Source organism: Tardiphaga sp. GW822-FHT04G09 (genome assembly GCF_058800725.1).
In genome coordinates this window covers 56,457-112,907 of record NZ_JBXAMO010000002.1, presented here as the reverse complement: position 1 = coordinate 112,907, position 56,451 = coordinate 56,457, and the positions used below count along the sequence as shown (strand labels likewise).

52 protein-coding genes (2 of these 52 running past the window's edge) are annotated in these 56,451 nt (G+C 61.8%); 28 read left to right on the top strand and 24 right to left on the bottom strand.

Annotated elements, in window-relative coordinates; genetic code table 11:
- The 4 genes from AC1RLZ_RS04275 to AC1RLZ_RS04260 form a co-directional block, all read left to right on the top strand.
- A protein-coding gene (locus AC1RLZ_RS04275; RefSeq protein ID WP_493187989.1) for a stimulus-sensing domain-containing protein crosses the window boundary here: on the top strand, positions 1-258 show its 3' end. 1,548 nt of this gene lie to the left of the window's left edge; 258 of the gene's 1,806 nt are visible here — the last part of the coding sequence; its start codon lies off the left edge, out of view; the stop codon is at positions 256-258.
- A gap of 38 nt (positions 259-296) precedes the next feature.
- Positions 297-779 carry an HPr kinase/phosphorylase gene (locus AC1RLZ_RS04270; protein ID WP_493187988.1) on the top strand — a complete coding sequence of 161 codons (483 nt, stop codon included), beginning with the start codon at positions 297-299 and terminating at the stop codon, positions 777-779.
- A 131-nt stretch (positions 780-910) separates the two neighbouring features.
- A complete protein-coding gene (locus AC1RLZ_RS04265; protein ID WP_068733893.1) occupies positions 911-1,312 on the top strand; it encodes a PTS sugar transporter subunit IIA in 402 nt (133 codons plus the stop codon).
- Entirely contained in the window at positions 1,309-1,611 is a 303-nt protein-coding gene (locus AC1RLZ_RS04260; protein ID WP_493187613.1) for an HPr family phosphocarrier protein, read from the top strand. Before AC1RLZ_RS04265 ends, AC1RLZ_RS04260 begins: the two co-directional genes overlap by 4 nt.
- Positions 1,612-1,643: 32 nt before the next feature.
- Here AC1RLZ_RS04260 and AC1RLZ_RS04255 read toward each other — a convergent pair whose 3' ends face one another.
- On the bottom strand, positions 1,644-3,275 hold the full coding sequence (locus tag AC1RLZ_RS04255; protein ID WP_493187612.1) for a glycosyltransferase family 39 protein: 1,632 nt from the start codon (positions 3,273-3,275) through the stop codon (positions 1,644-1,646).
- A gap of 126 nt (positions 3,276-3,401) precedes the next feature.
- Between AC1RLZ_RS04255 and lepA the strand changes: the two genes are divergently transcribed.
- Positions 3,402-5,207 carry a translation elongation factor 4 gene (gene lepA, locus AC1RLZ_RS04250; protein WP_493187611.1) on the top strand — a complete coding sequence of 602 codons (1,806 nt, stop codon included), beginning with the start codon at positions 3,402-3,404 and terminating at the stop codon, positions 5,205-5,207.
- A gap of 24 nt (positions 5,208-5,231) precedes the next feature.
- Here the strand turns inward: lepA and AC1RLZ_RS04245 are convergent, their stop codons facing one another.
- A complete protein-coding gene (locus tag AC1RLZ_RS04245; RefSeq protein ID WP_493187610.1) occupies positions 5,232-6,140 on the bottom strand; it encodes a lipase family protein in 909 nt (302 codons plus the stop codon).
- Between the two features lie 214 nt (positions 6,141-6,354).
- Here AC1RLZ_RS04245 and AC1RLZ_RS04240 point away from each other — a divergent pair, with 214 nt between their 5' ends.
- Positions 6,355-7,575, top strand: coding sequence for an ABC transporter substrate-binding protein (locus AC1RLZ_RS04240; protein ID WP_493187609.1), 1,221 nt, complete (start codon positions 6,355-6,357; stop codon positions 7,573-7,575).
- A 136-nt stretch (positions 7,576-7,711) separates the two neighbouring features.
- Here AC1RLZ_RS04240 and AC1RLZ_RS04235 read toward each other — a convergent pair whose 3' ends face one another.
- A complete protein-coding gene (locus AC1RLZ_RS04235; RefSeq protein WP_493187608.1) occupies positions 7,712-8,602 on the bottom strand; it encodes a LysR substrate-binding domain-containing protein in 891 nt (296 codons plus the stop codon).
- A gap of 176 nt (positions 8,603-8,778) precedes the next feature.
- Between AC1RLZ_RS04235 and AC1RLZ_RS04230 the strand changes: the two genes are divergently transcribed.
- Complete coding sequence (locus tag AC1RLZ_RS04230; RefSeq protein ID WP_493187607.1) at positions 8,779-10,002, top strand: FAD-dependent oxidoreductase; 1,224 nt, start codon at positions 8,779-8,781, stop codon at positions 10,000-10,002.
- Between the two features lie 154 nt (positions 10,003-10,156).
- Positions 10,157-11,134 (top strand): Bug family tripartite tricarboxylate transporter substrate binding protein, encoded by a 978-nt coding sequence (locus tag AC1RLZ_RS04225; RefSeq protein WP_493187606.1) that lies wholly within the window; start codon positions 10,157-10,159, stop codon positions 11,132-11,134.
- 108 nt (positions 11,135-11,242) lie between these two features.
- Here AC1RLZ_RS04225 and AC1RLZ_RS04220 read toward each other — a convergent pair whose 3' ends face one another.
- The 4 genes from AC1RLZ_RS04220 to AC1RLZ_RS04205 are packed head-to-tail and all read right to left on the bottom strand — an operon-like array spanning position 11,243 to position 14,326.
- Positions 11,243-12,463, bottom strand: coding sequence for an MFS transporter (locus AC1RLZ_RS04220; RefSeq protein ID WP_493187605.1), 1,221 nt, complete (start codon positions 12,461-12,463; stop codon positions 11,243-11,245).
- Position 12,464: 1 nt separating this feature from the next.
- Entirely contained in the window at positions 12,465-13,496 is a 1,032-nt protein-coding gene (arsB, locus tag AC1RLZ_RS04215; RefSeq protein WP_493187987.1) for an ACR3 family arsenite efflux transporter, read from the bottom strand.
- Positions 13,497-13,527: 31 nt separating this feature from the next.
- A complete protein-coding gene (arsC, locus tag AC1RLZ_RS04210) occupies positions 13,528-13,980 on the bottom strand; it encodes an arsenate reductase (glutaredoxin) (protein ID WP_371424159.1) in 453 nt (150 codons plus the stop codon).
- Entirely contained in the window at positions 13,973-14,326 is a 354-nt protein-coding gene (locus tag AC1RLZ_RS04205) for an ArsR/SmtB family transcription factor (RefSeq protein ID WP_371424158.1), read from the bottom strand. Before AC1RLZ_RS04205 ends, arsC begins: the two co-directional genes overlap by 8 nt.
- A gap of 42 nt (positions 14,327-14,368) precedes the next feature.
- Here AC1RLZ_RS04205 and AC1RLZ_RS04200 point away from each other — a divergent pair, with 42 nt between their 5' ends.
- Both AC1RLZ_RS04200 and AC1RLZ_RS04195 read left to right on the top strand, forming a co-directional pair.
- A complete protein-coding gene (locus tag AC1RLZ_RS04200) occupies positions 14,369-14,908 on the top strand; it encodes a DUF6428 family protein (protein ID WP_493187604.1) in 540 nt (179 codons plus the stop codon).
- Between the two features lie 515 nt (positions 14,909-15,423).
- The gene (locus AC1RLZ_RS04195; protein ID WP_493187603.1) at positions 15,424-15,606 is read left to right on the top strand and encodes a YegP family protein; all 183 of its coding nucleotides are present in this window, start codon (positions 15,424-15,426) and stop codon (positions 15,604-15,606) included.
- A 158-nt stretch (positions 15,607-15,764) separates the two neighbouring features.
- Here the strand turns inward: AC1RLZ_RS04195 and AC1RLZ_RS04190 are convergent, their stop codons facing one another.
- Entirely contained in the window at positions 15,765-17,999 is a 2,235-nt protein-coding gene (locus AC1RLZ_RS04190) for a putative bifunctional diguanylate cyclase/phosphodiesterase (protein ID WP_371424154.1), read from the bottom strand.
- 378 nt (positions 18,000-18,377) lie between these two features.
- Here AC1RLZ_RS04190 and mepA point away from each other — a divergent pair, with 378 nt between their 5' ends.
- The 6 genes from mepA to modC all read left to right on the top strand — a co-directional run bounded on the left by mepA (position 18,378) and on the right by modC (position 22,509).
- A complete protein-coding gene (gene mepA, locus AC1RLZ_RS04185) occupies positions 18,378-19,313 on the top strand; it encodes a penicillin-insensitive murein endopeptidase (RefSeq protein WP_493187986.1) in 936 nt (311 codons plus the stop codon).
- A 150-nt stretch (positions 19,314-19,463) separates the two neighbouring features.
- Complete coding sequence (locus tag AC1RLZ_RS04180; protein WP_068733852.1) at positions 19,464-19,673, top strand: TOBE domain-containing protein; 210 nt, start codon at positions 19,464-19,466, stop codon at positions 19,671-19,673.
- The gene (locus AC1RLZ_RS04175) at positions 19,673-20,173 is read left to right on the top strand and encodes a hypothetical protein (protein ID WP_493187602.1); all 501 of its coding nucleotides are present in this window, start codon (positions 19,673-19,675) and stop codon (positions 20,171-20,173) included. The genes AC1RLZ_RS04180 and AC1RLZ_RS04175 overlap by 1 nt, the downstream gene beginning before the upstream one ends.
- A 168-nt stretch (positions 20,174-20,341) precedes the next feature.
- On the top strand, positions 20,342-21,127 hold the full coding sequence (modA, locus tag AC1RLZ_RS04170) for a molybdate ABC transporter substrate-binding protein (protein ID WP_493187601.1): 786 nt from the start codon (positions 20,342-20,344) through the stop codon (positions 21,125-21,127).
- A gap of 3 nt (positions 21,128-21,130) precedes the next feature.
- The gene (gene modB, locus AC1RLZ_RS04165; RefSeq protein WP_371424151.1) at positions 21,131-21,826 is read left to right on the top strand and encodes a molybdate ABC transporter permease subunit; all 696 of its coding nucleotides are present in this window, start codon (positions 21,131-21,133) and stop codon (positions 21,824-21,826) included.
- A gap of 2 nt (positions 21,827-21,828) precedes the next feature.
- Positions 21,829-22,509: a molybdenum ABC transporter ATP-binding protein gene (modC, locus tag AC1RLZ_RS04160; protein ID WP_493187600.1), complete on the top strand. Its 681-nt coding sequence runs from the start codon at positions 21,829-21,831 to the stop codon at positions 22,507-22,509.
- Between the two features lie 5 nt (positions 22,510-22,514).
- On the opposite strand, the gene AC1RLZ_RS04155 is transcribed toward modC, so the two are convergent.
- Positions 22,515-24,311, bottom strand: a complete 1,797-nt coding sequence (locus AC1RLZ_RS04155; protein ID WP_493187599.1) for a potassium/proton antiporter — start codon at positions 24,309-24,311, stop codon at positions 22,515-22,517.
- Between the two features lie 238 nt (positions 24,312-24,549).
- On the opposite strand from AC1RLZ_RS04155, the gene AC1RLZ_RS04150 reads away from it, so the two are divergent.
- The 4 genes from AC1RLZ_RS04150 (at position 24,550) to radC (ending at position 28,375) form a co-directional block, all read left to right on the top strand.
- Positions 24,550-25,872, top strand: coding sequence for a mechanosensitive ion channel family protein (locus tag AC1RLZ_RS04150; protein ID WP_493187598.1), 1,323 nt, complete (start codon positions 24,550-24,552; stop codon positions 25,870-25,872).
- 5 nt (positions 25,873-25,877) lie between these two features.
- Positions 25,878-26,591 carry a DNA/RNA nuclease SfsA gene (gene sfsA, locus AC1RLZ_RS04145; RefSeq protein WP_493187597.1) on the top strand — a complete coding sequence of 238 codons (714 nt, stop codon included), beginning with the start codon at positions 25,878-25,880 and terminating at the stop codon, positions 26,589-26,591.
- A 139-nt stretch (positions 26,592-26,730) separates the two neighbouring features.
- Positions 26,731-27,558, top strand: a complete 828-nt coding sequence (gene map, locus AC1RLZ_RS04140; protein ID WP_371424146.1) for a type I methionyl aminopeptidase — start codon at positions 26,731-26,733, stop codon at positions 27,556-27,558.
- 97 nt (positions 27,559-27,655) lie between these two features.
- Positions 27,656-28,375 carry a RadC family protein gene (radC, locus tag AC1RLZ_RS04135; protein WP_493187596.1) on the top strand — a complete coding sequence of 240 codons (720 nt, stop codon included), beginning with the start codon at positions 27,656-27,658 and terminating at the stop codon, positions 28,373-28,375.
- A gap of 256 nt (positions 28,376-28,631) precedes the next feature.
- Here the strand turns inward: radC and AC1RLZ_RS04130 are convergent, their stop codons facing one another.
- The 5 genes from AC1RLZ_RS04130 to AC1RLZ_RS04110 are packed head-to-tail and all read right to left on the bottom strand — an operon-like array spanning position 28,632 to position 32,992.
- Positions 28,632-29,282 (bottom strand): AprI/Inh family metalloprotease inhibitor, encoded by a 651-nt coding sequence (locus tag AC1RLZ_RS04130; protein WP_493187985.1) that lies wholly within the window; start codon positions 29,280-29,282, stop codon positions 28,632-28,634.
- Positions 29,283-29,338: 56 nt separating this feature from the next.
- The gene (locus AC1RLZ_RS04125; protein WP_493187595.1) at positions 29,339-30,322 is read right to left on the bottom strand and encodes a 2-hydroxyacid dehydrogenase; all 984 of its coding nucleotides are present in this window, start codon (positions 30,320-30,322) and stop codon (positions 29,339-29,341) included.
- On the bottom strand, positions 30,322-31,158 hold the full coding sequence (locus AC1RLZ_RS04120; RefSeq protein WP_493187594.1) for an ABC transporter permease: 837 nt from the start codon (positions 31,156-31,158) through the stop codon (positions 30,322-30,324). Before AC1RLZ_RS04120 ends, AC1RLZ_RS04125 begins: the two co-directional genes overlap by 1 nt.
- Positions 31,155-31,961 carry an ABC transporter ATP-binding protein gene (locus tag AC1RLZ_RS04115; protein ID WP_493187593.1) on the bottom strand — a complete coding sequence of 269 codons (807 nt, stop codon included), beginning with the start codon at positions 31,959-31,961 and terminating at the stop codon, positions 31,155-31,157. Before AC1RLZ_RS04115 ends, AC1RLZ_RS04120 begins: the two co-directional genes overlap by 4 nt.
- 8 nt (positions 31,962-31,969) lie before the next feature.
- Positions 31,970-32,992 (bottom strand): ABC transporter substrate-binding protein, encoded by a 1,023-nt coding sequence (locus tag AC1RLZ_RS04110; protein WP_493187592.1) that lies wholly within the window; start codon positions 32,990-32,992, stop codon positions 31,970-31,972.
- An 88-nt stretch (positions 32,993-33,080) separates the two neighbouring features.
- On the opposite strand from AC1RLZ_RS04110, the gene AC1RLZ_RS04105 reads away from it, so the two are divergent.
- The 3 genes from AC1RLZ_RS04105 to AC1RLZ_RS04095 all read left to right on the top strand — a co-directional run bounded on the left by AC1RLZ_RS04105 (position 33,081) and on the right by AC1RLZ_RS04095 (position 36,651).
- Positions 33,081-33,902 carry a creatininase family protein gene (locus AC1RLZ_RS04105; RefSeq protein ID WP_493187591.1) on the top strand — a complete coding sequence of 274 codons (822 nt, stop codon included), beginning with the start codon at positions 33,081-33,083 and terminating at the stop codon, positions 33,900-33,902.
- Positions 33,903-34,095: 193 nt separating this feature from the next.
- Positions 34,096-34,359: a hypothetical protein gene (locus AC1RLZ_RS04100; protein ID WP_092140059.1), complete on the top strand. Its 264-nt coding sequence runs from the start codon at positions 34,096-34,098 to the stop codon at positions 34,357-34,359.
- 381 nt (positions 34,360-34,740) lie between these two features.
- Complete coding sequence (locus AC1RLZ_RS04095) at positions 34,741-36,651, top strand: carbohydrate porin (protein ID WP_493187984.1); 1,911 nt, start codon at positions 34,741-34,743, stop codon at positions 36,649-36,651.
- Positions 36,652-36,709: 58 nt separating this feature from the next.
- Here AC1RLZ_RS04095 and AC1RLZ_RS04090 read toward each other — a convergent pair whose 3' ends face one another.
- Together AC1RLZ_RS04090 and AC1RLZ_RS04085 are read right to left on the bottom strand one after the other, a co-directional pair.
- Positions 36,710-38,350 carry an FMN-binding glutamate synthase family protein gene (locus AC1RLZ_RS04090; protein ID WP_493187590.1) on the bottom strand — a complete coding sequence of 547 codons (1,641 nt, stop codon included), beginning with the start codon at positions 38,348-38,350 and terminating at the stop codon, positions 36,710-36,712.
- 212 nt (positions 38,351-38,562) lie between these two features.
- Positions 38,563-39,336 carry a ferredoxin--NADP reductase gene (locus tag AC1RLZ_RS04085; protein ID WP_493187589.1) on the bottom strand — a complete coding sequence of 258 codons (774 nt, stop codon included), beginning with the start codon at positions 39,334-39,336 and terminating at the stop codon, positions 38,563-38,565.
- Between the two features lie 374 nt (positions 39,337-39,710).
- Between AC1RLZ_RS04085 and AC1RLZ_RS04080 the strand changes: the two genes are divergently transcribed.
- Both AC1RLZ_RS04080 and AC1RLZ_RS04075 read left to right on the top strand, forming a co-directional pair.
- Entirely contained in the window at positions 39,711-40,718 is a 1,008-nt protein-coding gene (locus AC1RLZ_RS04080) for an ATP-grasp domain-containing protein (protein WP_493187588.1), read from the top strand.
- Positions 40,711-42,030 (top strand): bifunctional folylpolyglutamate synthase/dihydrofolate synthase, encoded by a 1,320-nt coding sequence (locus tag AC1RLZ_RS04075; RefSeq protein ID WP_493187587.1) that lies wholly within the window; start codon positions 40,711-40,713, stop codon positions 42,028-42,030. Before AC1RLZ_RS04080 ends, AC1RLZ_RS04075 begins: the two co-directional genes overlap by 8 nt.
- Before the next feature lie 22 nt (positions 42,031-42,052).
- Here the strand turns inward: AC1RLZ_RS04075 and AC1RLZ_RS04070 are convergent, their stop codons facing one another.
- Both AC1RLZ_RS04070 and AC1RLZ_RS04065 read right to left on the bottom strand, forming a co-directional pair.
- A complete protein-coding gene (locus AC1RLZ_RS04070) occupies positions 42,053-42,973 on the bottom strand; it encodes an amino acid ABC transporter substrate-binding protein (RefSeq protein ID WP_493187586.1) in 921 nt (306 codons plus the stop codon).
- Between the two features lie 8 nt (positions 42,974-42,981).
- A complete protein-coding gene (locus AC1RLZ_RS04065; RefSeq protein ID WP_493187585.1) occupies positions 42,982-44,265 on the bottom strand; it encodes a dicarboxylate/amino acid:cation symporter in 1,284 nt (427 codons plus the stop codon).
- Between the two features lie 238 nt (positions 44,266-44,503).
- Here AC1RLZ_RS04065 and AC1RLZ_RS04060 point away from each other — a divergent pair, with 238 nt between their 5' ends.
- The 3 genes from AC1RLZ_RS04060 (at position 44,504) to AC1RLZ_RS04050 (ending at position 47,615) form a co-directional block, all read left to right on the top strand.
- The gene (locus AC1RLZ_RS04060; RefSeq protein WP_493187584.1) at positions 44,504-45,517 is read left to right on the top strand and encodes an NADP-dependent oxidoreductase; all 1,014 of its coding nucleotides are present in this window, start codon (positions 44,504-44,506) and stop codon (positions 45,515-45,517) included.
- 1,013 nt (positions 45,518-46,530) lie between these two features.
- Positions 46,531-46,989: a PaaI family thioesterase gene (locus AC1RLZ_RS04055; RefSeq protein WP_493187583.1), complete on the top strand. Its 459-nt coding sequence runs from the start codon at positions 46,531-46,533 to the stop codon at positions 46,987-46,989.
- Between the two features lie 218 nt (positions 46,990-47,207).
- On the top strand, positions 47,208-47,615 hold the full coding sequence (locus tag AC1RLZ_RS04050) for a response regulator (protein WP_493187582.1): 408 nt from the start codon (positions 47,208-47,210) through the stop codon (positions 47,613-47,615).
- A 61-nt stretch (positions 47,616-47,676) separates the two neighbouring features.
- On the opposite strand, the gene AC1RLZ_RS04045 is transcribed toward AC1RLZ_RS04050, so the two are convergent.
- From AC1RLZ_RS04045 to hutC, 6 genes are all read right to left on the bottom strand, one after another.
- Complete coding sequence (locus tag AC1RLZ_RS04045; RefSeq protein ID WP_493187581.1) at positions 47,677-50,316, bottom strand: EAL domain-containing protein; 2,640 nt, start codon at positions 50,314-50,316, stop codon at positions 47,677-47,679.
- Positions 50,317-50,504: 188 nt separating this feature from the next.
- The gene (locus AC1RLZ_RS04040; RefSeq protein WP_493187580.1) at positions 50,505-53,138 is read right to left on the bottom strand and encodes an EAL domain-containing protein; all 2,634 of its coding nucleotides are present in this window, start codon (positions 53,136-53,138) and stop codon (positions 50,505-50,507) included.
- A gap of 268 nt (positions 53,139-53,406) precedes the next feature.
- Positions 53,407-54,192, bottom strand: coding sequence for an ABC transporter ATP-binding protein (locus AC1RLZ_RS04035; protein ID WP_493187579.1), 786 nt, complete (start codon positions 54,190-54,192; stop codon positions 53,407-53,409).
- Positions 54,189-54,962 (bottom strand): ABC transporter permease, encoded by a 774-nt coding sequence (locus AC1RLZ_RS04030; protein ID WP_493187578.1) that lies wholly within the window; start codon positions 54,960-54,962, stop codon positions 54,189-54,191. Before AC1RLZ_RS04030 ends, AC1RLZ_RS04035 begins: the two co-directional genes overlap by 4 nt.
- Before the next feature lie 63 nt (positions 54,963-55,025).
- Positions 55,026-55,970, bottom strand: coding sequence for an ABC transporter substrate-binding protein (locus AC1RLZ_RS04025; RefSeq protein ID WP_493187577.1), 945 nt, complete (start codon positions 55,968-55,970; stop codon positions 55,026-55,028).
- Positions 55,971-56,070: 100 nt separating this feature from the next.
- Positions 56,071-56,451, bottom strand: partial view of a histidine utilization transcriptional repressor HutC gene (gene hutC / locus AC1RLZ_RS04020; RefSeq protein ID WP_493187576.1) — the 3' end only. Its footprint extends 387 nt past the window's final position; 381 of the gene's 768 nt are visible here — the last part of the coding sequence; the start codon falls outside the window, past its right edge; the stop codon is at positions 56,071-56,073.

The window sequence follows — 56,451 nt, the reverse complement described above, 5'->3', positions numbered from 1 at the left end:
AAGATCGAGATCGTCGTCGATGACGATGGCCCGGGCATCGGACTGGACGCACTCGAACGCATCTTCGAGCGCTTTTATACCGACCGGCCGCATCAGGGTTTTGGTCAGAATTCCGGCCTCGGTCTGTCGATCTCCAAGCAGATCGTCGAGGCCCATGGCGGCACGGTCTGGGCGGAGAACCGTATCGGCCCGGCCAATGTCGGCGGCGAGATCCCTGTGCTGGGTGCACGCTTCGTTGTGCGGTTGCCGGCCACATGAGCGCGGATGGCAAAAGCATCCACGCGTCGGCCGTACTGGTGAATGATCGCGCCGTGCTGATCCGGGGGCCGGCCGGCTCCGGAAAGTCGCGGCTGGCGTTCGATCTGATCCTTGCCGGTCAGTGCGGACAGCTTCCGGAGGCCATGCTGGTCGGTGACGACCGGGTGCATCTGGATGTCAGGGATGGAAAACTGTGGGTACGGCCGGCGCCCCAACTGGTCGGATTGCTGGAGATCAGAGGGCTCGGGATTCGACGGCTGGACTGCGCTACCGGCGCCATTGTCGGGCTGGTGGTTGATCTCGACGCAACCGACGCCGCGCGCCTGCCGGAGCCGAAAGCGCTCAAAATCGCACTTGAGGGCGTCGAATTGCCTCGAATCCCGGTCGGGGCAGGCTTTCACCCCCTACCATTGGTTGTGGCTGCGTTGACAACAATCGACGGCTTGAGTGCGGTGCGACCTTTGGACAATTGCTCAAAGGGAATTGGTAACCATATTAGTCCCACTATCGCCACCGAATAGACCCGCGCTACTTCCCGCCGCATCCGTGCAATTTAAGGGAGATTCGCGAAGAGCCCTCTTGCATAGGGGCTCTGGATGGTCAAAGTGGCCCTTTCGTGCGGTGCACCAAAAGCACCCACGAGGAGTTTCCGATGATTGGTCTAGTACTTGTGACCCACGGGCGCCTTGCCGACGAGTTTAAGGCGGCGCTTGAGCACGTAATGGGTCCGCAAAAACAAATTGAAGCCGTAACAATCGGCGCCGAAGACGATTCCGATTTGTGTCGAAGCGACATTATCGAAGCGGTCAATCGCGTCGACAGTGGCGATGGCGTTGCCATCCTCACTGACATGTTCGGCGGCACGCCATCGAATCTGGCAATCTCCTGCATGAGCCGGCCGAAGGTCGAGGTTCTCGCCGGTATCAATCTGCCCATGCTGGTAAAGCTCGCAAAGGTGCGCGAAGAGCGCACACTGCCCGATGCGATCGCCATGGCGCAGGAAGCGGGCCGCAAATACGTCACCATTGCCAGCCGCGTTCTCGCCGGCAAATGAGCGACCGCCCAGACGATACGACGGTGTCCGGTAGCGTCTCGCGCGAGATCCCGATCACCAACAAACGTGGCCTTCACGCGCGCGCCTCCGCCAAATTCGTGCAGATGGTCGAGCGCTTCAATGCCGACGTCACGGTAACGCGCAACGGCGAGACCGTTGGCGGTACGTCGATCATGGGCCTGATGATGCTGTCGGCCGGCCCCGGCACCAGCATCCTGGTTGCCGCCAAAGGCGCCGAGGCTGAAGCCGCCCTCGACGCGATCACCGAACTGGTGACCAACAAGTTCGGCGAAGAGTAGCGGCCGGCCGAAGCTGTTTCGTCAGCGAACGGCTATTTCATCGCGCCAGGCGCCACCACATAGACATTCCACCGTGCGGTCGTACCGACGTTGCCCTTGAAGAAACGCCGCGTCGACATCACGATGCGTTCGGCATTCGGCAGATTGTCCTTCATCCACGCTTCGCAGCGCTCGAATTTCCAGTCCCCTACAAGGCAGATGCCGATGAAGCCGTTGCGCTTCGCTTCGGCCATCGACGTCACGCCTGACGGCCATGGCTCATAGGGCGTCAACGGCAGCGGATGATCCGGACTGTAGAACGTCATCTGCTCTGCGACATCGACGAAACCCACCACCTCGCTCCAGCGCGTGTGGAAGCGCGTGTGCCAGACTTCGGTGAGTTCACGCGCAAGCTGCGAGTAGGAGATGTGAGCGAAATTGCCATTGGCGTCGCGCGGCAGCGACGCGATGGCGATCTGCGGGGCAGCCGCAAGCATCACCAGCGACAGCACCAGCCAGATCGCGGCGAGCCGGACCAGCGCGATCCGCGGCATCTTCAGCGACGGGATTGCAACGATCGCCAGCGGCACCAGGAAGAACAGCGAGATCCCCCAATCGGTCTTGATATAGACGTCGAACAACAACGCCCCGATCGGCGGGCCGACGGCGACGATAGCCTGGATCAGCCAGATATTCAGGGCCTGATCCCTGCGGACACCGGGATTGGTCGTCAGTGACCACGGCCGCCTTACGAATGCGCGGGGATCGCGCGCCACCGACGCCCACCAGCGTGGGCCCCAGGCCAGCACCGCAGCGGCCAGAGCCAGCGGCAACAGCAGCAGCGCGATATTGTGGCCGACATAGCCCCACGCCAGTTGCAAGCTCTCCCAGCGCGATGAGATCGCATAGGTATTACCGGCGTAACGAAATGGCGCGTATTCCACCTGCCGCACCCAGTCGAGATGCGGAATCATCGCCGCCACCATCGTCACGATGGCGATCCATGGTGCAGGCGAGCGCAGGAACAGCATCCGCTGCGGATGGATCAGCGCGGCTAGGCCGATGGCGCCGATCATCGTCACCACCCAGTATTTGGTCATCAGCGCTAGCGCAGCGGCGACGCCGAGCAGGAAGCCCGAGCGGATCGAGCGCTTCTCGAAAGCATGCAAATAGGCCAGCACCACCAGTGGCAAGGTCACCAGCTGCAGCAGGTCCGGATTGTATTTGAAGCCCTTGAAATTGAAGATCGGATAGATCGCGACCATCACCAGCACGAAAAAGGCACGGCGCCGATCGACCACGCGTAGCGCGATCGCCCAGCAAAGGATCATGCCTATGCCGACCGTGACCATGGCGAGCAGATAGGTCGCCCAGTCCACCGGCGGGAAGAATTTGAACCAGACGCCCGAGATCCAGCCCGACAGCGGCGGGTGCTTGCCATAGCCCCACAGGAACTTCTGCCCCCAGGCATAGCCTTCAGAGACGTCAAAATGGATGTCCTGCGCGGCTTTCACCTGCGTCAGGATCGCGGTCCACAGCACCACATGGGCGATCGTGAAACCGAGCACCAGCAGGGTGCTCAATTGCGGATTGCCGGCCCAGGCGACGAGCCGCGCAGCGCCGCGGCGGCCGATCGACAGCAAGCCCCGGCGCTTGGCGGGGGCGGAGGAAGCGATTGTACTCATGAGGCCCTGCCTAGCGTGTTTCGGGCCGGAGTAAAATCAGGATGCCGTGACGGAAACAGGGCCGGGAATCAGGCCGAAACCCGTATTAAGGTTGCCGCATCGGGGCCTGAATGCTATCCCGCGCGCATGACAACCTCCCCGATTTCGAACGTCCGCAACTTCTCCATCGTTGCCCATATCGACCATGGCAAATCGACGCTGGCCGACCGCCTGATCCAGATCACCGGCGGGTTGCAGGCGCGCGAGATGAAGGAGCAGGTGCTCGATTCCATGGATATCGAGCGCGAGCGCGGCATCACCATCAAGGCGCAGACCGTTCGCCTGCATTACAAGGCCAAGGACGGCAAGGATTACATCTTCAACCTGATGGACACGCCCGGCCACGTCGACTTCGCCTATGAGGTCTCGCGATCGCTGGCGGCCTGTGAAGGCGCGCTCCTGGTGGTCGACGCCTCGCAGGGCGTGGAAGCGCAGACGCTTGCCAATGTCTATCACGCACTCGATGCCAATCTCGAGATCGTGCCGATCCTCAACAAGGTCGACCTGCCTGCGGCAGAACCCGAACAGGTGAAGAAGCAGATCGAGGACGTGATCGGCATCGACGCCTCGGACGCGTTGATGATCTCGGCCAAAACCGGTCTGGGCGTGCCTGATGTGCTGGAAGCCATCGTGCACCGGCTGCCGCCGCCGAAGGGCGACCGCGACGCCACGCTGAAGGCGCTGCTGGTCGATAGCTGGTACGACGTCTATCTCGGCGTCGTCGTCCTCATCCGTGTCGTCGACGGCGTCATGAAGAAGGGCCAGCGCGTCCGCATGATGGGCACCAACGCGGCCTATGATGTCGAGCGCGTCGGCTACTTCACGCCGAAGATGGTCAATGTGGACGAACTCGGTCCCGGCGAGATCGGCTTCATTACGGCCGCCATCAAGGAAGTGGCGGATACCCGCGTCGGCGACACCATCACCGACGACCGCAAGCCGATCACCGAGATGCTGCCGGGCTTCAAGCCCGCAGTGCCTGTGGTGTTCTGCGGCCTGTTCCCGGTCGATGCCGACGATTTCGAAACGCTGCGCGCCGCCATGGGCAAGCTGCGGCTGAACGACGCAAGCTTCTCGTTCGAAATGGAAACCTCGGCTGCGCTGGGCTTCGGCTTCCGCTGCGGCTTCCTCGGCCTGCTGCATCTGGAAATCATCCAGGAGCGCCTGAGCCGCGAATTCGACCTCAACCTGATCGCGACCGCACCGAGCGTGATCTACAAGATGCATCTGACCGATGGCGAGGAGATCGAGATCCACAATCCGATCGACATGCCGGATGTGGTGAAGATCGCCGAGATCCAGGAGCCATGGATCGAAGCCACGATCCTGACGCCCGACGAATATCTCGGCAGCGTGCTGAAGCTCTGCCAGGAACGCCGCGGCAATCAGAAAGAGCTGACCTACGTCGGCGCCCGCGCAATGGTGAAATACGAGCTGCCGCTCAACGAAGTGGTGTTCGATTTCTACGATCGCCTGAAATCGATCTCGAAGGGCTACGCCTCGTTCGACTATCATCTGACCGACTACAAGGCCGCAGATCTCGTCAAGATGCAGATCCTGGTCAATGCCGAGCCGGTCGACGCACTGTCGATGCTCGTGCATCGCACCCGCGCCGAAGGCCGTGGCCGCGCCATGGTCGAGAAGATGAAAGAACTGATTCCGCCGCACATGTTCGTCATTCCGATCCAGGCAGCGATCGGCGGCAAGGTGATTGCCCGCGAAACCGTCCGCGCGCTGCGCAAGGACGTGACCGCGAAGTGCTATGGCGGCGATATCAGCCGCAAGCGCAAGCTTCTGGAGAAGCAGAAGGAAGGCAAGAAGAAGATGCGGCAGTTCGGCAAGGTCGACATTCCGCAGGAAGCATTCATTGCCGCGCTGAAGGTGGATAGCTGAGGATCAGCTATCCTGCCGCTCGGCTCATTTAGAGATCTTGGGATCAGCTGTCGATTCGCGTCGATCCTGCGTTTGCTTGAGATTTTCGTTGGCCCAGGCGGCCAGCTTGCCGACGTAAACAGACATGCTGTGATCGGCGATATTGGAGAATGTCCCGCGACTGATCAGGGCCCCCAGTCCCCAAAGCGTTCGCCAGGTTTTCTGTAGAATGTTCGGCGAACGCCGCACCGGCGACGTTCCGGATTTTCCGAAATACCTGGTATCCCCGACATGACGATAGCCGAGGATCGCAGGCGGAATGGCTGGCACCAGATCGACCCCGTTGGTGATCCGGTACAACGGCGCTTTCACATAGAGATCGAATGAACTGTCGCCCGCGCGGGGACACCCGAACGTATAGCAAGCTGCAATACAATCCCGCACTGTTGCGTCTTCGTCATTGGCGAGTTCGGCCGTTGCCATAAGCGCAAGGGCGCCGCCTAGCGAGTGCCCGGTGATATAGATCGGCCTCAGCTTTTCCTTCAGCGCCTGCCTGATGAAGTCAAACATGACGTCGCGGATCGGCCAGTAGGCCTGAAAGAATCCGGTGTGAACGCGCGTGCCACCTTGCAGGGCGACGAATCTCGCATTGACGTTCGTCATCCAGTCGAGCGTGTCCTCCGTTCCGCGAAACACGATGACAATGATGTCGCTTCCATCGACGACATAGCCTGCAGTGCCGACATCGCGGTCGATGAGTCCCTTGCAGGCCGTAAAACCCTGTTTGCATAACTCGTCATTGAAGCTGCGAAACGCGGCATCATCCACATCGAACGATGTGTAGGCGCGATAAGCCAGTTTCGCCATCAGGAGGGCCGTGCGATCCGAATAGGCGGCACGAAATGTCGGGATGTTTTTGAGATCGTCTGGCTCGAAAGATCCGATATCGACCATATGCGCCCCCAATCGACAGTCCTTCAAACCTACTCTAACCGCAGGAATTCGCTACTTCTGATTGCAATTCCGTCGCGCGGATATGTGGTGGCACACCGTGGCAAACTGCGGCGGCTATCCGCCCCACTACAAATCCTTGCCTCCCCGCCCTTCGCCCCCCATGGTGCCTCCACGACGCCGAAAACGGCGCGTATGAAAATTTGGGGAGGATTGAATGATCGCACACCGCACGGTTGCGGCTACGACGTTTGCTGTTTCGCTGCTTTTTGGCGCTTCCGCACTGGCTCAGCAGGCCAACACGCTTCCGCTCAAGATCGGCGTGCTCGCCGACTTCGCCTCGGTCTATGCCGATATCGGCGGCCAGGGCAATGTCGAAGCAGCCAGGATCGCCATCGAGGAATTCGGCGGCAAGATGTTCGACAAGCCGATCGAGATGGTCACCGCCGACGCGCTGAACAAGGCCGACGTCGCCGCAACTATTTCACGCAAATGGTATGAAGCCGAGAATGTCGACATGATCATCGACATGCCGACATCCGCCACCGCGCTGGCCGGCATGGAGATGTCGAAGCAGTTCGAGAAGATCATGATCGTCACCGACGCTGCCTCGTCGGACATCACCGGCAAGTCCTGCTCGCCCTATACCGCGCACTGGACCTATGACACCTATGGCAACGCCCACACGGTCGGCAGTGCCATCGTCAAACAGGGCGGCGACTCCTGGTATTTCATCACGGCGGACTATCTGTTCGGCCATTCCATCGAACGCGACACCGGCGACGTGGTACGCGCCGCGGGCGGCAAGGTGGTCGGCAGCGCCAAGCACCCGCTCAACACGGCGGACTTCTCGTCCTTCCTGCTGCAGGCACAATCGTCGAAGGCCAAGATCATTGGCATGGCCAATGGCGGCGGCGACACCATCAACACCATCAAACAGGCGTCCGAGTTCGGCATCGTCGCCGGCGGCCAGAAGCTGGCGGGCATCGTGATGTTCATCTCCGACATCCACTCGCTCGGCCTGAAAATGGCGCAAGGCCTGATCATTACCGAGGCCTATTACTGGGACCTCAACGATCGCACCCGGGCTTTTGGCAAGAAGTTCTTCGACAGGATGAAGCGGATGCCGACGATGAATCAGGCGGCGACCTACAGCGCCACGCTGCATTATCTCAAATCCGTGCAGGCGGCAGGCACCCGCGCCACCAAGCCGGTGCTCGCGAAGATGCGCGAAATGCCGGTGCGCGATGCCTTCACGGACAACGGCTATCTCCGCGAGGACGGCCGCATGGTGCATAGCATGTTCCTGCTCGAAGTGAAGAAGCCGGAAGAATCCAAGGCGCCGTGGGATTACTACAAGGTGCTCGCGGAAGTACCCGGCGATCAGGTGTTCCGGCCGATGAAGGATGGCGGCTGCCAGTATGTGAAGAAGGACTGAGCAGCTCTCTGCATACACAGACTGTCGTCGCCCGGCTTGACCGGGCGGCCCAATATACGGCGTAGCTAATGCGATCGTCAGCGACAGCTGTCTACTGGATCGCCCGCCTTCGCGGGCGATGACAGTCGGAGAATGTTCAGGCCGCCTGGGCTTGCGACAGCAACCATGCACGGAAAGCCTGCAGCAAGGGACTCTCGACTTTCTCCTCCGGGCAGGCGAAATAATACGAGCCGACGCTTTTCAGGGTCAGGCTCGACAGCACCCGCAGCTTGCCGGATCTCAACTGGTCGGAAATCAGGAATTCGGGAAGCAGGGCGACGCCAAGACCGGAGCTTGCCGCACTGATCAGCGTGGACTGGATATCGAAGCGCGGCCCGCGGATCACATTCGTGCCGCCAAGCTCCGCGGCATCGAACCAGCGACGCCATGCATCGGGTCGCGTGACCAGATGCAGAAGCCGCAATTCGGCAACCTCGCCCGGCGGCAATTCGCCGCGCCTGCCGATCAGCGCCGGCGATCCGACGGGTAGAAGAATTTCGTCGAACAGGTAGTCGGCCTGCGTGCCGGGCCAGTCCGGCTCGCCGAAATACAACGCACCATCGAGTGCGGTCTCGCTGAAGAAGAAGCGCGTGTTGCGCGCGCTCACATTGACGGCGACGCCGGGATGGCGCGCATAGAAATCCGGCAGGCGCGGAATGAGCCACTGGGCACCGACGGTGGGCAGCGCCGCGACATCGAGCACCATGCCGTCCGCCTCGTAGCCCATGATTTCAAGGGCATCGCGCTCGATCCGCTCGATCGTCTGCGCCACGCGGGTGCTGTAGGCCGCCCCTGCACGCGTCAACGTGATCCGCTTCTTGATGCGATGAAACAGTTTCACGCCAAGCTGCGTCTCCAGCTGTGCAATCTGGCGCGACACTGCGCTTTCGGTCAGCGCGAGTTCGCTGGCGGCACGGGTGACGCTGAGGTGCTTGGCGGCCGCGCTGAATGCCATCAGCGCGCCGAGGCTGGGTATTCTGCGGCGCATAGTTCATTCCAAAAACGCAAGATGTCCGCAGATTAAATTGTTTGCACGCCTAAGCACAAGGCAACAATCTGCCGGCCGATGATAAAAGTCATGACGGCAACGACGACTGGCCGTTTCCGAGCGGTCGTCGATGAGAGCCGAGGCGCTCGGGAAATCCCGCAAGAGGTCTTGATACAATGAGTAACGCGAAGCTTCCCGTGATCATCGCCGGTGCGGGGCCGGTCGGCATGGTGGCAGCCGCAGATCTGGTGCGTCAGAACATTCCGGTTCTGGTGTTGGAGAAGAGCGATACCTTGGGCACCGAGTCGCGTGCATCGACGTTCCATCCGCCGACGCTGGACATGCTCGACGATCTCGGTTTCGCCAGCGCGTTGATTGCGCAGGGACTGAAGGCGCCGACGGTCCAGTACAGTTCGTCCGAGGACGGACTGCTCGGCACCTTCGATTTCGCGGCGATTTCCGATCTGGTGCGGCATCCTTTCCGTCTGCAGGCCGAACAGTTCAAGCTCACCCGTATCATTCTGGATGCCCTGGCCGGCAATCCACTGTTCTCGATCGCATTCGGCAGCGAGGTCAAATCCGTCGAGCAGACCAGCGATACCGTCAAGGTGGTCGTCACGACCAACGGCCACGACGCGACGCACGAATGCGCCTGGCTGATCGGCGCCGATGGCGCGAACAGCATCGTTCGCCGCAGCCAGGACATGGAATTCGAGGGCTTCACCTGGCCCGAGCGCTTCCTCGTGATGACGACACCGGTCGATTTCACGGCGCTTCGTCCGGGCGTCTCGTCGGTCAGCTATGTCGCCGATCCCGAACGCTGGTACTTCCTCCTGCGTATCCTCGGCGCATGGCGCGTGATGATGCCGGTAGCCGCGGAAACATCCGATGAGGAAGCGCTGTCCGAAGCCTATGTAACGGCGTCGATCCGGCGGATCGTTCCCGCAGAGCTGGACGCCCCCATTCTCCACACGACGCTCTATCGTGTGCATCAGCGTGTCGCCGCGAATTTCCAGAAAGGCCGCACGTTCCTGGCCGGCGACGCGGCCCATATCAACAATCCGCTCGGCGGCATGGGCATGAATGGCGGCATTCACGATGCACTGAACCTGACGGCGAAGCTGGGTCCGGTCATCAACGGTACGGCCGATGAACGCGTTCTCGCCGATTATGATCTTCAGCGTCGCACGGTCACCATGCAGGCCATTCAGGGCGACACCATTCGCAACAAGAAAAATCTGGAAGCGAAAGACGAAGCCGATCGCGCGCGTTTCCGCGACGACATTCGCGCAGCAGCCGCCGATCCGGAAAAGGGACGAGCACTCTTGCGACGGATCGCGATGCTGGACTCGCTCGAGCGGGCTGCCTCGCTGCATGTCGCCGAGCTCAGCCCGGGGTGATCACCGTCTCTCTCTGAGACGATGTCGACGGCAACCGGTCACTCGGCTGGACAAGAACCGCACCAGTGGAAGCGCCAGCAAACTTGGAGGAGCCAACGCCATGGTTCCCAGGGACTCACACAGGATGTTCAGAATGCCAAGCAAGGATTTACGGATGAAGTGGACGACGTTTCTTTTGGCGGCGCTGGTAGCGCCTGTCGCCTTGGGCGTACACGGCGCGGCAGCGGCCGGCTTTCCGGAAAAAATGATCACGATCGTGGTCCCCTACCCGGCTGGAAGCACGGCGGACGCGATTCCACGACTGGTGGCTCCGCTGATGTCGAAGTCGCTCGGCGTCACCGTGATCATCGAGAACCGCGGTGGCGCCAACGGCTCGATCGGGGCGGCTCGCGTCGCCGCTTCGCCGGCGGATGGCTATACGATTCTGCTCGCGACGACAGGCATGATGGCGATCAATCCGTGGATCTATGAAAAGCCCGCCTATAATTCTGAAAAGGATTTCACACCGATCACCAATGGCGCTTCGACACCAAACATCCTCGTCGTCAATCCGTCGGTCAAGGCAAGCTCGCTGAAGGAATTGGTGGCGCTGGCCAAAGCCGAGCCGGGCAAGCTGACATTTGCTTCCGCCGGCAACGGCAGCACGAGCCACCTGTGCGGCGAGACGCTGAAGGTGCTCGAAGGCGTTGATGCGGTTCACATCCCGTATCAGGGCGCAGCTCCCGCACTTCAGGATGTGATCGGTGGTCAGGTATCCATGATGTGCGACAACCTGTCGAATACCGTCCAGCAGGTGCAAAGCGGGACGCTGAGGCCGATCGTGGTGACCGCATCGGAACCAAGCAAGCAGCTGCCAGATGTGCCGACGGCGCCGCAGGCAGGATCGCCTGACCTTCTGGCGGGCAACTGGTACGGCTTTGTCGCCCCATCGGCGACCCCGAAGGACGTCATCGAGAAGCTCAACAAGTCGATCGTGGAGGCGTTGCGCGATGCGTCAGTCTCCGCCCGTCTGGAAGGCCTTGGTTTGACGGTGATCGCAGATCAACCCGACGCGTTCGGAGCGACAATCGCAAAGGACTCCGCGCGGATGGAAAATATCGTGAAGCGCGCAAAGACGAAGATTTCCAACTAGGACATCTTCGTCGCGTCTGCGGAGCTTCGGCCTCTATCGGCTTGAGTCCTGAATCGAACCATCAGGACTCTCGCCTGCTCGATTGCCGCATGCTCATGACGCCGAGCATCAATCAGACTGCAGCGGCCGCCCGGTTATTCGGACGGCCGCTGGTGGAGCGCCGGAAGGCACAGCCGGCTTCGCCACCGGAGCCCTCAACCAAAAGAGCGCCAGGAACGAAAGCGACGTCAGCCCGCCTGTGAGCGCCAGCGCGACGCGCGGGCCACCGTGATCCAGTAGAAGGCCGAACAGCAACGGCGCTGCGCCCTGCAGGATGCGCGCCGGAGCGGCTAGCCAGCCGGTTCTCATGCCGTATCCGACAGCACCGAACATGGCCAGCGGAAGCGTTCCGCGCGCGATCGTGAACAGGCCATTGCCGGCGCCGTGCAGAAGGGCAAATGGCAGCGCGACTGGTGCTCCGAACAGGATCAGCAATCCGGCGCCGACGGGATGCAGACCCGCGGCAAGACGCGCAGATATCATCGCCGACGCATTTCTGAGCAGACCGAATTCCCCGATCCGGGCTGCGACTTGCGCAGGTCCCATCAGGGCCCCCGCCAGCACGGCCTGCGCCGGCGTGGCCCCCAGCGCTTCCAGCAGGCGCGGCATGTGAGCGGCAAAGGCGGTGGTGACAAACCACGTCGCGCCGAAGACGCCGGCCAGAACGATCATCGCCCATGGAATACCTGATGTGGGAACGGCAGGCTCATCCAGATTCCCATGCGGCGAGGCCTTCGGAACGAGAAAGCGGTTGAGCGGCAAACCGACGACGATATGCAACGCGGCCCATGCGAAGCAGGCGCCGCGCCAGCCGAAGGCATCGATCATCGCAGCGCTGAGCGGCCAGCCGATGGTGCTCGCAAAGCCCGCGAACAGGGTGATGCCGGTGATCGCACTGCGGGCCTGCCGCCCCCACAATCCCGCAACCGTCGCGAACGCAGCCTCGTAGAGGCCGAAACCCATGCCGGCGCCGATGACCAGCCAGGCCAGGGCCAGCGTGATCGGCCCCGTTGCGACCGCAAGCAAGGCCAGCCCCGCCGCAAACGTCAGATTGGTGGCCGCAAGTACATCCCGGCCGCCGCTGCGGTCAATTATGCGGCCGGCGAGCGGGCCGAGCAAACCCGACACCAGCAGCGCCACGGAGAACATGGCGAAGAACCACGTCCGGGACAGATGCAGATCGTCGCAAATGGGATCCGCGAACACGGCCGGAACGTAGTAGCTAGAAGCCCAAGCCAGTGTCTGCGTCGTACCGAGCGCGGATACGACTTGCCAACGAACGACGGTCACCTCAGTTCGCGGCTCCCCGCTCGTACCAGTCCCGAGTCGCTTTCACGATGTGAACCACGGAGAGCATCACCGGCACCTCGATCAGAACGCCGACGACCGTTGCCAGTGCCGCGCCCGACTGAAAACCGAACAGTGCGATCGCCGCGGCCACGGCCAGCTCGAAGAAGTTCGATGCGCCGATCAGGGCGGAAGGGCCGGCCACGCACCAGGCGACGCCGAGGCGGCGGTTGAGCCAGTAGGCGAGACCGGCATTGAAATAGACCTGGATCAGGATCGGCACGGCGAGCAGCGCAATGACCAGCGGCTGCCGGGTGATCTGCTCGCCCTGCAGACCGAACAACAGCACCAAAGTTAGGAGCAGCGCGACCAGCGATACCGGGCCGAGCAGCGACAGTGCCTGCGATAGCGCCGCCTCGCCTCCCCTTGCCAACAATGCGCGCCGCCAGAGTTGCGCGATCGCCACAGGCACGATGATGTAGAGCAGGACGGACAACAGCAACGTGCCCCAAGGCACGATGATGGATGATAGTCCGAGCAGAAGGCCGACGATCGGAGCGAAGGCAACCACCATGATGGTGTCGTTGAGCGCGACCTGTCCAAGCGTGAAGTTCGGCTCGCCATCGACCAGATTCGACCAGACAAACACCATCGCCGTACAAGGCGCGGCGGCAAGCAGGATGAGACCAGCCGTATAGCTGTCGATCTGGTCCGCGGGCAGATACGGCCTGAACAGATGGCCGATGAACAGCCAGGCGAGCAGCGCCATCGAGAACGGCTTCACCAGCCAGTTGATTCCGACGGTCGCGGCAATGCCGCGCCAGTGTGCGCCAACGTTACCGAGCGCTCCGAGGTCCACCTTGAGCAGCATGGGAATGATCATCAGCCAAACCAGGACAGCCACCGGCAGATTGACCTGTGCAATCTCCGCCGCGCCGAGCGCATGGAAAGCGGCCGGCATCCATCGCCCCAGCAGAATGCCGACGACGATGCAGAGACCGACCCAGATCGTGAGATAGCGCTCGAACAAGCCCATCGCCGGAGTGGAAACCGGCCTGCCGATGACTTCACTGGTCATGACGTTGTCCTGCGATCCGCTGGCCGCTCGCATCCACGACCCGGTCGCCGTCCTCTTTCGAGAATGCTCCAAGCTGCGGAGTGGGCATAATGTCCAGAACCGCTTCGGATGGCCGGCAGAGTCTCACGCCCAGCGCGGAGACCACGATGGGGCGGTTCATCAGGATCGGATGGGCTTCGATGGCGTCGAGGAGTTGCGCGTCGGTCAGACTGGTGTCGGAGAGGCCCAGTTCGGCATAGGGCGTTCCCTTCTCACGCAGGACGTCGCGCACCGACATGCCGGCGCGCGCGAGCAATTGAACGAGCATGACCCGCGACGGCGGCGTCTTCAGATACTCGATGATGTGCGGCTCAATGCCGGCATTGCGGATCATCGCCAGCGTGTTGCGCGAGGTGCCGCAATCCGGGTTGTGGTAGATGATGACGTCGACACTATCAGGCACGTGACAGCTCCTTGCCATCCGACGTGCATGCGGACGCCGTGGCTGGCATACAGATGTCCGGATGCCCCGCGCAGCAATCCCGCATCAGAAACTGGATAAGGCCCGACAGCGCGTCGTAATCGGCCGTGTAGACAATCGACCGGGCTTCGCGCTTGGCGCTGGCAAGGCCGGCCTGGGTTAGCTCCTTCAGATGGAAGGACACATTCGAGGCCGACACGCCCGCAGCCTCCGCGATTGCGCCGGCCGGCATCCCGGCGGGACCGGCCTGCACCAGCAGGCGCACGATGCGAAGTCGCGTCTCTTGGGACAGAGCTGCGAAAGCCGACAGGGCTTGACGTTCTTCCATATTTCAATAATCCTAAAATTATAGAATAATGGAGTAACATCGATGCTGGACCTTGCCAAGCCGGAAAATCCGCCTTCGCCACAGATCACCACCGACGACATCAGCATCGGGGCACTCCTCGCCGCCTGCGATGCGGCGCCGGAGCGACCTCTGGTTTTCTCCTATGGCGGGAACAGCATTCGGCCCGGCTATCACGTCACCGAGGTCAAGGCGGGAGCCTTTTCCGCCCTCGACTGCGGCGGCAATCCCGAAGCATGGTCGGAGATCTTCGTGCAGTTGTGGGACATTGTCGAAGGCGACCGGACACATATGACCGCGGGAAAGTTCGCGGCCATCATCCGGAAAGTCTCCGACCATGTCGCTCTCGATGCCAATGCGCGGTTGACCTTCGAAGTGAGCGATGGCGTCGCGCCGATGCAACTACACTGCGCGGATACACCACGCTTGGAGGGTGACAATCTCACGGTGGCGCTTGCTCCGCGTCCGGCGAGTTGCAAGCCGCGCGACCGCTGGCTGGAGGAGCAGAAGAAGGCCAGCGCGTGCTGCGCTCCGGTATCATCCAAAGACGCATGTTGTTCGTAGGCATCGTTAATTCGGACGCATCAACTGCATATCCGATCGTCCTTGCCGACTTCAGTCATGCTCCGCGCCGATATTGACTATATTCCTTTACTGGATTATGTCTTCATCTGTCGGTTCGGTTGGCAGCGCGATCATGACGCGCGGTGAACCTGACCGGCAGCGGCGGCCCGGCGTTCGGGCTCGCGGCTGGTGGAGCGCCGGGAGGCGCAGCGTTCGCTCGGCGGGCTTCGCACCCTCGCCGAGGTCGCAACGCGTGCGTCTCTCCCGCGGGACTCGCAATCCCGCAGGTGCTGACGTGCAGGCAGGCCCTCGCAAGGCCAGCCTCAAGGGGTCTCGCAAACCCCTGGCGCCTCCCGGCGCTCCATGATCTCGCAAGCGCGGGACGGGAAACAGGGACAGGGGCAGCCCGTGGCCCACTGCGCCGGGCGGCGGAGCCTTGACTCAATCACAACCCGGACGGACGATTTGCGGGCTCTCCAATTCAGGCGGGCGCGTCGCATCGGCAGGAGACATCCATGGCCTATAAATTCGAGATTTATAAGGACAAGGCGGGCGAATTCCGGTTTCGATTCAGGGCACCGAACGGCGAGGAAATGTTCGGCTCCCAAGGCTACAAACAGAAGGGCTCGGCCACCAGCGCGATTGACTCCATCAAGGCGCATTCGCCCGGCGCCACGATCGAGGACCAGACGAAATAGCTTGACTATCACGCGCGCGACTGGACCCGGCTGCGCGCCGGGTTTTCCAGCTGTGAGGAACGACCTCGCGCCGGAATTTCACACTGCATCGCGTTGGCGCTCATCGATCATCTGAACAAACGTAAATCCGCTCGGCCGGCGTGACTTGCCCCTGCAGATCACGCGACCTGCGCACGCACCGATAGTTCGGCATCAGGCGCGGCACAGGCCTGAGCCCTCAGCAGCTCGACAATCTCGTCATTGGGCCGGGCACGGCTGAACAGGAAGCCCTGTCCTTCATGGCAGCCTTCGCTGCGCAGGCAGGCGAGTTCGGATTCGGTCTCGACGCCTTCGGCCGTGATGGTGACACCGAGGCCCATGCCGAGGCTGATGATCGAGCGGACAATCGCCTGCGCATCACGGTTGGAGCCGAGATCGCGCACGAAAGACTGATCGATCTTGATCTTGTCGAACGGAAAGCTTCTGAGATAGCTGAGCGATGAATAGCCGGTGCCGAAATCGTCCATCGAGATGCGCACGCCGAGCGCGCGCAGTGCATGCAGGGTTGCCAGCACCTGGTTGCTCTTTTCCAGCAGCAGCGTCTCGGTGATCTCAAGCTCAAGCCGCCGCGGCGGCAGGCCCGAATGCTTCAGCGCATCCATCACCACCGACAGCAGATTACCGACGCGGAACTGCAGCGGCGACAGATTGACCGCGACGCGTACTTCATCGGGCCAGCGCGCAGCCTCGTTGCAGGCGCGGCGCAGGATCTGCGTGCCGAGCGCATTGATCAGGCCCGTGTCTTCCGCCACGGGGATGAAATCCGCCGGCGAGATCATGCCGCGTTCCGCATGCGGCCAGCGCACCAGCGCCTCGCAGCCCGTGATGCGTCCGGTCTTGAGATCAATCAGCGGTTGATAGAATGGCCGCAATTGATCCTCCTGAATCGCGGCACGCAGATCGATCTCGATCTTGCGGCGCGCCTGTGCGCGAGCATCCATGCCGGATTCGAAGAAGCTGAAGGTGCCGCGTGAATCGTTCTTGGCGCGCGACAGCGCCATGTCGGCGTTCTTGAGCAGCCGCTCGGATTCGTCGCCGTCGCTCGGCGCCATCGCAATGCCGATGCTGGCGCCGATGACCACCGAGTGACCATCGAGCAGGTAGGTCTCGCCGACGGCGTCGAGTAATCGGCGCGCCAGCAGCACCACATCCTCGGGACGATTGATGCCGGTCTGGATGATGGCGAATTCGTCGGAGTTCAGCCGTGCCAGCGCGTCTTCCTCGCGCAGCAACGAACGTAGCCGCCGCGCCACGCCGCGCAGCAGCTTGTCGCCTATGCCGTGGCCGAGCGTGTCGTTGACGCCCTTGAAATTGTCGAGACCGAGAAACAAAACGGCGACCTTCTCGCCGCTGCGCCGTGTATGCGCGAGAATCTCGTCAAGCCGCTGGCGCAGCAGGTTGCGGTTCGGCAGGCCGGTGAGACCATCGTGATGCGCCATGAAAGCGAGGCGCATCTCGGCGCGCTTGCGCTCCGTGATGTCCATCAGCGCCAGCATCACGGCCGGCTCCTCGTTATAGACGAGGTTGCGCGAATAGATTGCTAGATCGATCAGCGAGCCATCGGCCTTGACGTGTTTCCACGTTCGCGCAGCCTGCTCGTCATTGGCATGATCGCCAACCCAGGGCGGCTCGGCCTCGAAGGCCTGCAACTGGCGGATGGTCAGTTTCTCAAATTCCGGGCGTGTATAGCCGTAATGTTCGATCGCGGAATCGTTGACGCTGAGGATGCGCTCATCGTCGAGCGCGCAGACGATCATCGGCACCGGATTGCTCTCGAACAGCAGACGGAACGACGCCTCGCGCTGCTTCAATTCGGTGATATCGACGCGCAGACCGACGACGCCGCCATCTTCAGTGAGCCGCTCTTCGATCAGGATCACGCGACCATCGGCCAGAACCTGCTCGTGGCGCTCGCCCGGATGGAACAGCTTGGCGACACGCTCCGCGATCCATTCGTCCTCACGGCCGATGGCTTCCGGATAATCGCCGCGCTCGACGCCGACACGGATCGTGTCCTGCAACCGCGCGCCCGGCACGAACTGATCCGAGCTGCGGTTGTAGATTTCCGCGTATTTTTTATTCCAGAGGATGTAGCGCCCGTCTGGATCGAGAAACACAATGCCCTGCGGCAGGATATCGATCGCCTCGCGCAGGCGTTCATGGGACTTGCGGGCTTCCGCGATCGCGGCCTCGGCCTGGGCCCGCTGACGCACGATCTCGCGGATGGCACCGCTGACAAGACCCTTTTTCGGCGCCAATTTCGGCGCAGCCGCCATTGCCCGGCTCGACCGGGTGATCCGAGACGTCAGTCCGGCTTTCGCTTTCTTCTTCGCTTCGGGCCGGAACTTCGGCATCAATGATCCACTCGCAACGCGCGTGTGACAATCTGTGCAAGAAGTGTCTGAAAAAACGGTATCAATGCCCGCTCGGCAGCAACGATTACCGTTTACGCTGCGCGCCTGTACACATCCGGTGCCTTCACAACAGGCAAAGGCTGTAGGCCTAGGGTTAGCCACCTCTATCTGTCAGAGGGGCATGCGCGATCATCCCCGCCAAGTGAGCGACGCAACCGGCACGAAACGCTCATAAAATGACTAGACCGGCGGCAAGCACCCGGACGGCAAGCCCAAACGCAAAAAAAAGCGCCAGCGTCGGATATGGTTACCAACGAGTTAAGAACATGTGTGCCGCAGGCCACTCACCTGATCGACAGCTTCAGTTATAGTTACGGCATGAGCCTTCGCCTGATTCTCAGCCTCATATCGTTGCTAGCCGTCATCGTTTCAGCGCCGCTGGCGTTGGCACAGACCAAAGGCAGCGTCGATCCGAGACCGCTGCCGCCGCTGGTCAACCCGAACGACCCGAGCATCGGCGCCAAGGAATTGTTCGGCCGCAAGGTGCTGCCGACAAAATCGCCTGTGCGCGTAGTCGGCTTCTACGCCAAGGGCTGTATCGCGGGCGCCGAAGCGTTGCCGATCAACGGACCGACCTGGCAGGTGATGCGGCTGTCGCGCAATCGCAACTGGGCGCATCCGCAACTGGTGGAGCTGCTGGAGCGGCTATCGGTCAAGGCCAACAAGAATGCGGGCTGGCCCGGCATCCTGGTCGGTGACATGTCGCAGCCGCGCGGCGGGCCGATGATCACTGGCCATGCCAGTCATCAGGTCGGGCTCGATGCCGATATCTGGCTGACGCCAATGCCGAACCGCCAGCTCTCGCGCAACGAGCGCGAGGAGATGTCGGCGGTGATGATGGTGCGGCGCGACCGGCTCGACATCGATCCGACCGCCTGGACGCCGACCCATCTGCCGGTGATCCGCGCTGCAGCGCTGGAGCCCAGCGTGGAGCGCATCTTCGTCAACGCCGCCATCAAGAAGGCGCTGTGCCGCGAGGCCAAGGGCGACCGCCGCTGGTTGTCGAAGGTGCGGCCGATGTACGGCCATGACTATCATTTCCATGTCCGCATCAAATGCCCGGTCGGCAGCACCGAATGCGAATCCCAGCCACCACCGAACGAGAGCGAAGGCTGCAGCGCCGGTGATCTGGCTTACTGGTTCAGCGATGCCGTGCTGCACCCGAAGCCGCCGCCGGTTCCGCCCAAGCCGAAACCGCCGATGACCCTCGCAGAAATGCCGGCCGCCTGCAGGCAGGTCCTGACGGCACCGTGATCGGCCGATTGGCTATCGCGCCGTCGTAAATCCGGGTTAGAACACGCCATCGTTGTGCCGTAAGCGGACGATCGAAACGGGAGTATCTCCCGAACTCCTTCCATATCGGCTGCGGCTGTCAGCCGCCCGGCCCAATCCGCGAGATCCAACATGCGCATCAGTGCACGCAACCAGATCAAGGGTACTGTCCTCGAAGTCACCAAGGGCGCCACCACATCGCATGTCCGCGTCGATATCGGCGGCGGCCAGATCGTGACTTCCTCGATTACCAACGAAGCCGTTGACGACCTGGCGCTCAAGGCCGGCGGCAAGTGCATCGTGGTGGTGAAGGCCTCCGACGTCATGATCGCGGTGGATTGATGATGGTTTCGCGTCTGATTGTCGCGCTCACGCTGCTCGGTTCGGTGCCTGCATGGGCTGCCGAGCCAAGCGGCTGTGACAAGTTCAAGTGGCCGATCGACAAGGAGCGCGCCGCACTGACAGCGCAGGATCGTCCCAAGATTGTCTCAGGCGCCGACCTCGCGATTCCCTCTGCAGTGACCCTTGATCTAAAGACGCCTGCAGATGCCAAGTTGCCGACATCGCCGGAGCGAAAGCCGAAAGACGGCACATTTGCAGGCTTTACGCGCTTCCAGAAAGCGCCCAAGGCCGGCGCCTATACGATCAGCCTTTCGGTCGGCGCCTGGGTCGATGTGGTGCAGGATGGCGAGATACTGAAGCCGATGGAGTTCAGCAGCGCGACCGACTGTGCCGGCATTCGCAAGACCATGAAATACGATCTTGCGGCAGGCCCCTTCGTGATTCAGATCAGCGGCGTGACCGAAAACAGCATCAGCATGGCCGTGCTGCCATCCGAGTAGATCCTTGGGGGTCTTTACCCCCTTAATCAGCCTGTTATTGTTGCCCTGCGATATCCCGGACGATCGTAAGTCCCCGGGATTGCCGGAATGGCGCTTCCGCCTGTCGCATGTCCCAACCAACGCCTGAGTTGCGCGCACTTTGCGCTGCGCTCACGCATGGAGCGCCCCATGAATCGATTTGCCGGACTTTTCGCTGCGTTCTCGATCCTGCTCGGATCGACCCTCACGCCTGCCCAAGCGCAGGACAAAGCCCTGACGGTGTTCGCCGCGGCTTCGATGAAGAATGCCCTCGACGAACTCGATGCCGCTTACACCGCCAAGACCGGCGTCAAGATCACCGCCAGCTATGCCGCGAGCTCGGCGCTCGCCAAGCAGATCGAACAGGGCGCTCCGGCTGACGTCTTCGTGTCCGCCGACACCGACTGGATGGACTATGCCATCGGCAAGAAGAACATCAACGAGTCGACCCGTGTGAACCTGCTCGGCAACAGCATCGTGCTGATCGCCGCCAGGGACTCCAAGCTCGACAAGGTGACGATCGATCAGGGCTTCGATCTCGCCAAGCTCGCCGGCGACGGCAAGATCGCCACCGGCGATGTGAAATCCGTTCCGGTCGGCAAATATGCCAAGGCCGCACTTGAGAAGCTTGGTAGCTGGACCGCCGCCGAGTCGAAATTCGCGATGGCCGAGAGCGTGCGCGCCGCGCTGACGCTGGTGTCGCGCGGCGAAGCCCCGCTCGGCATCGTCTATGCGACCGACGCCAAGATCGATCCCGGCGTGAAGATCATCGGCACCTTCCCGGCGGACTCGCATCCGGCGATCATCTATCCGATCGCCGCGACAACGACCGCGAAGACTGAAGCCGCCGACTATCTGGCCTTTCTGAAGTCATCGGCCGCAAAGATGGTTCTTGAGAAGTACGGCTTCACATTCCTGATCAAGCCGACGTCCTGACACGTGTCCGACATTTCACCTCAGGAATGGACGGCGATCCTGCTTTCAATCAGGGTCGCCGTGATCGCGACATTGATCTCGACGCCGATCGGAATCGGGGTCGCGTGGCTGCTCGCGCGGCGTGACTTCTGGGGCAAGCCGATCATCGACGCCATAATCTATCTGCCACTGGTGCTGCCGCCCGTCGTCACCGGCTATCTGCTGCTGCTGCTGCTCGGCAAACGCGGCCTTCTCGGCGCCTGGCTCGCCGAACATCTCGGCATCGTCTTCGCCTTTCGCTGGACGGGTGCCGCGCTCGCATGCGGCGTGATGTCGTTCCCTCTGCTGGTGCGGCCGATCCGGCTCTCGATTGAAGCGGTTGACCGGCGGCTCGAACAGGCGTCGAGCACGCTCGGCGCATCGCCCTGGAAGGTATTTGCAACCGTGACGCTGCCGCTGGCGCTGCCCGGTGTTTTGGCCGGCATGGTGCTCGGCTTTGCCAAGGCCATCGGCGAATTCGGCGCCACGATCACTTTCGTCTCGAACATTCCCGGCGAGACCCAGACGATTTCCTCCGCGATCTATTCGCTGATCCAGACTCCCGATGGCGACGCAGCCGCCTCGCGTCTGGTGATGATCTCCATCGGCATCGCCGTACTGGCGCTGATCGCCTCGGAATGGTTCGCGCGCCGCGCGACGCAACGGCTGCATGGACACTGATCGTGCTGCGCGTTGATGTCTTCAAACAACTCGGCGAATTTTCGGTCGACGTCGCTTTTACCAGCGAAGGCCGCGTGACAGGCCTGTTCGGCTCCTCGGGCGCGGGCAAGACCTCGCTGGTCAGCATGATCGCAGGCCTTGTGCAGCCGGACCGCGGCATCATCACCGTGGACAACGCAGTGCTCTATGATGGCAGCGCGCGCATTCACGTCCCGCCGTATCGGCGTCGCATCGGCTATGTGTTTCAGGATGCGCGACTGTTTCCGCATCTGAGCGTCGCGCAGAACCTCGACTACGGACGCCGGATGAATCGGCTCACACGCGATCCCGCCGAGGAAACGCGCATCACCGAGATGCTGGACATCGGACACCTGCTCGATCGCCGTCCCGGCGGCCTGTCAGGCGGCGAAGGCCAGCGTGTGGCGCTGGGGCGCGCACTGCTATCGCGACCGCGGCTGCTGTTGCTCGACGAACCGATGGGAGCGCTCGACGAGGAGCGCAAGGCCGAGATCCTGCCCTATCTCAAGCGACTGCGCGATGAAGGCGATGTGCCGATGGTCTTCGTCAGCCACGATGCCGACGAGATGCGCCAGCTTGCAACACATGTGGTGATGCTGAGGCGTGGCCGCGTCGCAGCTTTCGGTGGCCCTGATATCCTGCCGCGCATCATCCCCGCGAGCTGAGCCAATCAGGCGCCAGACAGCGCGGTCCAGCTTCGCTTCAGCTTGCTCTTGATGAATTGCGCCCGCGTCAACTTCGGCGGCGCAGGCTCCTCGTCTTCGGGCAGTCGCAGACCGACCACATTGACGCGTCCGCCACCAAGACTGCGCGCGACGAGATCGATGCTGTCTATCGGCAAGGCAGCACCGACCGTCGGCGCATGATCGAGATGGATGTCGAAATAATCAGCCAGCGTCAGTCCCGCCTGCCGCGGATCGACGGCAATGCCGTAGACCGCAGCAAGATCGCCAAGAGTCGTTTCACCCGGCACCACGAAGTCGCCGAGCAAATGCGGATCCGGTGCCGTGCTAGGTGGCATATCGACAAAGAAGCGATCCAGCGCCTCGGCCTTTTCCGGTGGCGCCAGCAGATAGACGTAGTCGCCCGCCTCGACCGGCGCAGCTTCGGCCGGCGTCAGGATGCGCTCATCGCGAATGACCAGCGTCGGCTTCGACCACGACGGAATGAGGTTGCGCTTCAGGTAGAGGCTCTTCGGGCGCACGGCATAGCCGACCAGCTGCTGTTCGAGCTGACCTGGCAAATCGAGTTCGATACGGCGCGGCCCCCTGTCGGTGCGCGGCAGAGCGACATGGAGCTTCCGGGCAGCAAAAGCCAGCGTCCATCCCTGGAACAGCAGCGAGATGATCACGACCACGAAAGCGACGTCGAAATACAGCGGCGCCTTGGGCAAACCGACCAGCATCGGAATCGAGGCGAGGAAGATCGCCACTGCGCCGCGCAGGCCGACCCACGACACGAACACCTTTTCGCGCCAGTTGAAGCGGAATGGCTGCAAACACAGGAACACGGCAACCGGACGCGCCACAAGCATCAGAGCCAGGGCAACGCCGACCGCGGGAAGGATGCTGCCCACCAGCCGTTCCGGCGACACCAGCAGGCCGAGCATGACGAACATCACGATCTGCGCCAGCCACGTCGCCGCGTCGAGGAACGTCACCACGGAATTGTGCGCCCGCGTCGGCTGATTGCCGATGATGATGCCGGCGAGATAAACCGCCAGAAAGCCCGAGGCGTGAGCGATCTGAGCCAGCCCAAAGATCACCAAAGCCGCGGTACAGACGAAGGGCGCATGCAACCCCTGCGGCAGGGCCACGCGGTTCATGGCCAGGACCACTAGCCGCCCGCCGACAACGCCGATCAGCGTGCCCAGCACGGCCTCCTGAACAAATTCCAATGCCACATGGCCGGCCGAGGCGTCGCCCAACGACAGAAGCTTGACGAGCGTCAGGGTCAGGAAGACGGCGAACGGATCGTTCGTGCCGGACTCGACTTCGAGCGTCGCACCAACCCTCGGCCGCAGGCGCAGGCCTTGCGCATGGACCAACAGGAAGACGGCTGCTGCGTCGGTGGAAGCCACGACAGCGCCGGTCAGCAGCGCCTGGGTCCAGTTCAGGTCGAGGGCATATTTGGCGACAGGTGCCGTGATCAACGCAGTCAGCAACACGCCAATCGTGGCCAGCACCATCGACGGGGCCAGCACCGCGCGAATGGCCTGAAACCGTGTCTTCAACCCGCCGTCGAACAGGATCAGCGCCAGTGCAACCGAGCCGACCACATAGGTCGTACGGACATCGTCGAACCGCAGCCCACCAGGGCCCGCTTCGCCCGCCGCCATGCCGATAAACAGGAAGAACAGCAGCAAGGGCGCGCCAAAGCGAAGCGCAAGCAGGCTGGACAGAATGCCGGCCATGACCAGAACTGCGCCGAGAAGGATAGCAATGCTGACTGAGTCAAGTGACGCCATGAGGCTCCGAGGCCGGAAATACTTGCAAATCCATGCTTATCGTTGCCACTCCGAGACGCCAAACGTTTTCTGCATGATATCTGTTTGCAGGTATTTCTAGGGAATTACCACAAGGCAGGAGCCCCGCTCGATGGCGCCGACGTGGTGCTTGTGTGAATCTCTGCCCATCCGAATCAAATACGCCGTCCAGCGATGCTTCCGCACCACACGACACATTCACGAAGACGAGAGCTGCACGATGCTTGACCTGACCGACACCCACGAATTCGTGCTGGCAACCGCACGATCGTTCGGCGCCGAGGTAACCTCGCCGTGGTTCTATCTGCAGCTCGGACTGATGATGGCCGGCGGCGGCATTGCCTTCGCCATCGGGGCCGCAATCCGCTCGCGGGTCGATATGACATCGCTGGCAATGGGCTGGCCGGCGCCGCTGCGCATGTTCATGCGCATCCTCGTCGGCAGCGCGTCCACCGCGGTCTTTGCCATCCTGATGACTCTCGACCGTGTGATCATGCTGAGCGCGACCTGGCCGAGCCGAAGCTATCTGCTGTCGGTGGCGGCGAAGCTCGCGCTGGCCTGGCTGGTGATCCGGCTGGTCACCAGCGTGATCCGCAATGAATTCGTGGTCCGGCTGGTGTCGATCTCGGCCTGGCTCGTGGCGGCCCTCAGCATCATCGGCCAGTTGCAACCGACCATCGCCATGCTGGATGCCAACGGGATCGATCTCGGCGGGCTTCGGCTGACGCCACTGCTGCTGATCAAGCTCGGCGTGCTGCTCGCGGTGGCGCTGTGGCTGTCGAATATCGCCAGCAATTTCCTCGAAGGACGCATCAGGCAGTCCCACGACCTCACGCCCTCGATCCAGGTGTTGCTGATCAAGCTGGTACGGCTGCTCTTGATGGTGTTCGCGGTCGCGCTCGTCATGGGCGCGGTCGGCATCAACCTCTCGGCGCTCGCGGTGTTCTCCGGCGCGGTCGGTGTCGGTATCGGTTTCGGCCTGCAGAAGATCGTCGCTAATTTCATCAGCGGTGTGATCCTGCTCGCCGACAAATCGGTGAAGCCCGGCGACCTTGTCACCATCGGCGACAGTTCCGGCCGCATCAGCGCGATGAACACGCGCTATATCTCGGTCGCAGCCGGCGATGGCCGCGAATTCCTGATCCCGAACGAGGACCTCATTACCCAGAAGGTCGTGAACTGGACCTATACGGACAAGGACACGCTGGTGAAGGTCACTTTCGGCACCAATTACGATGCCGACCCGCGCGTGGTCTGCAAGCTGGCCATCGACGTCGCAAAGGCATCGCCACGTGCCAATACGACCAAGACACCGAACTGCATCCTTACTGAGTTTGCCGAAGCCGGCATGAAATTCTCGCTGACCTTCTGGATCGACTCGCCCGATGGCATGGATGCCGTGAAGAGCGAGGTGATGCTGGGGCTATGGGATGCCTTCAAGCGTGAAGGCATCCGCGTTCCCTATCCGGTTCGCGAGCTAAAGATCCGTGGCGGGGCATTGCCGGTCGAAACCATCGTCGAAGTCACATCCGGTCCGGAATAGTCCCGATGAGGCTACAGGCCGATCTCGTCCCGGCGACGCTGCTGCGGCGCTACAAGCGCTTCCTTGCCGATGTCGAACTGGCCGATGGCAGCGTGATCACCGCCCATGTCGCCAATCCCGGTGCGATGCTCGGACTTCAGGCGCCCGGATCGCCTGTCTGGCTGTCGAAGTCGCCCAGCAAGACCCGCAAGCTGCCCTATTCATGGGAGCTGATCGAAGCCGATTTCGGCAATGGCCCCGAACTGGTCGGCGTCAATACGATGCATCCCAATGCCATCGTCGCCGAGGCATTGGCGGCGAACGCGATCCCCGAACTCGCCGGCTACGACATCATCCGCCGCGAGGTGAAATATGGCGTGGCATCGCGGGTGGATTTCCTGCTGGAACACCCCTCACGGCCGCCCTGCTATGTCGAGGTCAAGAACGTCCACATGATGCGCCAGCCGGGATTGGCCGAATTCCCGGATTCCGTCACCGCGCGTGGCGCCCGGCATCTCGACGAACTGGCCGCCATGGTCGCCGCGGGCGCCCGGGCCGTGATGCTGTTCGTGGTCCAGATCGGCTCGTCGACAGGTTTTGCACTGGCGCGGGATATCGACCCGGCCTATGGCCGCGCCTTCGACAAAGCCCGCACCACAGGCGTCGAAGCCATCGCTTATACCTGCCGGATCGACCGTGACGACATCGTTCTGGCCGGGCGCGTGCCGATTCAGCCATGAACAAGGCCGGCACACGAACCGAGCCATGAGCCCCAAGGGGGGCTGGCTGAGCGGCTTTGGCTTGCGCTGACCGCCCCAGCCATTAAATTGGGGCTTCAAATCATACATTCCCGTCGCCCCCTGCCTGGCAATATCTCTTATGAGCTACGTCGAAGCCTCCGAAACCACCCAGCGCAAAACCGGCCAGATCAAGCTGCACGGTCCTGCTGCCTTTGCCGGCATGCGCAAGGCGGGCGCGCTGGTGTCGCTCTGCCTGGACGAGCTGACCGATCTGGTGAAGCCGGGCATGCTGACCTCAGCGATCGACGATTTCGTCCGCGAATTCGCCTTCAGCCATGGCGCCTATCCGGCGACGCTGATGTATCGCGGCTATCGCTATTCGACCTGCACCTCGATCAATCACGTGGTCTGCCACGGCATGCCCGGTGATCGCGCGCTGAAGGAAGGCGATATCGTCAATGTCGATGTCACCTTTATCGTCGAGGGGTGGTATGGCGATTCCAGCCGCATGTATGGCGTCGGCGAACTTGCCCGCAAGGCGGAGCGTCTGGTCGAGGTGACCTATGAATCGATGATGCGCGGCATTGCCGTGGTGAAGCCCGGCAACACCACCGGCGACATCGGCCACGCGATCCAGAGTTTCGTCGAACCGCAGCAGATGAGCGTGGTCCGCGATTTCTGCGGCCATGGTCTTGGCCGCATGTTCCATGACGAGCCGAATATCATCCATGTCGGCCGCCCCGGCGAAGGCGTCACATTGCGCCCCGGCATGTTCTTCACCATCGAGCCGATGATCAACCTCGGCAAGCCGCATGTGAAGGTGCTGTCCGACGGCTGGACCGCCGTGACCCGCGACCGTTCGCTGTCGGCACAGTTCGAGCACACCGTCGGCGTAACGGCGACCGGCGTCGAGATTTTCACGCTCTCCAAGCGGCATAACGAACAGGCGCCGACGCCCGCCGCCTAAACTTTAAATCGCCACGCGACAATGAACACTTTCTGGTTGCAAATGCAGCCGGGCGCGGCATGCTCGTGGATAATGTCCATGCGAGCATTGGCATCCCATGCCTGTCAGTTCCAGCGACCCGGCCTCACCGACAGGTCTTGCCGACGCCCCACATTATCATGGCCACCGGGAGCGACTGCGTGAGCGCTTTCGCAGCGTCGGCGCCGACGCACTGAGTGATTACGAATTACTGGAGATGGTGCTGTTCCGTGCGCTGCCGCGCCGGGACGTCAAGCCGCTGGCGAAATCGCTGATCACCAAGTTCGGCTCCTTCGCCGAGACGGTACATGCTCCGGATACGCGGCTGCGCGAAATCGGCGGCCTGGGCGAAGCCGCCATTACCGAGATCAAACCGATCGCCGCCGCCACCAGCCGCGTCGCCAAGGGGCAGTTGAAGCAGCGCACCGTGCTGTCGTCATGGGCGACGGTGATCGACTATTGCCGCACGGCCATGGCCTTTGCCGACAAGGAACAATTTCGCATCCTGTTCCTCGACAAGCGTAACCAGTTGATCTCCGACGAAGTGCAGCAGGTCGGCACCGTCGACCATACGCCGGTCTATCCGCGCGAAGTAGTCAAACGCGCACTCGAATTATCCGCGACGGCCATCATCATGGTGCACAACCATCCGTCCGGCGATCCCACACCGTCGCAGGCCGACATTCAGATGACCAAGGCGGTGATCGATGTCGCCGCGCCGCTCGGCATCGCGGTGCATGATCACATCATCGTCGGCAAACATGGGCATGCGAGTTTGAAGGGAATGAAACTGATCTGAGGACGTTGAGCAATCTGCGACAGAGGACACGGCGCGCGTTTAGAGTGGTCAAGGCATCTTCGGCGACCTGTTGCGAAGTACTCGCCTGTTTTTGAGGGCTAATTCTCCGACACCACCACCAGCTATGCCGGCAAGGGCGTCGTTCGCTATCAGTGGTCATCGCGAATGCCAGAACCGGCGTATTTCAAGAGCCGATTGCCTCGTGGCGCGAGGTAACACTGCTTCGTAGTCCGCGTCGCTCCATCCGGGCGACGGGCTACTGCCGCAGCAAGATCAAGGGGTCGGCGCTGTCAGGAACGCGGCGCCACTGCGCATTGTCGTCGGCCTCGAAATGCCAGGTCTCGCCTGATGCCGACATTATCAGCAATTCGCCACGCTCGAGACGCCACTGCTTGGGATTGAAATTCGCCACGAGAGGCTCGCAGCGCGGCTTCAGGAAGACGGCGAAATTGTCCTGTGTCGTTTCGGTATTGGTCAGCGTCAGGCCACAGATCACGCGGCCGCTGCCGCGCACTATCGACCAGTCGCCAATCATCTGGTCCATCGACTTGGTCAGCGCGCGGGCTGCCGCCAGGTTCTGCAGGATATAGACGCCTTCGCCGGTGCGAATGCCTTCGAAGATGCCGCTCTCGACTTCGGTGAAATCGATCACCGCTTCCCCTGTCGGATTCTGCAGCCGGACGATATCGAGCCCCTTGATAGTCCAGGCGGTGATGTCTTTGGTGAAAGGCAGCGCCTTTGCGCAATCCGGCTCGAGTTCGAGCTTCAGTCCCTGCGGTGACGCATCGTTCTTCAGCGTCACCACGCAGGTCTTGCTGCGCTCGGTGGTCGACAACTCCCACTGCCCGATCATGTTCTTCCGCAGGGAAGCAGCATCCTGAGCCCGCGCCGGCGCGCCGACGAGCATCGCGCCAGCAATGGCCAACGCAAGACATCGACAGCGCACCGACGCGGACTTCACGATCAGCGCCCTTTCACCGGGGTTTCCGCAATCGGCGTCGTCGGCGCCTTGCCGGCGAACCAGAGCTTGAGATTGTCGACCACAAGCTGATCCATCGCGTTACGCGTCACCACCGAGGCCGAGCCGACATGCGGCAGCAGCACGACATTCTGCATCGACTTGAGTTCGTCCGGCACCTTCGGCTCCTGCGCGAACACGTCGAGACCCGCCGCCAGAATGGTGCCCGACTTGAGCGCCGCAATCAGTGCAGGCTCATCGATCACCGAACCGCGCGCGATATTGATGATGATGCCGCGCGGACCGAGCGCCTGCATCACTTCCGCATTGACGAGATTGGCGGTCGAGGCTCCGCCCGGCGTGATGACGATAAGCGTATCGACAGCCTTCGCCATCTCGATCAGGTTCGGATAGTGCTTGTGCGAGACGCCTGCCGCCGGATTGCGCGAATGATAGACCACCGGCACCAGCGACGCGTCGAGACGACGTGCGATCGCCTGACCGATGCGACCCATGCCCACCATGCCGACCTTGCGGTCGCGTAGCGAGCCGACCGTGAGCGGATAAGGCTGCGTCAGCCACAGACCCGAACGGACATATTTGTCGGCCTTGATGAATTCACGGGCGGTGGCGATGAACAGGCCGAGCGCCGTATCGGCGACTTCCTCGGTCAGCACATCGGGCGTGTTGGTGACGAGGATGTTGTTCTCGGCCGCATATTTCGCGTCGATATGATCATAGCCGACGCCGAACGAGGAGATGATTTCGACCTTGGGATATTTCGACAGCACGGCGCTGTTGGTCGGTACCAGACCGGTCACGGCGATACCGCGAATTTTCTCGGCGACACCCGCCGGCAACCGTTCGAGATCGTGCTGGGTTTCATACTTATGCAATACGAACTGATCCGAGAAACCGTTATTGATCAGCGGCTTCGTTGGCCCATAGATCAGCAGGTCGATTTTGTCCGAAGAGATTCCCGTCCCCATTATTTTTCCTTTCGCAGTGCACTCTCATGCCAGCGCCGCAATAATCCGTGGGATACCAGCGCGAGCAGCATATAGATCACAATCCCCGCAACGGACAGCAACAATAACGCGGCGAACATTCGGGGAATATTGAGGCGATAACTGGATTCCGAAATACGATAGGCGAGGCCTGAACCTGCGCCGGCCGCACCCGCCGCGATTTCAGCCGCGACAGCGCCGATCAGCGACAGTCCGCCGGCGATGCGCAATCCGCCAAGTATGAATGGCAGTGCCGCCGGAAGCTTCAGATAGCGCAGCACCTGCCAGCGCGACGCCCGATAGAGCTGGAACAGACCTGCCAGATTGCGATCCACCGAATTGAGGCCCAGCGTGGTATTGGCCAGCACGGGGAAGAACGCCACGATCCAGGCGCAAACCACCACTGCCGTCTGTTGCGGCAGATAGATCAACATCAGCGGTGCAATGGCGATCACCGGCGTCACCTGCAGCACGATCGCATAAGGCAGCAGCGAATATTCCAGCCACTTGGACTGATTGAACAACAGCGCCAGCGCGATCCCGCCAATGGCCGCGGCAATAAAGCCCTCCAGCGCGGTCAGAAGCGTCACGCCCAGCGATTCAGACAGGATCGGCCAGTCCGCAATCAGCGTCTGAAAGACAAGCAAGGGACCAGGCAGCAGATAGGGCGGGATGTCACCGATCCGAACGACGAGGTCCCACAGCGCGATGCCCGCGATGAACACGACAACGGGCCAAACGACACGCTGCCACGGCGTGCTGCTGCCCGGCACGGCCGAACCGCGATCGACGGCCGGTATTGGCTCCAGCCCCCTCATATCTTCGCCTTTGCGTCATTGGCCTTCTCGTCGCCGGCCTGCATCAGCGCCCGCGAGACATCGCGGCAATAGCCGGCATAGGCCACCGACGTACGGAACGCATCGTCGCGCGGCTCGGCGGATTCGATGTGACATTCGGCGCTGGCGCGGCCGGGCCTCGACGTCATCACCACAACGCGCTGCGACAGATAAACCGACTCGAACACCGAATGGGTGACGAAAATGACCGTCTTGCCGAGCTTGCGCCATAGCGACAACAAGTCGTTGTTGAGCCGGAAGCGCGTGATCTCGTCGAGCGCGGCAAACGGCTCGTCCATCAGCAGGATGTCCGGCTCGGTCACCAGGGCGCGCGCCAGCGACGCACGCATCTTCATGCCGCCGGACAATTCGCGCGGATAGGCGTCAGCGAAATCAGCCAGGCCAACCTGCGCCAGCGCCTCGTCCACCCGCGCCGTCGACTGCGTATCCGGCATATGCGCCAGCTTGAGGGGCAGCCGCACATTCTCGCGGATCGTGCTCCACGGCATCAGCGTCGGCTCCTGGAACACAAAGCCAATGGCGCGACCGCTGCTGCGTGCGGCGACATCAACGGTTCCGGCGGACGGCGCGATCAGGCCGGCGATCAGACGCAATGCAGTGGATTTGCCGCAGCCGGACGATCCCAGCAGCGAGACGAACTCGCCCTTGCGAATGTCGAGATCAAGAGGCCCCAGCGCCACGGTGCCGTTGTCATAGACCTTTGTGACACCGCGCAAACGCACGGCGGTAGGGGCATCGCTTGACGAGAAGACAGGCTCGACCATCTGCCGGTTTACTTCTTCGGCCGGAGATCGAGACCGACACCCTTGTTGATGAACTGCAGCGTATAGGCCTTGCGATAGTCGATGTCGCGCTTGACCACGCCAGCGCGCGACATCTTGTCGAAGAAGCTGGCGACACGCGCTTCGCTCATCGCGCCGATACCGTCTTTCAGAGTATCACCCGAGTCGACGATGCCATATTCCTTCATCTTGGCGATGGAATAGGCGAGCAACTCATCGGTCATTTCCGGGTTGAGCTTCTTGATGACCTCATTGGCGGCTTTGTTGTCGCCATAGATATAGTTGTACCAACCGATTATCGAGGCATCGACGAAACGCTGGACGAGATCCGGCCTCTTGTCGACCCATTCGCGGCGCGTTTCGATCAATGTCGAATAGCCGTCGAAACCGTAATCCGCGAGCAGCATCACCGTTGGTTTGAATCCGGCCTGCTTCTCGACCACGAACGGCTCGGACGTGACATAGCCCTGCATCGCGCTGTTCTTGTCGACGATAAAGGGCTGTGCATTGTAGGTGTAAGGCTTGACCTTGGACGCGCTGAAGCCGAGTTCGGACCGCATCCATTGGAAATAACCGGCGACGCCCTCTTTCGAGATCAGCAGTGTCATCGGCTTGAGGTCTTCGAGCTTGGTCACCCTGGGGTCGGGATGCGCCAGAAAGACCTGCGGGTCCTTCTGGAAGATCGCGGCAACAGCGACCACCGGCACATTATTGGCGACGGCATCGAAGGATTGCAGCGTGTTCGCGCTCATGAAGAAGTCGAGCTTGCCTGAAATCAACAGGATGCGGTTGTTCACGTTCGGACCGCCCGGCACGATGGTGACGTCGAGCCCGTATTTCTTGTAGGTGCCGTCCGCGACCGCCTGGAAGAAGCCGCCATGCTCGGCCTCGGCCACCCAGTTGGTGCCGAAACTGACCTTGTCGAGCCTGGTTTCCGCTGCGGCGGGCGACCACACGACCATCATGGCCAGTGTGCCAATGGTTAACGCGCGCAGCAGGGATATCGGGCTCATATTGGACTCCGTCGACCGTTATGGCCCATGATAGGAAGCAATCTGCCGCCAGACTACCCTGCATAACTGACCAAAGAAACGCACCTCGATGACTGCCAACATGCCGCCCCGCGACTGGACTGCCATCCATTGGCCCGACATCGCCAGGAACGATCCGGCGTCCTGGATTGCAGTGCTGCCATTGGCCGCGACCGAGCAGCACGGGCCGCATCTGCCGCTCGGCACCGACGTCATGATTGCGCAGGCCTATCTCGCAGAGGTGCAGCGCCTGCTGCCTCCGGATGTTCCGGCGACGTTTCTGCCGCTTCAACCTGTGGGAATCTCGACCGAGCATCTCGCCTTTCCCGGCACGCTGACACTGCCTACCGAAATCGCGCTGCAGTCCTGGACCGCGATCGGCGAAAGCGTCGCGCGCGCCGGCATTCAGAAACTCGTGATCGTCACCAGCCACGGCGGCAACAGTGCTGCGATGACGCTCGCGGCGCAGGACCTGCGTGCCGAATACGGCATGCTGGTCGCGACCACCGGCTGGAACCGCTTCGGTGCGCCGGATGGCCTGTTCACCGACGAAGAATTGCGTCACGGGATTCATGGCGGCGCCGTGGAAACATCGATCATGCTGGCGCGCTACCCGCAGCATGTCCGCAACGACAAGATCGCAAATTTCACATCGTCGGCGATCGCGATGGAGAAGAACTATCGGTGGCTGTCCGCAAGCCGGCCCGCGCCATTCGCGTGGCAGGCCGAAGACCTTCATCCCGGCGGCGCGATTGGCGATGCCACGCAGGCGTCTGCCGACAAGGGCGAGAGACTGCTGGCGCACGGCGCAAAGGCGTTCTGCGAATTACTGACGGACATGCATCGCTTCGACGTGACGGCGTTTGATCGCGAACCGGACGCCGGTGCGTGAAATGTGGTTAACCGGGCGGATTGCCCGGTTCGCACGACGACATATTCCGTGCGGATGACGACACCGTTCTGAAACCAAAAGAATTTGCCTGAAACCAAATAGTTCGACCGGGTCTCGAACCCGATCCGTTTGGGCTCCGACTGATTGGCATGCAGGCCACGACGGCTGCACTTCAACAGGATGGAGTTATCCCATGTCGATCAAGTCCAAGATTGCTGCTTTCGCTCTCGTTGCTCTTACCGCTGCTGGCACTGTGGCATCGTCCACGCAGTCCGCTCAGGCCAAGGGCCCGGGCATCGGCTTCGGCATCGCCGCCGGTGTGGTCGGCGCCGCGGTCGTCGGCAGCGCCATTGCCGCCAACAACGGCTACTACGGTTACGGATATCGCTGCGGCTGGGTCCGCCAGTATGACGGCTACGGCAACTATGTCGGCCGCGTCCGGACCTGTAACTACTGATCCCTCGATCGACTGAAGTGGATTTGCGTCCGACACGGGCGCCTCATCCACCCCGTGTCGCACCGGACCCGCCCGATTGTCCCCTCGGGCGGGTCTCCTTTTGCGTTATTCGATCGTCATAATCCGGTGTCACATAGTCCTTTGACGCCACGGCCTTCACTTGCGATGAGACTGCAAGTGTTGCCCACTCGCCCCGGCGAATCGGCTGTTTCTGTGGAATATCGAACAGCCTCAAGTGTGGGGACGTGAGTGAGGGTTGACGGCTGTATGAATGCCCCCGGAACGATCGCGAGACCTGCCGTGAAGCGCGTCCAGAAACGCGCTCTGGCTGGCGTTGCGCTGGGTGTCCTTGGGTTGGGCGGCTCGGCCATCGCCGCCGATATGCCGGTCAAGGCGCTGCGCCAGCCACCCGGCTATGACTGGAGCGGCTTCTATCTCGGCGCCCATTTCGGTTATGGCGATGGCAGTTTCGGTCCGGGCGCCAACAGCCTTCCGGCCCAAGGTGTATTTTTACCGTCGACCCCAACCGGGCTGATCGGCGGCTATCAGGCCGGTTACAACAGGCAGTTCAGCAATCATCTGGTTCTTGGCGTCGAAGTCGATGCCAGCTTCACCAGTCCGACCGATACCGCGCGGCTGACGTCGGAGCCTTTCCATACCAGTTTGGACTATTTTGCCACTGCACGCGGCCGGGTCGGCTATGCGGTCGGTACGTGGCTGCCTTATGCGACTGCTGGTCTCGCCTGGGGACGCACCAAGCTCAACCTCAATGACGTCAACGGCGATCTGATCTCCTCGACACCGCGCGATCATGTCGGCTGGACCGCTGGCGCAGGCGTCGAGTTCGCGGTCGGCGGCAATTGGACCGCCAAGGCGGAATACGCCTATCTCGACCTTATGCGGCAGACCTACGATCTCGGCTCGGCGGGCCTGCCGAACGCCAATGTCGATCCGAAGATTCACACATTCAAGCTTGGCATGAACTACAGGCTCGGCGACGCTCCTGCGTGGTCGCCATCGACACCTGTCATGGCAAAAGGCGCGCTGCAGGAATCCACCGACTGGAATGTGCACGGCCAGACGACCTTCATCGCGACCGGTTATCCGAGCTTCCGCTCGCCCTATCAGGGCACCAACAGCCTCTTTGGCGGCGCGCAGGCACGCGAGACCTTCACGACGACCGCGTTCCTCGGCCTGCGTTTGTGGGAAGGCGGCGAGTTCTATTTCAATCCCGAACTGGCGCAGGGCTTCGGTTTCAACGGCACGCTCGGCCTCGCCGGCTTTCCCAATGGCGAGGCGCAGAAGGCCGGCGGCGCCTATCCGAGAATTCGCCCACAGCGCTATTACTTCCGCCAGACGCTCGGTCTCGGCGGCGAGCAGGAAGACGTGTCTGACGCAGCCAACCAATTGGCCGGCAAGCGCGACATCGACCGCATCACGCTGACGGTCGGCCGCTTCGCAATCGGGGATTTCTTCGACGGCAATTCCTACGCCAAGGACCCCCGCGCTGATTTCATGAACTGGGCGATGTGGTCATCAGCCGCCTATGATTTTCCGGCCGACCTGCCCGGCTACACGCGGGGCGCCATCGTCGAATTGAATCGCAAGGACTGGGCAGTTCGCGCCGGCCTGTTCCAGGTGCCGTCAGCACCCAACAGTGACATTCTCAACTTCAAGACCGGCGGCGCGGTCGTCGAGTTCGAGGAACGTCACCAGATATTCGACCAGCCGGGCAAGCTGCGTGTGGGCGCCTTCTTCAATCGCGGCAATACCGGCAACTATCGCGGCGCGCTGGCGATCGAAGCAACTGATCCGACGCTCGATATCAACGACGTGATGTCGTCGATCCGCCGCGCCAGCGACAAATACGGCTTCTACGTCAATGGCGAGCAGCAGATCTTCAACGACGTCGGCATCTTTGCGCGCGCGAGCTGGAACGACGGCCAGAACGAAATTCTGTCCTTCACGGATATCGATCGCAGCGTGTCCGCCGGCGTATCGGTCAAGGGCAGCCATTGGGGCCGCGCCAATGACACGATCGGTCTCGGCGGCGCGATCAATGGACTATCCAGCGCACATCGCGACTTTCTCGCCGCAGGCGGCCACGGATTGCTGATCGGCGACGGGCGGCTGAATTACGGGACCGAGCGTGTGCTCGAAACCTATTACGCCTATGCCATCGACAAGAACTTCACCTTTACGGCCGACTACCAGCTGATTGCGAACCCTGCCTACAACAAGGATCGCGGACCGGTCTCGATCTTCTCAGGCCGATTGCACGGCGAGTTCTAGAGCGTTCTCGCGCGAGCGGGCACTCGTTCGCGCGAAGAAACGCGTCAAGCAAAAGACTCTAGGCCGAATGTTCCAGCGCTGCTGGCAGGAACGTACTCGCCTGCGCCATCTCCCATGCATCGCGAAAGCGCTTGTCGCCGGTGCCATCGACCAGCTCGTTGTGGCGCAGGGCCGGATACATCCGCGTGAAAGACAGGACATCGGTACCGGAGGCGCGATGCGAGAAATGGATCGGGCGAATATCCTGCGGATGATCGAGCCCGGCGGCCGCAATCAGCTCGGCCAGCGCATGCAACGTCGCCTCGTGATAATTGTAAACGCGATCGGTCTTCTGCGGCACGGCGAGCGCACGATTCCGCGTGGGGTCCTGCGTCGTCACGCCTGTGGGGCAGCGATCGGTATGGCAGCTCAGTGACTGGATGCAGCCCAAGGCGAACATGAAGCCGCGCGCCGAATTGCACCAGTCAGCGCCCAGCGCCATGGCGCGGGCGATATCGAAGGCCGTCGCGATCTTGCCGGAGGCGCCAATCTTGATGCGGTCACGCGCGCCGATGCCGATCAGCGCATTGTGCACGAAGTTGACGCCCTCGCGCATCGGCATGCCCAGATGATCCATGAATTCCAGCGGCGCAGCGCCCGTGCCGCCTTCATTGCCGTCGACAACGATGAAATCCGGATAGATGCCGGTCTGCAGCATCGCCTTGCAGATCGCAAGGAATTCCCAGGGATGACCGATACACAGCTTGAAGCCGGCGGGCTTGCCGCCGGACAGCCGGCGCATCTTGTCGATGAATTCCATCATCTCGATCGGCGTCGAGAAAGCCTTGTGATAGGCCGGCGAAATACAATCCTCGCCCATCGCAACGCCGCGGATGCGTGAAATTTCTTCCGACACTTTCGCCGCAGGTAACACGCCGCCATGACCGGGCTTTGCGCCCTGGCTGATCTTGAGCTCGACCATCTTGATCTGATCGCTGACAGCGACGCGCGCGAAAGCCTCAGGATCGAAATTTCCGTCGCGCGTGCGGCACCCAAAATAGCCCGAGCCGACTTCCCAGATCAGGTCGCCACCGTTTTCCTGATGATATGGACTGACGCCGCCTTCGCCGGTGTCATGGGCGAAGTTGCCACGCTTGGCGCCGCCATTCAGTGCGCGGATCGCATTGGGACTGAGCGCGCCGAAGCTCATGGCCGAGATATTCAGCACCGAGGCCGAATAAGGCTTCAGACAATCCGGCCCGCCGATAGTGATACGGAATTGTTCGGGCGCATGCGGCCGCGGCGCCACCGAATGATGCATCCACTCATAGCCCTCTTGGTAGACATCCTTCTGGGTGCCGAAGGGGCGCTTGTCGAGCACCATCTTGGCGCGCTGATAGACCACCGCACGCGTGTCGCGGCTGAATGGCATGCCGTCCTTTTCGCTCTCGAAGAAATACTGTCGCATCTCCGGGCGGATTTCTTCGAGCAGGAAGCGGATATGCGCCGAGATCGGATAGTTGCGCAGAACCGCATGGTCTTTCTGCAGCACGTCGTGAATGCCGAGCATGGTCAGGCCGCCGAATACGATGACCGGGATGACAACGAGAGGGATGACCTTGGGGTCGACGATGCCGATGCCGATCAGCAGCAAGGTGGCGACGCCGCAGATCGTCAAAACGATGAAGCGCGGCGAGAGGGGAAGCATCAACGTTTCCATAGAATTCCTGCCAGACATGAGTGTCACTAGCGTTACACAGGCCCGATGACGCAATCATCACAAGCGCGTTCCCGCAGGGCGTCGCGCCGGAGGCCCAATCTAGCGCGCGCGCTCAATGAATCGTTGAAAAAAGCGCGAAGGCCCCAAACGACAAAACCCGCGTCGAAACGCGGGTTTTGCAGTGCAATGTATCGGGTAGTACCGGGCCGCCCTTAGCGCTCGACGAACGCCTTCTCGATCACGAAGTGGCCCGGTTTCGAGCCGCTGCCTTCAATGAAATCGCGCTCTTCGAACATGATCTTGAGATCTTCGAGCATGTGGGGGCTGCCGCACAGCATGATGCGGTCGGTCTCGATCGAAAGCGGGCCCTGGCCAATGTCGTTGAACAACTGCGACGACGCGATCAGGTCCGTGATCCGGCCGCGGTTGCGGAATGGCTCGCGCGTGACCGTCGGGTAATAGGTGAACTTGTCCTTCATCAGCTCGCCGAACAGCTCGTCCTCGGCCAGCTTGGCGACCAGGCGCTCACCATAAGCAAGTTCGGACACCTGACGGCAGCCATGCACGAGCACCACATGCTCGTAGCGCTCATAGACGTCCGGGTCCTTGATCAGGCTGGCGAACGGCGCGAGACCGGTGCCGGTGGAGAGCATCAGCAGGCGCTTGCCCGGCAGCAGGTTGTCGGTGATCAGCGTGCCGACAGCCTTGCGGCCGACCAGGATGGTGTCGCCTTCCTTGATCTTCTGCAGGCGCGAGGTCAGCGGACCGTCCGGCACCTTGATGCTGAAGAATTCCAGCTCTTCCTCGTGGTTCGCGCTGGCCATGGAATAGGCGCGCAGCAGCGGCTTGCCATCGACTTCCAAGCCGATCATGGCGAACTGGCCGTTCTGGAAGCGGAACGAGGTATCGCGGGTGGCTTTGAAGCTGAAAAGTGTATCGGTCCAATGCTGGACGGAAAGAACTTTCTCTCTGTGAAAGGCGCTCATGAGATCTGATTTTCCAGTGCGGGCTTTTTTAGAACAAGTCCATTGTCTGCCGCGTCACGACGCCGAGAAACCATTGCGGCTATTGGCTAATTTTGGTTCTCGCAGCTGCGAATGACAATTAGTCAAAGAAGCCATGAAGTGCAATTGCGGACTGAGGGAGGCGGTCGATTAATTTCCAAAGCAGGTTACCCATGCAGCAGCAGCCGATCTGGCCGCGACATTAAATTACCCGATATGGGAGGTTTCATTCAATTTCTTGCCGGGCATCGTTAATGGTATCCGGCTGGATCGCCCGATCCCGATCCGGTAGTTTCCGGCCACCTCGTTAAAGTCGTCGCAGGCGGCTTTTCGTTCAATCGTCGGCCCGGTCCTTGATGACATCCCTTCGCGACATCCGGGCTGGAAAGCCCCCGTTCTATCCCGACCAGTCGATCTATGCCGAATATGCCTGCCGTCAGCTAGGGCTAGATTTCGCTGAGGTCGATAGCGGAACGGGGCTGATCTTTACAGTCAGCCGCAACGGCAAGAGCGCATCCTTCGGCGCCGGGCGCGGCTCGTTCTTTCCGCAGAACAATGCCACCGCTGCGACGCTGGCGAATGACAAGTATTTTGCCAATGTGCTGATGGAGCGCGCCGGCGTCCCGACCTTGGGCGGGAAGTACTTCTTCCTGCATGAGCGCTATCGCGCCCATCGCCCGCCCGGCCACGAACATGCCGATGCGGTCTGGCATTTCGCCGAGCTGGGCGACCGGGCCTTCATCAAGCCGCTGATGGGATCGCGCGGTGATTTCGCCGAGATCGTCGCGGGCGGCGATGCGCTGATGGCCTATCTCGGGCAGGTCGCACAGTATTATGACGCGATCCTGATGCAGCGCGTCTATGCCGGCCAGGAATATCGCATCTTCATCCTCGACGACGAGGTCGTGTATTGCGCGCAGAAAACGTCGCCCTTTGTGACAGGCGACGGCAAGGCGACGCTCAGGCAATTGATCGCCGCGGAGACGTCCGCACTGGACCGCCACGGCATTTCGTCGGCCACCACTGGTCTCGACGACATCTCCCTCGATCGTGTGCTGCCATACGGCGAGCGGCGCGCGATTCCGGGCCGGATGAATCGCAGCGCAGGCGGCAGCATGAGCTTTGCGGCGCCGGGTAACGAGACTGTCGCCTTTGCAATGGCGCTACAGGCCGTCAAGGCGCTGGGCCTGCGCGCCGGCGCCGTCGACCTGTTTACGGATATCGACGGCGATGCGGCGGCCTTGCGCGTCATCGAGGTCAATGCCAATCCCTCGATCCGCTTTCTTGAAGACAGCGGCCGCGAGGACCTGATCCTGCGCATCTGGCGGCATACATTCACGGCGATCGGCCTGCTCGATGTTTAACCTGCCCAAATATGGCGACGGCCTCTGCCTCGCACGGCTGGCGATGCTGCTCGACGCGCTGTCGATCGATCGATCACGGCTGCGAAAGCATTCAGTCGTCGTCACCGGCTCCAACGGCAAGGGCTCGACGGCGGCATTCTGCGCCAGCATCGGCCGCGCCTTCGGCCTGCGCACGGGACTGTTCACCTCGCCGCATCTCTATCGCTTCAACGAGCGCTTTCAGATCGACGGCGTGCCTGTCGATGACGAATTGCTGGAAGCTCTGGTGCTGCGTGTTGCGACCGCCATCGCCGATCTCAAGCAGCACACCCTGCATGAGACATTCGGGGCCTTCGAGGCACAGTTCGCACTGGCTTGCCTGTATTTCCAGGAGACCGAATGCGAATTCGCGGTATTCGAAGCAGGCATCGGCGGACGCTACGATCCGGTTCGCCTCGTCGGCGCCGACATCACCTGCGTGACGTCGGTCGACCTCGAACATGTCAACCTGCTCGGCAACTCGCTGGCGCTGATCGCCTGTGACAAGAGCGATGCGTGCATCTCGGGCGGCACGGTCGTCTATGGCGAGAACTGCCTGCCCCTGCGCGGCAATCTCGCCGAGTACAATCTGAACCGCAACGTCACCGGCCTGCATATCGGCGACGAGATCACCATCAGCAACGTATTCGCGTCGGTCAAAGGCCAGACCTTCAACTGCCGGCTCGGCGCATTCGATCTGCGCGCGCTCGAACTCATGCTGGCCGGCGAGTTCCAGCTCAACAATGCCGCCATAGCGGCTGCGCTGTTCATTCTCTGGATGCAGCGCATGCATCCGGACGCGACCACCAGCGCCATCGATCTCGCGGTCCGCACCGGGCTGCGCGATACCCGATGGCCGGGACGGCTCGAGATCATCCAGCGCGATCCCCTGACCGTCATCGATGTCGGCCATACGCCTGATGGCGTGGCACAGGCCCTGAAGAGCCTTCGCGCCATCCATGGCGACGACAACTGGCTGCTGGTGCTCGGCGTCTCCGGCGACAAGAATGTCGACGATATCGCCAGGCATCTCGCGCCTCGCTTCGACACGATCGTCTGCACCCGCGCCTATCACAAGGGCGCCGATGCGCGCGTGGTCGGCGCTGCGGCACGCAAGGCGCATCCGGCGGCGCGCATTCATGTGGCCAATGAGATCGAGGATGCGGTGCGCCTGAGCCAGCAACTGGCGCGCGCCGTACCGCGCAAGATCTATGTTGCCGGCGGGCTGTTTGCGGCGATCGAATATGCCACGGTGCTGCGCGGCGGCAAGGCGCAAGATTTGGTGTTTTTCTGAGGCTGTTTTTGACAGTTTGTGCTCAGTTCGTCCCGCCTGCGGAATCGTCCAGCGCCTTGAAGCTCTCTTCGAGCTGCGGCGAGATCGAGACGCCCATGCGTTCGCCGGTCGGCAGGCGCGCGACGAACCATTTGTTGTAGAGCGGGATCAGATCGCGGTTGGAGCCGAGCCGGCGAAACGCGCGCTCGACCACGTCACTCAACTGCTTCTCGCCCTTGCGGAACATGATGCCGTAGGGATCGTAGGACAGGTAATCGCCGACCACGCGGAACTTGTCCTGCGACTTGTGCCGCGCGATCAGACCCGACAGCAGGATGTCGTCGGTCGCGAAGGCATCGGCCTTGCCGTCGACCAGCATCTGGTAGCTCTGCTCATGATCGGGTGAGACCACGATGTTAAGGCCGAGATTGAATTTCTTGTCGACCGCATGCATGGCCTGTTCGTTGGTCGTGCCCTTGGTGACGACGATGGTCTTGCCCTTGAAGTCGGTCGGCGCAGTCCCGGTCGTCGTTTTCGGCACCATCAGCTTGGTGCCGGCAACGAATATCAGCGGCGAGAATGCGACCAGCTTGCGCCGTTCGGCATTGGCCGTGGTCGATCCGCATTCGAGATCGATCTTGCCGTCGATCACCGCGGGGATGCGATCGTCCGACGTCACCTTGACGTATTCGATCTTCAACGCGGGATCGTCCACCTCGATGCCGATGTCCTCGACGATGGCCTCGCAGAGTTCGAGGCTGTAGCCGATCGGCCGGCCCGCCTGATCGAGAAACGAGAACGGCGGCGAGCTTTCTCGATAGCCGAGCTTGACCACATGCGCCTGCTTGATCGCGGCCAGCGTCGGGCTAAGGCCTTCTGCAGGCGCTTGCGCCTGCGCAGTCGTCGCCAGCAGCAGCGCGGCCAGCCATCCGCCCGGTAGCGACATCGTCCATGCGCGACGCATCGTCGACCTCAACCGTGTCCGAGTGCCGGGATCGTTCCGGATATCAGCTCCTCATCGGGACCGACCGCATCCGCCGGAGCCAGTTCCCCCTCCCATTTCGCGACCACCGCCGTGGCCAGCGAGTTGCCGATCACATTGGTGGCGCTGCGGCCCATGTCCAGGAACGTATCGATGCCCATGATCATCAACAGGCCCGCTTCGGGAATGTTGAACTGGCTGAGCGTCGACGCGATCACCACCAGCGAGGCGCGCGGCACACCGGCCACGCCCTTCGAGGTGATCATCAACGTCGCCAGCATCGCGAGCTGCGTGCCGAGCGACATCTCGATATGATAGGTCTGCGCGATGAAGATACTGGCGAAGGTGCAATACATCATCGTGCCGTCGAGATTGAACGAATAGCCCAGCGGCAATACGAAGCTGGAGATTCGCGAGGACGCGCCGAAGCGGTTGAGGCCCTCCAGCGTCTTCGGATAGGCGGCTTCCGAACTTGCGGTGGAGAACGCGATCATCAGCGGTTCGCGGATCAGCCGCAGCAGATGACCGTAGCGCGGGCCGATGACGACGAAGCCGACCACCACGAGGATGCCCCACAGGATCGCCAGCGACAGATAGAAACCGCCCATGAAGACGATCAGCTTCCACAATACGCCGAGCCCGTTCTTCGACACCGTCGCCATGATCGCCGCCCACACCGCGAGAGGTGCGAACAGCATCACATAGCCCGTCACCTTCAGCATGATGTGACCGAGGTCATCGATCAGCGCCAGCATCGGCTTGGAGCGTTCCGGCATGGCGCCCATCGCAACGGCGAAGAACACCGCGAAGATCACGATCTGCAGGATCTCGTTCTGCGCCATCGCATCCGCGATGGAGGTCGGGATCAAATGGGTGAGGAATTTTTCAATGGAGAAAGCCGACACCGGCAAGCCCGTCGACTGGCCTGCGGCCGGCAGCGTTCCCGGGAAATTTGCGCCGGGTTGCAACAGGTTGACCATCACCAGGCCGAGCAGCAGCGAAATGAAGGAAGCGCTGACGAACCAGCCCATGGTCTTGGCGAAGATGCGGCCGAGCTTGGAGCCGGAGCCCATATGGGCGATGCCGCCGACCAGCGTGGCGAAGACCAGGGGCGCGATGATCATCTTGATCAGCCGCAGAAACAGCATCGCGATCAGATTGACATCGGCCGCGATCTCGCCGCGGCTATCGGGCAAATAGTTGAAAACCAGCGAGCCCATCACGATGCCCAGCGCCATCGCGATCAGAATGAATTGCGTAAACCTGTTCGACATACCGACCCCCGTTACACATTCCCAACTGCGACAGTCTGTCATATTGATCGGGGCACGCAACAAGCTTCGTCAGCCGCGTACCGTTTCGGTATTATCGGGCGGCAAATAGCCGTTGTGGAATGCCGCGCTGCCGCATAGCGTCATTCGCCAACTACAAAAACTGTGCAGCCTGATCGTTTTGTGCGCGGCGGCTGCAACAGGTTTCGACAGAAGAAGAAGAAACAGGGAGACAACGGCCATGACCGACATAACGCCCGACACCGTCAATCATCAGGTGCTGCTCGTCGAAAAGCCCACAGGAAAACTGGGCCCCGAGCATTTCAAACTATCAAAGGGCAAGGTTCCCGAACCGAAGGACGGCGAGGCGCTGCTCCGCGTACGTTACATCTCGCTCGATGCTGCCAATCGCGCATGGATGCATGGCGCAACCTATCGCGCGGCCGTCGAGGCCAATACGGTCATGGCGGGTGGCGGCATCGCCGAGGTCGTGTCGTCGAAGTCGCCTGCGCTGAAGCCGGGCGATATCGTGTTCGGCGACACCGGCTGGCAGAATTACGCGGCGGTGCCGGCCAAGCATCTCAACAAGATGCCACGTATGGAACCGATGACGCATCTGCTCAGCGTCTATGGCATCGCCGGACTGACGGCCTATTTCGGCCTGCTCGACGTCGGCAAGCCCAAGGCCGGCGAGACCGTCGTGGTCTCGGCGGCGGCCGGTTCGGTCGGCTCCATCGTCGGCCAGATTGCCAAGATCAAGGGCTGCCGTGTGATCGGCATCGCCGGCGGCAAGGATAAATGCGACTGGCTCACCAGGGAACTCGGCTTCGATGCCGCGGTGGACTACAAGGACGGCGCGGTGTTCAAGGCGCTGAAGGCGGCGGCGCCGGGTGGCATCGACGTCTATTTCGACAATGTCGGCGGCGACATTCTCGAGGCCTGTCTCGCACAAATGAATCTCAACGGCCGCATCGCCTGCTGCGGCGCCATCTCGCAATATGACGGCGCGCCCTCTGCGACCGGCCCGCGCGGCGTCCCCGGCCTCATCGTGGTGAAACGCCTGATCATGCAGGGCTTCATCGTGATGGACTATATGAACCAGCGCGAAAAGGCGCTGGCCGATCTGCAGTCCTGGGTCGCCTCGGGCAAGCTCAAGGTCCAGGAAGATGTCATCGACGGGCTCGAGAACACGCCGCAGGCGCTGATCGGTTTGCTGGCCGGTGAGAACCGCGGCAAGCGAATGGTGAAGGTGTAAGAGTACATCGGGCAGAGCCTCTTCCTTTTCCCTCCCTCAAGCGCGGCGAAGCCTCGCGAAGCTTCGCTTCGCGCTGCCCGCGCATGACGGCGTGTAAGGATCGTAGGATGGGGTGAGCGCAGCGAAACCCATCGCTTTCGTGCGCGTGAATGATGGGTTTCGCTCCGGCGCGCTGCGCCTGCGCTCTACCCATCCTACGGCCTCATCAGATTCAACTGTCAAACAGCCACTGTTCTCCAGACATGCGTCATCGCCCCTGTTGTTGGCGGCGCGGGGGCGCCGTCGTCGCTTGCATTCCCGCCCCCTGGCGAGAGGGCGTGCGGAACGCCGGGTGCCCGATGCACCCCTGGGCCTGATGCCGATGCGGTCTTCCGCAAGGGTATGCATCAGGACTTTCGGAAAGCACGGGCGATTGCCCGGCGTTCCGCCTGCGGTGTTTTTTCGGCTTGCTGAATGCTTGCCCAAGCAACCGATCAAGGTCACCCTTGTTTGGCCCTGCGCGACAGGGCCGGGGGAGCGCAGCTCTTGGGCCGGACGCGTTTCGAATCTGGTCGTCCGTCACTTGATCCGCAGGCCCGTTCCATCCGAAGGCCAGCCATACCGCCTGTCCCAGTGGTATCCTGACCACAGGCGATGCGGCCTGCCCGCAGACAGCCGTTACCCACACATCCCGTGACGCCGCATCTCCGGCGTCCACCGCATCCCGCCCCGCAATCGTGACGATCGCGATCGCCCCTCTCGGTGGGGCAGGACGAAGGGGAAAATAATCAAGATGGGGATGCTGTCAATAGATATAGGAAAAAATGTTTGATGGCTCCCTGCTGCCCCGGAATGACGGGCCAGGCAGACACCCTCAGGCAAACCAATCGGTGTGGCGGGGAATCCCGAATGAGGAGCCATGCAGATCCCGCGGCAGGGCCGGCTTGCGACGTCCTATCCACCCGTCCCGTGCTTTTGTATGACCTAGCCCTCACTCCCTCCAGCCCACCGATATCGCGGAAAAAGGAAAATCCATGACTGATGCGGCGACTGACGCGGCCAATGCTGAACTCGAAGCCGCCGGCTGGAGCATCATGGACGATGACGGGTTCATCCATTTCGTCGGCCCGATGTGGCACCGGATCGTCGATGGCATCCATGAATTCGCCATTCTCGGCCAGGACAAGCATCGCAACCGCCGCGGCGTGGTTCAGGGCGGGGCGGTGATGACGCTGGCCGATCGCAGCTGCGGCATGGCGGCGCGCGAGGCTGCGGGGGTCGAGGCGCTCGCCACGGTCCAGATGGACACTTATTTCGTCGATGCCGCGCGGATCGGCGACCTGATGATCTCGCGGCCCAAGGTCCTGCGCGCCACCAAGAGTCTGATCTTCATGAGCACCGAGGTCAGCGTGAACGATCACGTTGTCGCGACTGCGCATGGCGTCTTCAAAACAGTCCGCGACCGGACCGATGCCGGCCGCAAAAACGACTGATCTGACCGCCGCCGCGGCTTTTCCGTCATCTCCACGGGATTTTTTTGTGCGGGGCGGAACGAAAGCTCGCGCAGTTCGCTTAGCACACATACGAACCTAATCAGTTTTTACGCGACCTATACTTATATCCCATTGATCACGCTCTGACGGGCCGATGCTTTCGACCCGAACTATCCCGGCCCCATAACCGATGGAACCAGGGATCAAGGTTCAATCCCATGGCCCACCCTGTCGTAAACGACACCACCCTCCCCGCGACCATTCTCGTCGTCGAGGATGACGTGCTGCTCCGCATGTATGCGGTCGAAATGATCGAGGAAGCCGGTTTCCGGGTGATCGAGGCGCAGGATGCGGACGCTGCGATCCGCGTGCTCGAAGCTCGCAACGATATCCGCATCATCTTTACCGATATCGACATGCCCGGCTCGATGAACGGGCTCAAGCTCGCCCATGCGGTCGCCAATCGCTGGCCGCCAATTCGCATCATCGCGACATCAGGCCACTTCGGGGTGCGCGAAGGCGACCTGCCGCATGGCGGCCGCTTCATCCCCAAACCCTATCGGCAGCATCAGGTCATCGGCGCCCTGACCGAACTGGCCTATCCCGGCAGCGCATTCGGCAGCTGATAAGCCCGTTCGCGATTCCCTCGCGCTTGACGCCTCCACACCGCCGACAAGCGGTAGCGGGCTAAGGCGCTCGCCTGACAGGCACGACACCGCGCGTCCGCTCAGGATGCGCCTGGCGCAGCACGTCGCTCAGGACAATGGCGGCACGCGACGCTTCGTGATTCGCCAGCCAGCGTTCGAAATCCGGCACCGGCAGCGCGGGTGAATAGACGAAGCCCTGGATAACGTCGCAGCCGAGTTCGACGAGAATCCGGCGCTGCCCCTCGGTCTCGACGCCCTCGGCCACCACGATCATGTCGAGGCTCTGGCCGACGCGCACGATGGCGCGCGTGATCGCCAGCGCGCTGGCTTCGCTCTCGATATCGCGCATGAAGCTGCGGTCGATCTTCAGCTCACGGATCGGCAGATGCGCGAGACGGCTGAGGCTGGAATAGCCGGTGCCGAAATCATCCATTGACAGCCGCACGCCGGACTTGCGGATTTTCTCCATGGTCTCGACCGCCGTCGAATGCTCGGTCATCACCACGCCTTCGGTGATCTCCAGCATCAGCATGTCCGGCGACAGGCCGTTCTCGGCGATGATATCGCCGACCAGCGTGGCGAGATCGCCATTCTGGAAGTTGATCGGCGACAGATTGACCGACACGCAGGGTACATCGATGCCGCTGCGACGCCAGCCGGCGATCTGCCGGCAGGCCTCGCGCAGCGACCAGGTGCCGATCAGCTCGATCAGCCCGTATTCTTCCGCGAGCGGGATGAATTTCGACGGCGGCACTTCGCCGAGCACCGGATCGTACCAGCGGGCCAGCGCCTCGACACCGTAAAGGCGACCGTCAGCACGTACCTGCGGCTGATAATGAAGCCGCAGCGCATCCTGGGCGATCGCCTTGCGCAGCGCCGTGCTGAAGGCGAGTCGTTCCTCGCTGACGCGGTTCATCTCGGCGCTGAAGAAGCGATAGGTCGAGCGGCCGGCCTGCTTGGCCTGATACATCGCCGCATCGGCTTGTTTGAGCAGACCGTCGATGTCGCCGGCGTTGTCGGGATAGATGCTGACGCCGATGCTGGCCGATACCGGCACCAGCTTGGCGCCAAGCTGCATGGGCGGCAGCAATGTCTCGAGCAGGTGGCCGGCGATCAGGGCGGCGCCTTCAACATCACAATTCGGCAGCACAATGACGAACTCGTCGCCGCCCTGCCGGCTCAGCGTATCGGCCGGCCGGATCTGCTTGCACAGGCGCTGCGTGACCTTGACCAGCAACTCGTCGCCGATGGAATGACCAAGCGTATCGTTGACGTCCTTGAAGTGATCGATATCGAGGAACATCACGGCAATGCGGTCCCGCGACCTGTTCCTGTCGATCAGCGCCGTCAGGATCTGGCGCAGTTGCGCGCGGTTCGGCAGGCCGGTCAGGGCATCGAAATAGGCCAGACGCGCGATCTCGCTGCGGGCCTCGTGCCGTTCAATGGCCAGCGCGCACAGATGCACACAGGCATCGACGATGGTCTGGTGCCAGCGCGTCGGGCCCCGCAACTCGTGGAAGTAGAAGGCAAAGGCACCGATCACGCGACCATCCCGCGCCTTGATCGGCGTCGACCAGCAGGCGTGCAAGCCGGCTTGCAACGGCAGGCTGCGATAGAGCTGCCACCGCGGATCGGTGGCAATATCGGTAGCCAGCACCGCGTGACCGAGAAAGGCCGCCGCGCCGCAGGCCCCCTCATCGGGACCGATGGCAATACCGTCAATGGTCGGCGCGAAGGCCGGCGGGAGGCTGGGGCCGCCGAGCGGATGGAGCCGACCTTCCGCGTCCACATGCAGCACCGACGAGACGATATCGGGCGCGATGGCTTCGACGCGGTGGCAGAGGTCGCCGATCACATCCACGACCGGCATATCGTTGGCCAGATTCTCGAGCACGTGATGCTGCAGCGAATTGATCTGCTTGCTCTCGGTGATGTCGTCGAGCACCGCGACCAGATGCTCGACCTCGCCGGCTTCATTGCGGCCTGCATTGACGGTGCCTGAGATCCAGATCTCGTGACCGCCCTTGTCGTAGACAAGGAGATCTTCCTGACCGTGGCCGTCGGCATCGATCTGTGCCTGAAACCGCTGCAGCGCTTCGTTGTCGGTATACTCTCCGGTCAACAAATCCCGGGGGTGTTTGCCGATCGCTTCCGCAAGCGTGTATCCGAACAGCTCCGTGAAAGCGTTGTTGACATAGACGATGGTCATGTCGCGCTTGGACACCATCACGACACGGTCGGTCTTTTCGGCAACCAGCGCCATCAGCGCATTTTGCTCGCGGAGGCGGACATCGTCGGTCACGTCGCGGATAAAGCTGATATAGAGCGTCTTGCCGGCATAATCGACGCGCGTGATCGAGAACGCGCCCCAGGTCTCGCTGCCGTCCTTGCGGCTGATCCTGAACTCGCGGCGCCCCTTGACCGCCGCCTGCGGATCCGTGGCAGACTTTGCCGCAATCACACCATCGAGATGTTCGCGCACATCGAGCGGAACAAGAACGCCGACCTGCTGCCCGACGACTTCGTCGCGGTGATATCCCCACATCCGCTCGGCCGCGGCATTGAAGTGCCGGATCTTGTTGTCGATACCCGTAACGACGACAGCATCGACCGCCTGTTCGAATGCGGAGAACAGCGCCTTCGCGGCTTCACTGGGCTGGCCGACAGGACTTGTAGGCATGAAACGACCTTCGATCACGGGAGCCGTGAACACGACGGCGGCTGCCTTCGTTACAACGGCAATGTCATTCGCAGGTACGAGTGTATTCGACGTCTAGTAGCTAAGAAGTTCGTTCCATCCCATATCGAGGGGCCGGAATGCCGGATGTCGTTAACAGCACGTTAACGACGGTCGCCGACTTCCCGGGATTACATGGCCGCAAGCGCAATCGACCGTGTTTCCTCTTGCAAAGCTTCGGCCCGGCGCCCGCTCACCAGCGTCGCCCAGCGTCCGGCATGGCGGGCCACCAGCCAGGCTTCGAAATCGAATGCGGCCAATGCGGGCGAATACAGGAAACCCTGAATGACGTCACAGCCCAGCTCGGCCAGAATCCTGCGCTGACCTTCGGTCTCGACGCCTTCGGCCACGACCGTCATATTGAGGCTCTGTCCGACGCGTACGACGGCGGTTGCGATCGCCAGAGCACAGACCTCGGTCTCGATATCGCGCATGAAGCTGCGATCGATCTTCAACTCGCGCACCGGCAAATGCGCCAGCCGGCTCAAGCTCGAATAGCCCGTGCCGAAATCATCCATCGACAATCCGATGCCGGCCGCGCGGATCTGCTTCATGATCTCGATCGCGGTTGTATGTTCGCTCATCACCACGCCCTCGGTGATTTCGAGCATCAGCCTGTTCGGCGCCAGCCCGTTTTCCACGATGATGTCGGAGACCAGCGCCGGCAATTCGGGATTGAGAAAGTTGATCGGTGACAGATTCACCGAGACGCAAGGCACATCGAGGCCTGTCTTTTGCCACGCCGCAATCTGCCTGCACGCCTCGCGCAGCGACCAGATGCCAATCTGCTCGATGAGGCCGCATTCCTCAGCGAGGGGAATGAACTTCGCCGGTGACACGTCGCCCAATACGGGATCATGCCAGCGCGCCAATGCCTCGACGCCGTAGAGATCGCCGCTGCCCGCGCAGATCTGCGGCTGGTAATGCAGCCGCAGGCCGCCTTGTGCAACCGCATGGCGCAAGGCGGTGCTGAGGCGAAGGCGCTCCTCATTCACACAGTCCATGTCGTTGCTGAAAAACCGGTGCGTGGAGCGGCCGGCTTGCTTGGCCTTGTACATTGCCGCATCGGCATATTTCAGCAGGCTATCGAGATCGCGGGCATTGTCCGGAAACATGCTGATGCCGGCGCTAGCGGAAATCGACACCTGATTGCTGCTGAGCTGCAGCGGAACCGACAGTGCCTCGGTGAGGCGGCTCGCGATTCGGGAAGCATCTGCCACGATACAGTTCGGCATCAGGATGATGAATTCATCACCGCCCTGACGACCCAGGATATCGCCGGGCCGGATATGCTGATGAAGCCGCTGTGTGACGGCGACCAGCAATTCGTCGCCGACGGCATGCCCCAGCGTATCGTTGACGTCCTTGAAGTGATCCAGATCGAGAAATATCAGCGCCATCTGCGCATCCGCGGAGCATTCCGCGACGGCCCGCTCCATCAACTGGCGCATGTGAGTCCGGTTCGGCAGACCGGTGAGCGCATCGATATAGGCAAGCCGCGAGATCTCGTTGCGCGCTTCCTCGCGCTCGATGGCGACCGCGGCGAGATGAACACAGGCATCGACGATGCAGCGATGCCAGCGGCTCGGTCTGCGAGATTCCCTGAAATAGAATGCGAACGTGCCGATGACGCGCCCATCCTTGGCCTTGATCGGCACCGACCAGCACGCCTTCAGACCGGCAGCCAGCGGCGCACTGTTATATGGCAGCCATAGAGGATCGTTTTCGATATCGATGGCCAGAACAGGCTGGCCGCGAAAGGCCGAGGTGCCGCAGGACCCGACATCCGGTCCCACGGCAAGGCCGTCCAGCGCCTGGGCATAGCCTGCCGGAAGACCTGGTCCTCCCAAGGGATGCAGCAGTCCCGTGGAATCGACATGCAGCACCGAACAGACGGCATCGGGCGCTATCTGCTCCACCTTCCGACAAAGAGTGTCCATCATATCGAGCAGCGGCTGCTCATCGGCCAGCGCTTCGAGAATGAGATGTTGCAGCGACTGAAGCTGCTTGCCCTCGGTGATATCGGTCATCAACGCGACGAGGTGCTGGAGTTTTCCATCCTCGTCATGAATCCCATTCAGGGCAACCGAGACCCAGACCTCATTGCCGGCCTTGTCGTAAAGGAGAATTTCGTCTTCGGCAGAACCTGCGGTCCTGATCTGCTGATACAGATATGCGAGCGTCGCCTGGCTGGTATATGCGCCGACGAGGAAGTCCTCGGGGATGAGTCCCGTCGCCTCCTCCAGCGAGTAACCGAACATCTCGGCGAAGGCGCCGTTGACATAGCAGATCCGTGCATCGCGACCCGCTATGTAGATAGCGCGGTTTGTCTTGTCGACCACGAGAGACAGTCGGGTTATCTCTTCCCTGCGCTTCACGTCCTCTGTCACGTCGCGGACGAAGCCCATATAGGTGATCTCGCCATTCACCTCGACGCGCGACATCGACACCGATCCCCAGATCTCGCTGCCGTCCTTGCGCTCGATCTTCACCTCGTGGCTGTGACCGACGATGCGGTTGATGCCGGTCGCGCGGTTCGCGGCGATGTATCCGTCATGCTGCGACCTGACGGCCGTCGACACCAGAAAGCCGACATTTCGCCCGAGCACCTCAGCGCGCTCATAGCCCCACAACCGTTCGGCCGCGGCGTTGAAATGGATCACGGTGTTCTTGCTGTCGATCATCACGACAGCATCGATGGCCTGCTCCAGTCCGGCCAGAAGCGTTCTAGCGGCATCACTCTGGTCGACATGCACCAACGTCATAAACACAACTCGCAATTACTTTGCTCGGATCGTCGGACCATCGTTGAAACGATCCGAGCACCGGCTTTCAGCCGATGTGGTGCAATCGTATGTGCGAGACGTCGCCAAACTGTTTGCGACGCGCCGGAAGTTCCAATGCGCAAGAACGTAATTAAGGTTTCAATAAAACGGCACAGCCTGAGAAGGTCGCGCAAACCGCGGCGCAACCTTCGATAGATCGCGCATTGACGCGGCGGTATCCTGACCCCGAAAGACTGCGCGGCAGGACTTAGTGAGCTTCAGCCGCCAGCACCGCCTCGACACGAATTTCTTCCGTGAGCCGTGCCTTGAGGTCGGAAAAAGCCGGGCTGGTCTTGATCGTGTAGTGCCGCGGATGCGGCAGATCGACTGCAATATCGGCCTTGATGCGACCGGGACGCGCCGACATCACCACGACGCGCGAGGCGAGAAAGATCGCCTCCTCGATATCGTGGGTGACGAAGATCACCGTCTTGCGCTCGCGCTCCCAGATGCCGAGCAGCAATTCCTGCATCAAGGCGCGGGTCTGGTTGTCGAGCGCGCCGAACGGCTCGTCCAGCAACAGAATCTTGGGGTCATTGGCGAGGGCCCGGGCGATGGCTGTGCGCTGCTGCATGCCGCCGGAGAGCTGCTTGGGGAAATGATTGGCGAAACTGGTGAGGCCGACTTTCTCCAGCCATTGCCGCGCAATGTCGTTGCGCTCACGTTGCGAGATGCCGCGCTCACGCAGGCCGAAAGAGATATTTTCGGAGACCGTCAGCCAGGGAAACAGCGTGTAGGACTGGAACACCATGCCGCGATCGGCGCCGGGGCCGGTAATCGCCTTGCCGTCGAGCATGATGCGGCCGGTGGTCGGCGTATCCAGGCCGGCGACCATGCGCAGCAGCGTGGACTTGCCACAGCCGGATGGGCCGAGGATGGTGACGAAGTCGTTGTCCGCAACCGAGAGATTGGTCGGCTCCAGCGCGCGCGTCGGCGTGCCGCCGCGTACGGCCGGGAAAATCCGCGAGACGTTGTCGATGACGAGCTTGCTCAAATGATGCTCCACGGAAACAAGCGCCGGTTCGCAGCCTTGAACGCGTAGTCCGAAATCAAACCGATGATGCCGATGACGATGATGCCGAAGATGATCTGGCCGGTGGCCAGAAGCGCCTGGCTGTCGATGATCATGTGGCCGATGCCCGAGGACGAGCCGATCAGTTCGGCGACGATCACATAGGTCCAGGCCCAGCCGAGCACGAGGCGCAGGATTTCCGCAATCTCCGGCGCCGAGGACGGGATCAGCACGCGCTTCAGCACGCCGGCGTCGCGCGCACCGAGCGTGAGCGACGCCTCGACGAGATCGCGGCGGACGCTGCCGACGGACACGGCCACCATGAGGATGAGCTGGAACACCGAGCCGATGAAGATCACCAGCAGCTTCTGCAGCTCACCGATGCCGGCCCACAGGATCAGCAGCGGAATGAAGGCCGAGGCCGGCAGATAGCGGGCAAAGGACACGAAGGGTTCGAGGAACGCTTCGACCGGCTTGTAGGCGCCCATCAAAATGCCGATCGGCACGGCGAACAGGGCGGCGAGCACGAAGCCGCCGAGCACGCGCCAGATCGTCATGCCGATGTCGTGCAGGAAGCCCTGCTTCGCCAGCAGAAACCAGCCGTCCTGCAGCATGGTCCACGGATTGGCGAGGAAGGTCTTGGAGACGAAGCCGCCAAAGGTCGCGTAGGACCATGCCGCCACGAACAGCACGAAAAAGGATATGCCGAGCACGACGCGCGCGGTGGATGAAATCGGAGCGAGCGGTTTCATGTCGGATTGATGCCTGCACGGAAAAGCGGGGCAACGACAACGGTCGCTGCCCCGCGGAAGAGATTACTGAATGAAACGCGGATCGGCGAGCTTCGACAGATCCGGGATTTCCTTGATCACGCCGATTTCGAGCAGCAGCTCTGCAGCTTCCTTCGAAAACGCCTGATGCTCGCCCGCGAAGAACTTCTTGTTCTGCTCTTGATCCTGCCAGCGCAGATACTGCGCGGAGGCACCGAACTTCTCGCCGGACTGCTTCACGTCGGCGCCCATGATCTCATAGGACTTGGCCTGGTCGGCCTTGATCATCGCCACGGCTTCGAAATAGCTCTTGGCCAGCGCCTTTACGGCACCTTCGTTCTCGGCAATGAATTTCGGCGTGCAGCCGAAGGTGTCCATGATCATCGGATAGTCGAGCGTGGTAGCGATGATCTTGCCGGCTTCCGGCTTCTCGCGCACCGCCGACAGATACGGCTCATAGGTCATGGCCGCATCGTTCTGGCCGGCGATGAAGGCCTGCGCTGCCGGACCCGGCTCCATGTTGACCACCGAGACGTCCTTCACGGAGAGCCCGTTCTTCTTCAGGAACCAGGCCAGCGTGAAATAGGGCGCGGTGCCCGGCGCCGATGCGGCAACGGTCTTGCCCTTCAGATCCTTGATCGATGCGATGCCGGCGCGCACGGCCATGCCATCGGCGCCATAGGACTTGTCGAGCTGGAAAAGCTGCGTGGTGGCGACGCCATTGGCATTCCACACCACCCAGGTCTCGACCGTGGTCGCGGCGCACTGCACGTCACCCGACGCAATAGCGAGATGGCGGCTGGCCTGAGGGACCTTCTTGATCGTGACGTCGAGACCGTTCTTGGCGAAGATGCCGGCTTCCTTCGCCAGAGTCAGCGGCGCGAAACCGGTCCAGCCGGAGATGGCGATGGTGACCTTGGTTTGTGCCGCAGCCGGTGTCGCAACGAGAGCCGCGAACATGGCGGCGACGGAAACTCCAATCAACTTCATAACGCACTCTCCTCAGCCAGTTTCAAATGATCCTGCATGGCAACATGGCGGATTGCCAGAGTCAAATTCGCAGCGAACCCGCGACAGTTAGTACGAGACATCATCGTCCCACCCGCCCCGTCGGGGTGAAGCGTGCGGTGAGCTGATACAGATCGTTCGGATAGGTGACACGCACCGATGTGATGATCTTGCTTCTGCGCCAGGTGCGACGCTCGACCACGAGGCAGGCAGCCGGCTTCTTCAGCACCAATGCCTTCAACGCGACATCGTCGGCGAGACAGGCCGTGATCCGATGCTCGGCCTCATTCCACGGCACGTGACCGAGCAGCCAGCTGCCCGGCGGCACGCGGGTAAAGTCGATCTCGGATGCGGGCGGCACCACGTCGAGATTGATCAGGCGCTCCTCCAGCGCAAACGGGCGCCCCTTGGCAACATGACGGCAACTCAGCACCAGCACGTCGCAGCTCTTCTCGATGCCGAG

What these genes read in the sequence shown, in the direction of transcription:
- AC1RLZ_RS04265 (WP_068733893.1), top strand. Translation starts at nt 911, where the DNA reads ATGATTGGTCTAGTACTTGTGACCCACGGGCGCCTTGCCGACGAGTTT.
- AC1RLZ_RS04260 (WP_493187613.1), top strand. Translation starts at nt 1,309, where the DNA reads ATGAGCGACCGCCCAGACGATACGACGGTGTCCGGTAGCGTCTCGCGC.
- AC1RLZ_RS04255 (WP_493187612.1), bottom strand. Translation starts at nt 3,275, where the DNA reads ATGAGTACAATCGCTTCCTCCGCCCCCGCCAAGCGCCGGGGCTTGCTG.
- lepA (WP_493187611.1), top strand. Translation starts at nt 3,402, where the DNA reads ATGACAACCTCCCCGATTTCGAACGTCCGCAACTTCTCCATCGTTGCC.
- AC1RLZ_RS04245 (WP_493187610.1), bottom strand. Translation starts at nt 6,140, where the DNA reads ATGGTCGATATCGGATCTTTCGAGCCAGACGATCTCAAAAACATCCCG.
- AC1RLZ_RS04240 (WP_493187609.1), top strand. Translation starts at nt 6,355, where the DNA reads ATGATCGCACACCGCACGGTTGCGGCTACGACGTTTGCTGTTTCGCTG.
- AC1RLZ_RS04235 (WP_493187608.1), bottom strand. Translation starts at nt 8,602, where the DNA reads ATGCGCCGCAGAATACCCAGCCTCGGCGCGCTGATGGCATTCAGCGCG.
- AC1RLZ_RS04230 (WP_493187607.1), top strand. Translation starts at nt 8,779, where the DNA reads ATGAGTAACGCGAAGCTTCCCGTGATCATCGCCGGTGCGGGGCCGGTC.
- AC1RLZ_RS04225 (WP_493187606.1), top strand. Translation starts at nt 10,157, where the DNA reads ATGAAGTGGACGACGTTTCTTTTGGCGGCGCTGGTAGCGCCTGTCGCC.
- arsB (WP_493187987.1), bottom strand. Translation starts at nt 13,496, where the DNA reads ATGGGCTTGTTCGAGCGCTATCTCACGATCTGGGTCGGTCTCTGCATC.
- AC1RLZ_RS04205 (WP_371424158.1), bottom strand. Translation starts at nt 14,326, where the DNA reads ATGGAAGAACGTCAAGCCCTGTCGGCTTTCGCAGCTCTGTCCCAAGAG.
- AC1RLZ_RS04200 (WP_493187604.1), top strand. Translation starts at nt 14,369, where the DNA reads ATGCTGGACCTTGCCAAGCCGGAAAATCCGCCTTCGCCACAGATCACC.
- AC1RLZ_RS04195 (WP_493187603.1), top strand. Translation starts at nt 15,424, where the DNA reads ATGGCCTATAAATTCGAGATTTATAAGGACAAGGCGGGCGAATTCCGG.
- AC1RLZ_RS04190 (WP_371424154.1), bottom strand. Translation starts at nt 17,999, where the DNA reads ATGCCGAAGTTCCGGCCCGAAGCGAAGAAGAAAGCGAAAGCCGGACTG.
- mepA (WP_493187986.1), top strand. Translation starts at nt 18,378, where the DNA reads ATGAGCCTTCGCCTGATTCTCAGCCTCATATCGTTGCTAGCCGTCATC.
- AC1RLZ_RS04180 (WP_068733852.1), top strand. Translation starts at nt 19,464, where the DNA reads ATGCGCATCAGTGCACGCAACCAGATCAAGGGTACTGTCCTCGAAGTC.
- AC1RLZ_RS04175 (WP_493187602.1), top strand. Translation starts at nt 19,673, where the DNA reads ATGATGGTTTCGCGTCTGATTGTCGCGCTCACGCTGCTCGGTTCGGTG.
- modA (WP_493187601.1), top strand. Translation starts at nt 20,342, where the DNA reads ATGAATCGATTTGCCGGACTTTTCGCTGCGTTCTCGATCCTGCTCGGA.
- AC1RLZ_RS04155 (WP_493187599.1), bottom strand. Translation starts at nt 24,311, where the DNA reads ATGGCGTCACTTGACTCAGTCAGCATTGCTATCCTTCTCGGCGCAGTT.
- AC1RLZ_RS04150 (WP_493187598.1), top strand. Translation starts at nt 24,550, where the DNA reads ATGCTTGACCTGACCGACACCCACGAATTCGTGCTGGCAACCGCACGA.
- sfsA (WP_493187597.1), top strand. Translation starts at nt 25,878, where the DNA reads ATGAGGCTACAGGCCGATCTCGTCCCGGCGACGCTGCTGCGGCGCTAC.
- map (WP_371424146.1), top strand. Translation starts at nt 26,731, where the DNA reads ATGAGCTACGTCGAAGCCTCCGAAACCACCCAGCGCAAAACCGGCCAG.
- radC (WP_493187596.1), top strand. Translation starts at nt 27,656, where the DNA reads ATGCCTGTCAGTTCCAGCGACCCGGCCTCACCGACAGGTCTTGCCGAC.
- AC1RLZ_RS04130 (WP_493187985.1), bottom strand. Translation starts at nt 29,282, where the DNA reads ATGCTCGTCGGCGCGCCGGCGCGGGCTCAGGATGCTGCTTCCCTGCGG.
- AC1RLZ_RS04125 (WP_493187595.1), bottom strand. Translation starts at nt 30,322, where the DNA reads ATGGGGACGGGAATCTCTTCGGACAAAATCGACCTGCTGATCTATGGG.
- AC1RLZ_RS04120 (WP_493187594.1), bottom strand. Translation starts at nt 31,158, where the DNA reads ATGAGGGGGCTGGAGCCAATACCGGCCGTCGATCGCGGTTCGGCCGTG.
- AC1RLZ_RS04115 (WP_493187593.1), bottom strand. Translation starts at nt 31,961, where the DNA reads ATGGTCGAGCCTGTCTTCTCGTCAAGCGATGCCCCTACCGCCGTGCGT.
- AC1RLZ_RS04110 (WP_493187592.1), bottom strand. Translation starts at nt 32,992, where the DNA reads ATGAGCCCGATATCCCTGCTGCGCGCGTTAACCATTGGCACACTGGCC.
- AC1RLZ_RS04105 (WP_493187591.1), top strand. Translation starts at nt 33,081, where the DNA reads ATGACTGCCAACATGCCGCCCCGCGACTGGACTGCCATCCATTGGCCC.
- AC1RLZ_RS04100 (WP_092140059.1), top strand. Translation starts at nt 34,096, where the DNA reads ATGTCGATCAAGTCCAAGATTGCTGCTTTCGCTCTCGTTGCTCTTACC.
- AC1RLZ_RS04095 (WP_493187984.1), top strand. Translation starts at nt 34,741, where the DNA reads ATGCCGGTCAAGGCGCTGCGCCAGCCACCCGGCTATGACTGGAGCGGC.
- AC1RLZ_RS04090 (WP_493187590.1), bottom strand. Translation starts at nt 38,350, where the DNA reads ATGGAAACGTTGATGCTTCCCCTCTCGCCGCGCTTCATCGTTTTGACG.
- AC1RLZ_RS04085 (WP_493187589.1), bottom strand. Translation starts at nt 39,336, where the DNA reads ATGAGCGCCTTTCACAGAGAGAAAGTTCTTTCCGTCCAGCATTGGACC.
- AC1RLZ_RS04080 (WP_493187588.1), top strand. Translation starts at nt 39,711, where the DNA reads ATGACATCCCTTCGCGACATCCGGGCTGGAAAGCCCCCGTTCTATCCC.
- AC1RLZ_RS04075 (WP_493187587.1), top strand. Translation starts at nt 40,711, where the DNA reads ATGTTTAACCTGCCCAAATATGGCGACGGCCTCTGCCTCGCACGGCTG.
- AC1RLZ_RS04070 (WP_493187586.1), bottom strand. Translation starts at nt 42,973, where the DNA reads ATGCGTCGCGCATGGACGATGTCGCTACCGGGCGGATGGCTGGCCGCG.
- AC1RLZ_RS04065 (WP_493187585.1), bottom strand. Translation starts at nt 44,265, where the DNA reads ATGTCGAACAGGTTTACGCAATTCATTCTGATCGCGATGGCGCTGGGC.
- AC1RLZ_RS04060 (WP_493187584.1), top strand. Translation starts at nt 44,504, where the DNA reads ATGACCGACATAACGCCCGACACCGTCAATCATCAGGTGCTGCTCGTC.
- AC1RLZ_RS04055 (WP_493187583.1), top strand. Translation starts at nt 46,531, where the DNA reads ATGACTGATGCGGCGACTGACGCGGCCAATGCTGAACTCGAAGCCGCC.
- AC1RLZ_RS04050 (WP_493187582.1), top strand. Translation starts at nt 47,208, where the DNA reads ATGGCCCACCCTGTCGTAAACGACACCACCCTCCCCGCGACCATTCTC.
- AC1RLZ_RS04045 (WP_493187581.1), bottom strand. Translation starts at nt 50,316, where the DNA reads ATGCCTACAAGTCCTGTCGGCCAGCCCAGTGAAGCCGCGAAGGCGCTG.
- AC1RLZ_RS04040 (WP_493187580.1), bottom strand. Translation starts at nt 53,138, where the DNA reads ATGACGTTGGTGCATGTCGACCAGAGTGATGCCGCTAGAACGCTTCTG.
- AC1RLZ_RS04030 (WP_493187578.1), bottom strand. Translation starts at nt 54,962, where the DNA reads ATGAAACCGCTCGCTCCGATTTCATCCACCGCGCGCGTCGTGCTCGGC.
- AC1RLZ_RS04025 (WP_493187577.1), bottom strand. Translation starts at nt 55,970, where the DNA reads ATGAAGTTGATTGGAGTTTCCGTCGCCGCCATGTTCGCGGCTCTCGTT.